The sequence below is a fragment of the Chryseobacterium sp. P1-3 genome (assembly GCF_000738495.1).
Taxonomy (GTDB): Bacteria; Bacteroidota; Bacteroidia; order Flavobacteriales; family Weeksellaceae; genus Chryseobacterium; species Chryseobacterium gallinarum.
In genome coordinates this window covers 1-43,933 of record NZ_JPEQ01000023.1, presented here as the reverse complement: position 1 = coordinate 43,933, position 43,933 = coordinate 1, and the positions used below count along the sequence as shown (strand labels likewise).

28 protein-coding genes, 1 rRNA gene and 1 pseudogene are annotated in these 43,933 nt (G+C 37.7%); 28 read left to right on the top strand and 2 right to left on the bottom strand.

What is annotated here, in order from left to right:
• The first annotated feature begins 73 nt into the window (after positions 1-73).
• The 11 genes and pseudogenes from rrf (at position 74) to HX13_RS20485 (ending at position 12,096) form a co-directional block, all read left to right on the top strand.
• Positions 74-181: ribosomal RNA gene (gene rrf / locus HX13_RS20535) — 5S ribosomal RNA — on the top strand.
• A 541-nt stretch (positions 182-722) separates the two neighbouring features.
• Entirely contained in the window at positions 723-2,048 is a 1,326-nt protein-coding gene (locus tag HX13_RS20530) for a sigma-54-dependent transcriptional regulator (RefSeq protein ID WP_050022596.1), read from the top strand.
• A gap of 441 nt (positions 2,049-2,489) precedes the next feature.
• Positions 2,490-4,185, top strand: a pseudogene (gene kdpA, locus HX13_RS20520) (potassium-transporting ATPase subunit KdpA).
• A 176-nt stretch (positions 4,186-4,361) separates the two neighbouring features.
• A complete protein-coding gene (gene kdpB / locus HX13_RS20515; RefSeq protein ID WP_050022598.1) occupies positions 4,362-6,401 on the top strand; it encodes a potassium-transporting ATPase subunit KdpB in 2,040 nt (679 codons plus the stop codon).
• A gap of 11 nt (positions 6,402-6,412) precedes the next feature.
• A complete protein-coding gene (gene kdpC / locus HX13_RS20510; protein WP_050022594.1) occupies positions 6,413-6,970 on the top strand; it encodes a K(+)-transporting ATPase subunit C in 558 nt (185 codons plus the stop codon).
• A 92-nt stretch (positions 6,971-7,062) separates the two neighbouring features.
• Positions 7,063-8,124, top strand: a complete 1,062-nt coding sequence (locus HX13_RS20505; protein WP_410493167.1) for a porin — start codon at positions 7,063-7,065, stop codon at positions 8,122-8,124.
• A gap of 295 nt (positions 8,125-8,419) precedes the next feature.
• A complete protein-coding gene (locus HX13_RS20500) occupies positions 8,420-9,529 on the top strand; it encodes a histidine kinase (RefSeq protein ID WP_050022592.1) in 1,110 nt (369 codons plus the stop codon).
• A 92-nt stretch (positions 9,530-9,621) separates the two neighbouring features.
• Positions 9,622-11,337 (top strand): ATP-binding protein, encoded by a 1,716-nt coding sequence (locus tag HX13_RS20495; RefSeq protein ID WP_050022591.1) that lies wholly within the window; start codon positions 9,622-9,624, stop codon positions 11,335-11,337.
• Between the two features lie 292 nt (positions 11,338-11,629).
• Positions 11,630-11,776: a hypothetical protein gene (locus HX13_RS22670; protein ID WP_157837478.1), complete on the top strand. Its 147-nt coding sequence runs from the start codon at positions 11,630-11,632 to the stop codon at positions 11,774-11,776.
• Positions 11,763-11,930: a hypothetical protein gene (locus tag HX13_RS22665; protein ID WP_157837477.1), complete on the top strand. Its 168-nt coding sequence runs from the start codon at positions 11,763-11,765 to the stop codon at positions 11,928-11,930. The genes HX13_RS22670 and HX13_RS22665 overlap by 14 nt, the downstream gene beginning before the upstream one ends.
• The gene (locus HX13_RS20485) at positions 11,902-12,096 is read left to right on the top strand and encodes a hypothetical protein (RefSeq protein WP_050022589.1); all 195 of its coding nucleotides are present in this window, start codon (positions 11,902-11,904) and stop codon (positions 12,094-12,096) included. The genes HX13_RS22665 and HX13_RS20485 overlap by 29 nt, the downstream gene beginning before the upstream one ends.
• A 90-nt stretch (positions 12,097-12,186) precedes the next feature.
• On the opposite strand, the gene HX13_RS20480 is transcribed toward HX13_RS20485, so the two are convergent.
• Together HX13_RS20480 and ligA are read right to left on the bottom strand one after the other, a co-directional pair.
• On the bottom strand, positions 12,187-14,811 hold the full coding sequence (locus HX13_RS20480; protein ID WP_050022588.1) for a T9SS type A sorting domain-containing protein: 2,625 nt from the start codon (positions 14,809-14,811) through the stop codon (positions 12,187-12,189).
• A 225-nt stretch (positions 14,812-15,036) separates the two neighbouring features.
• Positions 15,037-17,043 carry an NAD-dependent DNA ligase LigA gene (ligA, locus tag HX13_RS20475; protein WP_050022587.1) on the bottom strand — a complete coding sequence of 669 codons (2,007 nt, stop codon included), beginning with the start codon at positions 17,041-17,043 and terminating at the stop codon, positions 15,037-15,039.
• 433 nt (positions 17,044-17,476) lie between these two features.
• Between ligA and HX13_RS20470 the strand changes: the two genes are divergently transcribed.
• From HX13_RS20470 to HX13_RS22315, 17 genes are all read left to right on the top strand, one after another.
• On the top strand, positions 17,477-20,566 hold the full coding sequence (locus HX13_RS20470) for a TonB-dependent receptor (RefSeq protein WP_050022586.1): 3,090 nt from the start codon (positions 17,477-17,479) through the stop codon (positions 20,564-20,566).
• Between the two features lie 253 nt (positions 20,567-20,819).
• The gene (locus tag HX13_RS20465) at positions 20,820-21,566 is read left to right on the top strand and encodes a glycerophosphodiester phosphodiesterase family protein (RefSeq protein WP_050022585.1); all 747 of its coding nucleotides are present in this window, start codon (positions 20,820-20,822) and stop codon (positions 21,564-21,566) included.
• 178 nt (positions 21,567-21,744) lie between these two features.
• Positions 21,745-21,957 carry a DUF2945 domain-containing protein gene (locus HX13_RS20460; RefSeq protein WP_050022584.1) on the top strand — a complete coding sequence of 71 codons (213 nt, stop codon included), beginning with the start codon at positions 21,745-21,747 and terminating at the stop codon, positions 21,955-21,957.
• 238 nt (positions 21,958-22,195) lie between these two features.
• Complete coding sequence (locus HX13_RS25085; RefSeq protein WP_238555571.1) at positions 22,196-23,602, top strand: TonB-dependent receptor plug domain-containing protein; 1,407 nt, start codon at positions 22,196-22,198, stop codon at positions 23,600-23,602.
• Positions 23,542-25,170, top strand: coding sequence for a TonB-dependent receptor domain-containing protein (locus tag HX13_RS25080; RefSeq protein ID WP_238555570.1), 1,629 nt, complete (start codon positions 23,542-23,544; stop codon positions 25,168-25,170). The genes HX13_RS25085 and HX13_RS25080 overlap by 61 nt, the downstream gene beginning before the upstream one ends.
• Positions 25,171-25,181: 11 nt before the next feature.
• On the top strand, positions 25,182-26,627 hold the full coding sequence (locus HX13_RS20450; protein WP_050022583.1) for a SusD/RagB family nutrient-binding outer membrane lipoprotein: 1,446 nt from the start codon (positions 25,182-25,184) through the stop codon (positions 26,625-26,627).
• A 46-nt stretch (positions 26,628-26,673) separates the two neighbouring features.
• Positions 26,674-28,239 carry a calcineurin-like phosphoesterase C-terminal domain-containing protein gene (locus HX13_RS20445; RefSeq protein ID WP_128572539.1) on the top strand — a complete coding sequence of 522 codons (1,566 nt, stop codon included), beginning with the start codon at positions 26,674-26,676 and terminating at the stop codon, positions 28,237-28,239.
• Positions 28,240-28,428: 189 nt separating this feature from the next.
• Entirely contained in the window at positions 28,429-29,142 is a 714-nt protein-coding gene (locus tag HX13_RS20435; protein ID WP_050022581.1) for a 3-ketoacyl-ACP reductase, read from the top strand.
• Between the two features lie 634 nt (positions 29,143-29,776).
• Entirely contained in the window at positions 29,777-30,604 is an 828-nt protein-coding gene (prmA, locus tag HX13_RS20430; RefSeq protein WP_050022580.1) for a 50S ribosomal protein L11 methyltransferase, read from the top strand.
• A gap of 78 nt (positions 30,605-30,682) precedes the next feature.
• Positions 30,683-31,456 carry an SH3 domain-containing protein gene (locus HX13_RS20425; RefSeq protein WP_238555569.1) on the top strand — a complete coding sequence of 258 codons (774 nt, stop codon included), beginning with the start codon at positions 30,683-30,685 and terminating at the stop codon, positions 31,454-31,456.
• 361 nt (positions 31,457-31,817) lie between these two features.
• Entirely contained in the window at positions 31,818-32,321 is a 504-nt protein-coding gene (locus tag HX13_RS20420; protein ID WP_050022579.1) for a hypothetical protein, read from the top strand.
• 53 nt (positions 32,322-32,374) lie between these two features.
• Positions 32,375-37,066: a SpvB/TcaC N-terminal domain-containing protein gene (locus HX13_RS20415; RefSeq protein ID WP_050022578.1), complete on the top strand. Its 4,692-nt coding sequence runs from the start codon at positions 32,375-32,377 to the stop codon at positions 37,064-37,066.
• Positions 37,032-39,365 carry an RHS repeat domain-containing protein gene (locus tag HX13_RS20410; protein WP_050022577.1) on the top strand — a complete coding sequence of 778 codons (2,334 nt, stop codon included), beginning with the start codon at positions 37,032-37,034 and terminating at the stop codon, positions 39,363-39,365. The genes HX13_RS20415 and HX13_RS20410 overlap by 35 nt, the downstream gene beginning before the upstream one ends.
• Positions 39,334-40,116, top strand: a complete 783-nt coding sequence (locus tag HX13_RS20405) for a hypothetical protein (RefSeq protein ID WP_128572538.1) — start codon at positions 39,334-39,336, stop codon at positions 40,114-40,116. Before HX13_RS20410 ends, HX13_RS20405 begins: the two co-directional genes overlap by 32 nt.
• A 534-nt stretch (positions 40,117-40,650) precedes the next feature.
• Positions 40,651-41,400 carry a LytR/AlgR family response regulator transcription factor gene (locus HX13_RS20400; protein WP_238555568.1) on the top strand — a complete coding sequence of 250 codons (750 nt, stop codon included), beginning with the start codon at positions 40,651-40,653 and terminating at the stop codon, positions 41,398-41,400.
• A complete protein-coding gene (locus HX13_RS22320) occupies positions 41,401-42,159 on the top strand; it encodes a hypothetical protein (protein WP_128572537.1) in 759 nt (252 codons plus the stop codon).
• A gap of 37 nt (positions 42,160-42,196) precedes the next feature.
• Positions 42,197-43,321 (top strand): sensor histidine kinase, encoded by a 1,125-nt coding sequence (locus HX13_RS22315; protein ID WP_128572536.1) that lies wholly within the window; start codon positions 42,197-42,199, stop codon positions 43,319-43,321.
• Positions 43,322-43,933: the final 612 nt, after the last annotated feature.

Below are 43,933 nucleotides of genomic sequence, written 5' to 3'. Positions count from 1 at the left end.
TGGCAGTAAGCAGTTAGCGATTGGCAAAAAGCCAAAAGCCAGCAGCAAATAGCCAGATGCTATATACCTTCTTTAGGGTGGTTTTAGCGGTGGGGCTCACCTGTTCCCATTCCGAACACAGAAGTTAAGCCCACCAGCGCCGATGGTACTGCTAACGCGGGAGAGTAGGCCGCCGCCAGTTTTTATTTTTATTTTAAAAGTCTCATACAGTAATGTGTGAGACTTTTTTTTGTTATAGACCCATCCCATCTATATTATATCTATCCCACGCCTATGTACCTGGAACTATCCCTGCACTTATACAGGGTGAAGAGTGAAATGATAGATAACAGATAACAGATAACAGATAACAGATCCCAGATAGCGTATAGGTTTTGGCTAAAGCCTGTGGAATTTTATGGTTTTATTGAGAACGGGCTAAAGCCCGTGCCTATTGAATAGCTGTGCTCATCATATCTTTTCTAAACATTAAAGCATATCCGTATATTCCTTGATCTTTCCCCAACCCAAATCTCGACATTCCTCTGTGTCAATCCGTGTAATCCGTGGTGAAATAAAATAGCAATGCTTTTTCCATTATGGGGTTATCACTAATGGCGGGTTTTAGCCCGTGGCTAGTGAATATTTACCAGGATTTATCTTTATAAAACAATTTTTTTCTAAGAGCCCATTTACTCAGATAAAATTGATAAGTTTGTATTAGTTTTCCAAAAAGAATTATAATGTCAGGAAATATTCTGATCATCGATGATGAGATCAAGCTCCTTAAATTACTAGGAATGATCCTTTCCCAAGAAAATTTTAATGTTAAAGAAGCTTCAACGGCACGTTCAGCAATGACGATGCTGGAGCATTATGATTTTGATGTCGTTTTAAGTGACGTCCGGCTTCCTGATGCTTTTGGGGTAGAATTGGTAAAGTCAATTAAAACGAAATATCCCCATCTTGAAATTATTCTGATGACTGCGTTTGGAAATATTACAGATGCTGTACAGGCAATGAAGAATGGAGCTTATGACTATCTGGTGAAAGGCGATGATAATGAAAAGATTATTCCGTTGGTATATAAAGCACTGGAAAGGGTGAAGGATAATAAAAGCAAAACGGCTCAGCATATTAATGTAGGGAAAGGTTTTGATCAAATCCTTGGAAATTCTCCTTTGATGCTGCAAGCTAAAAGACTTGCTGAGAAAGTAGCTTTAACAGACGCAGCAGTGCTTTTAACCGGAGAGACGGGCACGGGTAAGGAAGTTTTTGCAAGTGCTATTCATGAAGGGAGTGATAGAAAGAAAAATAATTTTGTTGCCATCAATTGTTCGGCATTCAGTAGGGAAATTCTGGAGAGCGAGCTTTTCGGTCACAAACAAGGTGCTTTTACCGGTGCCTTGAAAGATAAAAAAGGGCTTATAGAGGAAGCCAATGGTGGAACTCTTTTCCTGGATGAAATAGGTGAAATGCCTATAGAACTTCAAGCGAAATTATTGAGGGTTTTAGAAACCAGGGAATTCATTAAAATGGGAGAGACCAAAGTAACAAAATCGGATTTTAGATTGATTGCTGCTACCAACAGAAACTTAGAAGAAGAAATAAAGCAGGGAAATTTCAGAGAAGATTTGTACTTCAGACTGAATGTCTTTGAAATTTCACTTCCACCTTTAAGAGAAAGGAAAGAAGATCTTAAAATATTAGCAAAAAACTTTATTGATTTATTTTCTCATAAATTACATTTATCTTCTGTCCAGGTAATGCCTGATTACTATAAAGCATTGGAGAAGAACGACTGGAAAGGAAATATCCGCGAATTAAGGAATGCTGTAGAGCGTAGCCTTATTCTGATGGACAACAATGTTTTAAGTGAAGAAAGCCTTCCTCATTATTCAGGGAAAGCAATTCCGGAAAGTGACTCTTTAAGTATGAGATCCCTGGAAAAAATTCATATACAAAAAGTATTGCAATACACTAAGGGAAATAAAGCAGAAACCGCCAGATTACTGGAAATTGGTATTGCCACATTATACCGTAAGCTGGAAGAATACGGATTGAAATAAAGATTTTATCATTTTAATAAAGAGCCTATCATTTTGATAGGCTTTTCTGTTTTTATAGAGATTAATTGATGTGTGTAAATATTTGTTTATCAAATGTTTATGATATTTGTTTCTATAATGGGCCTTCTTTTGGCCTATAGTTTTGAATAAAATATTTAAAAATGACAATTTCAAGAAAAAACGTTTAAAAAAACGGGAGCATTCCACTTTTTAGTCTGCTGATGGTATCCTACGTATTGTTAACCCTTCTAATCTTAATAATAACGATATGATGCTCATAAGTTTGATTCTGCTGTTTGCAGTATTGTTTTGGCTTTTTATATAAATCAGTTGAATTTTTTTGATAAAATATAATTATGTGGAGTTTATTTTTTTCTTTCCATTCTTGCCTTTGTGTATATCTGTTATGTTTTAATGAAACCTGAAAAATTTTAAGCAATCATGAATACAGAGATTTTAGGCATCATAGCCATGTTTGCTATTACGTTAGTGATGGGAATATGTTTAGGTAAATATATTGCTAATGTCTACGGATACAAAAAAAACTTTTCCGGATCAGGTTTTTGAAACGATTGAAAAGTTAATTTATAAAATATCGGGTATTAATCCCAACCGCCAGATGAACTGGAAGCAGAATATGTATGCCATGCTGACAATTAACCTGGTTTGGTTTGTTATTGGATTTTTGATCCTGCAGAACCAGTCATGGTTACCTCTGAATCCGGATGGAAATCCCAATATGTCACCGGATTTGGCTTTCAATACAACAATTTCTTTTTTAGTTAATTGCAATCTGCAGCATTATTCCGGAGAAACGGGAGTAAGTTATCTGAGCCAGCTGTATTTGATGTTTTTACAGTTTGTGACTGCAGCGACAGGAATGGCCGCAATGGCGGTACTTTTTAAAGCTTTTAAAGAAAAAACAGCTACGGAATTAGGAAATTTCTATGACTTTTTTACAAGATCAATGATTAGAATTCTTATCCCTGTAAGTATTATTGTAGCTTTTATTCTTTCTATGAACGGAAGCCCGATGACTTTTGAAGGAAAAGCTCATATGACAACCCTGGAGGGACAAAAAATTGATGTTTCCAGAGGCCCGGTAGCGGCTTTTGTAGCAATCAAGCATCTGGGAACAAATGGAGGCGGTTTTTTTGGAGCAAACTCTGCACATCCGTTTGAAAACCCTAATTATATCACGAATATGACAGAAATGGTCGCCCAGATGATCATTCCGTTCGCATTGGTTTTTGCGTTGGGTTTTTATTTGCATAAAAGAAAGCTTTCATGGGTTATTTTTGCTGTAATGACGGTTGGTTTCCTTGCTCTTGCAGTTCCTAATATTGTGAATGAAACAGGTGGTAACCCTTTGATTACTCAAATGGGTACAGACAGCAGTCTTGGTGCAATGGAGGGAAAAGAAATCCGTTTCGGAAGTGCAGCGTCAGGATATTGGAGCATTGCCACAACCGTAATTTCTACAGGTTCCGTGAATGCAATGCATGACAGTACGATGCCTCTTTCCGGAATGAATGAGCTTCTGGCAATGATGGTCAACTGCTTTTACGGTGGTTGTGGAGTAGGGATCCTGAACTATTTTATCTTTATCATTCTTGCCGTATTCATCAGTGGGCTAATGGTAGGTAGAACTCCGGAGTTTATGGGAAAAAAGATCGAAGCAAAAGAAATGAAAATTGCAATGATTGTTGCACTATTTCATCCGTTCCTAATTCTTGCAGGAACAGCTTTAACAGCTTATTTACCGGAGTTTGGAGCCAAAACATTGAACAATCCCGGATTCCACGGTTTCAGTGAGATGCTGTATGAGTTTACTTCTTCTTCCGCCAATAACGGATCCGGATTTGAAGGATTGGGAGATAATACCCCATGGTGGAATATTTCAACGGGAATTGTACTGTTGCTATCAAGGTTCATTCCGATTATAGGTCCTGTGGCAATTGCCGGTTTACTGGCACAGAAAAAATATATTCCGGAAAGCTCAGGTACATTAAAAACGGATACTGCTACTTTTGGATTCATGACCCTGGCAGTCATTCTGCTTATCGCAGCTTTATCCTTTTTCCCTGCATTAACGCTTGGTCCTATTGCAGAACAGATACAGTATTTCTCTAAATAATTGTGAATCTTAAAAATTAAAATCAATAATAGACCATTAAGGAAGCTGAAGAGTTCAGAAGCGAGTCTAAAACTTACTGAAACGTTCACTTAAATATTATCCATCTTTATTTCTCATGATTAGCTTGCCTTGATGGTTGTTATTGGTTAATAATGATAAAAACTCTTTCAAAAAAAATGAAAAATCAATCGCAGACATTATTTCAAAGAGATTTGGTAAACGAAGCTATAAAACAGTCCTTCGTAAAACTGAATCCGAAAATTATGTTTAAAAATCCAGTGATGTTTCTGGTAGAGATAGGAACTGTTGTTATGCTTATTGTAAGCTTGTTCAGTTTAACAGGCGACAGATCGCAGGGAGATTTCTCTTATAATTTCTTAGTATTTATTATCTTATTTTTTACTGTCTTATTTGCCAATTTTGCAGAAGCTATTGCAGAAGCCAGAGGGAAAGCGCAGGCAGATACGCTTAGAAAAACCCGTGAGGAAACTCCTGCCAAACTGGTTGTTGAAAACAAACCCGGATTTCAGGTGGAAACTGCTTTGAAAATGTCTGCCGAAATGAAGCTTGGTGATATTTTTCTTTGTGAAGCCGGAGATCAGGTTCCGATGGATGGAGAAATTGTTGAAGGATTGGCAACTATTGATGAATCTGCCATTACCGGGGAAAGTGCACCGGTTATCCGTGAAGCGGGTGGAGATAAAAGTTCTGTAACGGGTGGTACAAAAGTACTTTCAGACAGAATCAAAGTAAAGGTGACCACTAAGCCGGGAGAGTCCTTTCTGGATAAAATGATTGCTCTTGTAGAAGGAGCTTCAAGACAAAAAACACCCAACGAAATCGCATTAACCATATTATTGGCAGGATTTACCCTGACGTTTATTATTGTTACCCTCACTTTAAAGCCTTTTGCAGACTATGCGCAGACTCCGATTACAATTGCGGCATTTATTTCACTTTTTGTTTGTCTGATTCCCACAACAATCGGAGGGCTGCTTTCTGCAATCGGAATTGCGGGGATGGACAGGGCTTTAAGGGCTAATGTTATTACCAAAAGTGGAAAAGCGGTAGAAACGGCAGGAGATATTGATGTGTTGCTGCTTGATAAAACAGGTACTATTACCATAGGAAACCGTAAAGCGACACAATTTCACCCTGCGGAAGGAATCAAAATGGAAGACTTTATTAAAGCTTCTGCACTAAGTTCCGTAGCAGATGAAACCCCTGAGGGAAAATCAATTATAGAACTGAGCCAATTAAAACCGGAGGACTTACTTGTACCTGGTCCTACCTATATAGATTTTACAGCAGAAACCAGAACTTCAGGAATTGACTTTGAAGAAACCAGAATCAGGAAAGGCGCATACGATACCATAAAAAAATTAACAGAAAAAACCGGCAATATCTTCCCGCAGGAAACCCAAGATGCCGTAACCAAAATTTCTGAGAATGGCGGAACTCCCTTGGTGGTGGCTGTGAATGAAAAAGTATGGGGAGTAATTGAGCTCCAGGATATCATTAAAACAGGAATTCAGGAACGTTTCCAAAGGCTTAGAAAAATGGGGGTGAAAACGGTGATGGTAACCGGTGATAATCCTTTGACGGCTAAGTTTATCGCAGAAAAAGCAGGGGTAGATGATTTTATTGCAGAAGCAAAACCTGAAGATAAAATGAACTATATCAAAAAAGAGCAACAGGAAGGAAAGCTGGTAGCTATGATGGGAGATGGAACGAATGATGCCCCGGCATTAGCCCAGGCCGACGTAGGAGTAGCAATGAACAGCGGAACACAAGCTGCCAAAGAAGCAGGTAATATGGTGGATCTTGATAATGACCCTACCAAACTGATTGAGATTGTGGAAATCGGGAAACAATTGCTGATGACAAGAGGAACATTAACAACCTTCAGTATTGCTAATGATGTAGCCAAGTATTTTGCTATCATTCCGGCCTTGTTTATTACTTTTATCCCTTCCCTTCAGAAACTGAATATCATGAATCTTCACAGCCCTGAAACAGCTATTTTATCGGCTGTTATTTTCAATGCGGTGATTATTCCCTTCCTTATTCCGTTAGCTTTAAAAGGAGTGGCTTACAAACCCATTGGGGCAAGTGCTTTATTGAGAAGGAATCTTTTGATTTATGGATTGGGAGGGGTGATTGTTCCGTTCATCGGAATTAAAATTATAGACTTACTGATTAGCTTATTCTATTAAAATATAAAGACATGAAAAATCATATTGTTTCAGCATTCAGACTGACTTTGGTAATGCTGGTTGTGGTAAGTGTTTATCTGGGGGTTGTGTACGGAGGCTCTAAAGTATTGCCTACCCAGGGAAATGCAGAAATTATCAATTATAAAGGACAGAAATTCTACACCAATATAGGGCAGGAATTTAAATCTGAAAAATATTTTCACGGTCGTCCTTCTTCCGTCAATTATAATGCTGCGGGAAGCGGGGGAAGTAATAAAGGCCCTGGCAATGAAGAATATCTGGGAACTGTACAAAAGAGAATAGATACGCTAAAATTACTGAATCCGGAAATGGGAAATACTAAAGTACCCGTAGAACTGGTTACGGCAAGTGGCAGCGGACTGGATCCTGATATTTCAGAAAAAGGCGCTTTATATCAGGCAAAAAGAATTGCAAAAGTGAGAAACCTTTCTGTAGACCAGGTTAATAACTTAATTAAAGATCAGACTCAGAAACCGTTTTTAGGCCTTTTCGGACCTTCCAAAGTGAATGTACTAAAGCTTAATATTGCTTTAGATCAATTAAAATAATCTAATAATCCTGAAATAAACCATGTCAACGTTTCAAATCTTGACATGGTTAATACCTTGCAACTAACGTGAAAAAAATTATTATTATAGGAATGCTATTGGGAACATTTTTCTCGAAAGCACAATCATCAGACTCATTAAAAACAGAGCCTAAATTCACATTTTCGGCTTATGCGGAACTCTTTTATACTTATGATTTTAATGAGCCGGCAGATCATCTCCGCCAGAATTTTTTGTACTCTTACAACAGACATAATGAGGTAAATCTTAATCTGGGACTCATAAAAGCCAATTATCAAAGTGAGAATATTCGGGCCAACCTTGCATTGATGAGTGGAACGTACGCACAGGACAATATGGCCGCAGAACAGGAGGCTTTACGGTACATTAACGAAGCGAACGTAGGGATCAAAATATCAAAAAATAAAAACCTATGGATTGATGCCGGTATTATGCCTTCCCATATCGGCTGGGAAAGTGCAATAGGAAAAGATAATATCAATCTGACCAGAAGTTTTGCCGCTGAAAATTCCCCGTATTTTGAAACCGGAGTCAAAGTTTCCTATACTTCAGATAATGGAAAATGGTTTTTAAGCGGGCTTGTTCTCAATGGCTGGCAACGTATTGCCAAACCGGAAGGTAATCAGAGCATTTCCTTCGGGCACCAGATCACGTATAAACCGAATGATAAAATTGCGCTGAACAGCAGTTCTTTCATAGGAAATGATAAAGCGAAGACTGAGAAAAAGATGCGGTATTTTCATGATTTATATGGAAACTTCCAGTTGACAGATCAATTTTCTGCCTTATTGGGATTTGATATCGGGGCAGAACAGAAAACGGAAGGAAGTGAGCAATACAATATCTGGTATAGCCCGAATGTGCAGGTGAAATACCAGTTTGACAATCAATGGGCCCTGGCGGGAAGATTAGAATATTATAATGATAAGAACGGAGTGATCATCAGTACGAAAAGTCCTAACGGTTTCCAGACTTTCGGATATTCATTGAATGTAGATTGTGCGGTATTTAAAAATGTTATTTTTCGTACCGAAGCAAGGGGATTTACTTCTAAGGATACCATTTTTGCGAAAAATGATGTTTTCAGAAAAGGAAACTTCTTTGTAACAACAAGTTTAGCAGTTTGGTTTTAATAAAAATTAAACCGGAAATCAGAATTATAACCACAAAAGTTACAAGCACTTTAGCACACTTAAGTAAGCTGATAATGTTCTGATAAAAGTACACAGAAGGTGAGAATCAAAGGTTTTCAAAAACTTAAGTGATCTTATAATGCAGTTAGTAGTAACTTACAATAACTAAAGTGTTTGTAAAAAAATAATATGTTATAATCTTGAACCTTGCATTGAAAGTGAAAACTTTTCCTACAAAAGTACTAATCTAAGGTTACAGAATGTTTGAAAAAATAATACTAAAAAGTAATAATCAATGTCATCAGCAAAACATTTTCTGGAATTGATCCAGAAATCCCGGAAAGGGAAATTCAAGATTTATATCGGGATGAGTGCAGGCGTAGGGAAAACATTCCGTATGCTTCAGGAGGCGCATTCCCTTTTACGAAATGGCATTGATGTGAAAATCGGCTACATAGAAACTCATGGAAGAGAAGAAACCGAGGCTCTCGTAGAAGGAATACCCGGAATTGAAAGAAAATCGGTCTTCTATAAAGGGAAAAACCTGGAAGAAATGGATCTTCATGCTATTATCAATGAACATCCTGAGGTGGTACTGGTGGATGAACTGGCCCATACCAATATAGAAGGTTCCAAAAATAAGAAAAGGTGGCAGGATGTGTTGGAAATCCTTGATAACGGGATTAATGTAATCAGTGCCATGAATATCCAGCATATTGAAAGTCTGAACGAAGAAGTTAAAAAAATAACGGGAGTGGAAGTGGCGGAAAGAGTACCGGATAAAATTCTGGCTCTTGCCGATGAAGTGGTGAATATAGACCTGACTGCTGATGAGCTGTTAACCCGGTTAAAGGAAGGAAAAATTTATAAAAAAGAAAAGATTCAGACAGCGTTGGGCAATTTCTTTCAGAGCGGTCACATTCTGCAGCTGAGAGAGCTTGCTTTAAAAGAAGTAGCCACCCATGTAGAAAGAAAGGTAGAAACTGAAATCAAAACAGAGAATTTTAAACCCATCAAATTTCTGGCCTGCATCAGCAGTAATGAGAAAATTGCAAAAACGATTATCAGGAAAACAGCCAGATTAGCCAGTTATTACAATAGCCCGTGGACTGTTTTATATATTCAGAAACCTTCTGAAAATCCTGAAAAAATAGCATTGGATAAACAACGGTATTTGATTAATAATTTTAATTTAGCACAGGAATTGGGAGCCAAAGTAGTCCGCATCAAAGAAAGCAGTGTTCATAACGGAATTCTGGAATATGTGATAGATCACAATATCACGACGGTCTGTATAGGTAAACCCCATGCTAAGTTCTGGCATCGTCTGTTCGGATACAGCTGGATTTATACTTTAATGAACAGATTGAATGAACGGCAGGTAGATATTATTATTTTATCCTAAAAAGTAATGAGATCACAATGATTTGGAAACACAAATACCGATAAAGATGACGCGATTGCATATGTCTTTTAAAAAACAATAAGTATCATCATATGAAACTTAAAACAAAACTTACGTTAGGTGTAGGTCTTTTATTTTTACTGATTGTGTTGCTTTCAGTAATAGGTTCCGTATACATCAATAAACTAAAGTCTGATACGGAAAAGATCCTCACCGCCAATTATAACAGCCTGGAATTTTCCAAAAATATGCTCCTCGCTTTAGATAATATCGATACCGACAGTGCTATTGCAGTAAAAGATTTTCAAAAATATAATAAACTCCAGGAAAAAAACCTTACTGAATTTGGAGAGAAGGAAGCAACCCAAAACCTGAACCTGCATTTCAACAGTTACCTGAAAGGGGCAACCCGTGAGAAAGAAAAGCTGATCAGGGAAGATCTTTCCAGAATTATGTCTTTAAATATGAAAGGCATAGAACGAAAAAGTGATATTGCAATCATTACTGCAGAAAATGCAACATTCTGGATTGTAAGCCTGGGAACTGTATGCTTCCTGATAGCTTTTATATTGCTTTTTAACCTGCCGCAGACAATTGCTGAACCGATTGACCAGCTGACGTTCAGTATTAGACAAATAGCCAATAAGAATTACAGTGAAAGAGTTCACTTTAAAGGAAGTGAGGAGTTTAACAGCCTTGCGGAATCTTTTAATGTGATGGCGGAAAAGCTTCAGGAATATGAAAGCAGCAGCCTTTCAAAGCAGCTGATGGAGAAAAAAAGGATCGAGACATTGGTCAATAATATGCATGATGCTGTTATTGGATTGGATGAGAACCATTTTATATACATGATCAATGATGAAGCGCTGAAAATTACGAATCTTCACAAAGAAGAAATTATCGGAAAAACAGCTCATGAGGTTGCTGTAAATAATGATCTGCTGCGTGAATTGCTGAAAAATATAGATCATCCGGTAAAAGAACCTATGAAAATTGTTCGTGATAATAAGGAAAATTACTTTGAACAGGATATTATCCCCATTAATATTACCAAAACCGGTGAGAAAGAGAAGAAATATATTGGAAAGGTGATCTTATTACGGAATATTACACCATTCAAAGAACTGGACTTTGCCAAAACCAATTTTATTGCCACTATTTCTCATGAGCTTAAAACTCCGATTTCAGCTATAAAAATGGGTGTCCAGCTACTTGGAAACCAGAAATTCGGAGCATTGAATGAGCAGCAGCAGGAATTATTGAAAAGCATTAACGAAGACGGACAGCGCCTGCTGGATATCACCGGAGAGCTTCTTAATCTTTCACAGGTAGAATCCGGAAATATCCGGTTAACAATCGAAAAATGTTCCCCTAAAGAAATCGTACAGGCTGCCGTGAAAAATGTTGAAAAACTGGCAGAACAGAAAAATATTTCCATTCAATCCGAATACGTATTGAGTGAAGAGGATTATGTGACCGCCGATTTTGATAAAACGGTCTGGGTGATGAATAACTTCCTTACCAATGCGGTAAAATATTCTTATCAGGATGAGGCAATCCATATTAAGGTGGAAAAAATGGATTCATTGATTCAGTTTAGTATTACAGATACCGGTAGCGGAATTGATGAAAAATACCATCGCCAGATTTTTGACCGCTATTTCCAGGTGCCGGGTGAACATCAGAACGGAACAGGTCTGGGATTGGCCATCTCAAAAAACTTTATTGAAAAACAAAACGGTGAGATCGGAGTAAAGAGCTCATTGAATCATGGGAGTACTTTCTATTTCAGATTGCCGGCTGCATAAAATCTTTATAGTTGTTTTTCAAGGTTAAATAAAATTTTTAAATTTGAATTAAATTCATCTAAGACGACTCCTCAGATTTAAAACTTGTTTTAATAACAAAATCACCAATTAAAAGAAGGCAGAATTGTTGAAGAAATTCAGAAGCTTTTGGATTTTGAATTGGATCAGAATGAATATATTCTTGATGATTCTCAAAAGGATTGCTGAAGCAAGAGAAGAATATAAAAGAAAGGCCTGTCTTACAGAAGATGAAGCAATCAGGATATTGAAGAATGACTAAAGAAATAAATACATGAGAAAAATTGTAGGAATATTGGTATTGCTATTTTTTATTTTATCAACCATCCATATCCCAGCCCAAACCTTTAGTTTAGAACAGTTGAAAAGTTTTAATGCTCTTAGCATGGCTGATTTTAAAAAAAGAGATGAAAAAGCTTAATTATACTTTTTATGATAAAGTAGAAAGCAGTGAATACAGCTTATACCAATATGACAGCCCGGGATACCAGTCTAAAATCGGGAAATTTGAATTTACAACAACTAAATCAGAAGATTGTATAGAATATGAGCTGCCTGGTAAAAAAAGAATATGAACAGTACCTTAAGCTTGTATTGAAGGAGGGATATAAAGAAGCAGAAAAAGGAAAGATCATTACCAAAGAACCCTATGTAGATTATTACAAAAATAAAGATCATATCAGAATGGTATTGCCTAAACAAGGCGAGACGGCGCCATATATTATCATGGTTTTCAGATAAAAGAAATGGAAAGTTAGTGCCGACTGTATAATATTTAGAAATAAAACAGGCTGTGAAAATGACTCACAGCCTGTTTTTTGTGTCACTTAATTAATCTTTCTTAAACTTCTGGGTAAATGTTTTGTCTTTGGTAAACATTTTAATGATATAATTTCCTTTAGTAAGTTCAGAAACGTTTACAGAGTTTCCTTTTGCAGTCGTAGAATTGATAATTCTTCCTGTCAGGTCATAGATTTCGGCTTTAATGATCTCTTCTTTGGATTCGATATATAAAGTATCTTTTGCCGGATTTGGATAGAGCGTAAATTGCTCAGTCTTTCTGTTGGTTTCAGAAATTGCGAGGACTTCTTTATTTTGGACACTCGTTGTGTAAGTATTGGTTATGATCGGGTGGTTATAATCAAAATAGATTTTTGCTGTATTACTGAAACTGTCACCCAGATTAAGGGTAGATTTGGTTTTTATTTTAAATGCAACATAACCGTCGTTATTGGTATCATCGAACGGAAGCTGGATATTTTCAAATATAAATTCCACCACATTAGGCTGGGTAATCTGCGTTACGAAATCATGACTGCCGTTTAATGCTACCAAAGAAGAAATATCAAATTTCGTAGTATCAATTTCATCTTTTACAACAATATTCCGGGCGTTCGCTGTTCCTGTATTTTCGAAGCGGATAAGATAATGTACATAATCTCCTACTTTTGCCTGCGTAATAGAAGCTCCTTCCAGGCAGGTTTTATCATTAGGATCGAAAGCATTAACAACCGTTTGATCCAGCGTGAATGTATTATCTGAAGGAGTTTCGTCTGTAACTCCATTGATGTGTGCTGTATACTGAAGAAGGTCACCACCATGTAAAGCAGGAGTTTGGGTAGGGGTATTAAGTCTTAAGCTAACAATGATTTCCCTGGTTTCAAAAGGCTGAAGATTGGTGAAGTTCCAATTGATAACTCCGGTAGTCTGACTATCTGGAGCAAGGGTTGAAGCCTGATAATCCATCAGCGTATCGTCATAATTAAAAAGTAAAGCTCCGGATTGGGCGGCAGTTCCTTTGTTTTTGTAGATAATTTTATATCGGGAAAGAAAGCCCGGGCTGGCAGCTGTTACAGGAATAATTACTGTTTCCAGATCGTTGTGGGTTCCGTTCGGGGTCATGCAGAAATTTTGACTGAATGGGCTTGCCTGTGTTGGAAAATCTACACTGATACTGGCAGGAGAGATATTGAAATACGCCGGGTTTTCAACAACAGGAGTAATGATACTTGTTCCATCCTGTGCTGCTATTGTATAATTTCCTGAGCTGTTGGCAATGTAGCTGCTTAAGTTTGTTCCATTGGAGATTGTAAACTGTTGGAAAGATTTGGCAGGATCGCTCGCATCGCATCCATTATTATTGACGTCATATTTTGTATTGCCCTGGATAGTATATGTAGTTCCTCCCGGGATGAAGGAGCAATAGCTGTTGACTTCCGCGTTGTTTTGTCCCTGATTAACCAGCATCGCGGAAACCTGCTGGACCTTACTGGTATCGCAGCATACATACTTCAAATTGGGAAGATAAGCGGGCGCAGCAGCATAAAAGTTCATATTGGGATTGCCGTTTTTAATATTGACATTTGTAAGAATATTTCCCTGGATATTTACATATTCCAGGTTAGGATTCTGGCTTACATCAAGACTGCTCATGAGGTTCTCACTTATACTCAGGATTTGTAGCTGTGTAATCGGAGAGGTATCTAAAGAAGTCAGTTTATTGGGCCCTATCGCCATATTAATAATACCCGGAGTTCCGGTAAAATCTACTGAAGTAACCCCATTTCCACCGAAGCTGATGCTTTGCAAATTAGGTTTATTTTGAAGATCTACAGTAGTGACTAATGGGTTGTTCAGGACCAATAAATTATTCAGATTGGTAGTGTTTTGAATATTCAGCGTGTTTAGCAATGAATTGTTATCCACGTATAAGTATTCCAGTTGCGTCCTATTCGAAAGATCTAATGAGGTCAGCTTTGTTCTTTTTATACTAAAATGTTCCAGCTGGCTTAATGGATTTAAAGTAAGTGAGGTAAGGTTGGGTTTATCAATAATAATCTTTTTCAGATTGATATTATTAGACAGGTCTAAGCTTGTAAAATTAGGATTAAGAATACCGGTGTCCCCAATTTCCAGTTCTTCCAACGCCGTAAGATGAGAAATATTTACACTTGCCAGGTGCGCGTTTGTTATAATTGTCAATTTCTTTAATGAAGGATTTTGTAAGAAATCCAGGTTATAGACAAACCCCGCATTGTGGATGAGTTGGAAATTTTCAAGCTGATTACAGCCCTGGGTATTGATCTCATGCAGGCCGCTGCTGTTGATAAATAAGCGTTTAAGATTAACCATATTGCTTACATTGAGCTCATTAAGATGGCTATTTCCCTGTACGGTAAGCTGAGCAAGATTGGTAAAACTCTGAATACCGGTCAAATCCGTAATCTGGGTCTGGTTAAATGTTAAACTGGAAATATTCAAGGCTTCACTCAGCTGGATTTCACCATCATTATTGGTGTCAACAGCAGTAGGAGCCCCGCTTAAATCATTGGCAATATGGTTCCACTGATTGGCACTGACAAGTCTCTGCTTGAAGGCAGGATCAGGGATGTTTACAATTTGCGCGTTGATCGATAAATGTGCCAGTGTAAGCACAAAAAAGTAGAATTTTTTCATAGTTTGGTGATATTAGTTTTTGTAAATTTATTAAAAATATTTATTATTATGTATTTTATTTTAAATATTTTTCGTTTCTAATTGTTTATAATTTAATAATATTCGCTTTTATCGTTGATTAACTATTATTTTTTTTCTTTTATAGTAAAGTCTTTTCATAAAAAAAACCGTGAAATTTCACGGTTTTACATTATTTTTTGGAGGGGGTTCATTATTTGATTCCGATTACTTTTTCTCAATCAGATCCAGGAATTGTTGTTCATCCAGAATTTCAATAGTTCCGATATCCTGGGCCTTTTTCAGCTTGCTACCTGCTTTTTCACCTACTACAAGATAGTTGAGGTTTTTAGATACGGCAGAAATATTTTTCCCGCCATGTTTTTCTACCATTTCCTCGGCAGCCTCTCTGGTGAACAGGGATAATTTCCCGGTGAAAAGGAAAGTCTTTCCTTCCAGTACATTAGACAATACCTCATTGGTGCTTTCTCCCTTTTCAAGCTGTACCCCATAAGATTTCAGGCGCTCAATCATCAGGATGTTTTCCGGATTACTAAAGAAGTCAACAATACTCACGGCAATTTTAGCCCCGATGTCTTCTACCTGGCAAAGCTCTTCTATAGTAGCAGCCTTTAGTTCATCAATAGTAGGGAAGTTTTTCACCAGTTTTTTGGCAACGGTTTCCCCTACATGTTTAATCCCGATTCCGTATAATACTTTTTCAAACGGAATTTCTTTGGATTTTTCTATTCCGGTGATGATGTTCTGGGCAGACTTTTCAGCCATTCTTTCCAATGGAAGAAGCTGCTCTTTTGTTAAAACATAAAAGTCGGCTGGATTTTCAATTAATCTTTCCCTGTAAAGCTGCTCGATGGTTTCGCTTCCCAGATTTTCAATATTTAAAGCCTTTCTGGAAACATAATGGATCATTCTTCCTACTACCTGTGGTGGGCAATGAAGTTCATTAGGGCAGAAGTGAATCGCCTGATCTTCAATTTTTACCAGCTCTGTACCACATTCGGGACAATGTTTAATATATTCTATTTCCTTGCTTTTTTCCGTTCTTTTTTCTGTATTGACTCCAACAATTTTAGGAATAATCTCACCGCCTTTTTCTACATATACAAAATCATGTTCGTGAAGATCCAGTTTTTTGATAATATCTTCATTGTGAAGGGAAGCCCTTTTGACAATGGTTCCGGCAAGCAAGACCGGTTTAAGATTGGCTACCGGAGTAATAGCTCCTGTTCGCCCTACCTGGTAAGAAACACTTTGAAGTTCTGTTTCTACCTTTTCTGCTTTGAATTTATAAGCCATTGCCCAACGGGGAGACTTAGCCGTATATCCAAGCTGTCTTTGCTGCTGTAAAGAATTAACTTTTAAAACAATTCCATCGATTTCAAAAGGAAGGGTATGCCGTTCCGTATCCCAGAAAGTAATAAACTCCTTCACTTCATCAAGGGTTCTGCATAACTTGGCCTGCTGGGAGGTTTTGAAGCCCCAGCTATGGGCTTTCTGAAGCAGCTCCCAGTGGGAGTCTGCCGGAGTTTCGTCAGAGATAAACTGATAGAGCACAGAAGATAAACCACGTTTTCTTACCTCAGCACTGTCCTGCATTTTTAAACTTCCGCTGGCTGTATTTCTGGGATTCATAAAAGGATCTAATCCATCCTCTTCCCGGAGTTTATTGATTTTGTCAAAATTCTTTCTGGTCAGGTAAATTTCTCCACGCATAAAAAAATGAGAAGGAAAATCACCTTTTAAAGTCAAAGGAATATCCGAAATGGTACGGACATTAGGAGTGATTTCATCTCCCTGAAAGCCGTCGCCGCGAGTAACCGCCTGCGTCAGTTTTCCGTTTTCATAAAGAATGGAAATAGAAGCTCCGTCATATTTTAGTTCAGCAACAAACTCTACCGGACCTTCAATGGTCTTGATGATTCTCTTTTCCCAGTCTTCCAGATCATCAAAATCATATGAATTATCGAGGGAATACATTCTGAATTTATGCTGAATGGTAGGGAAAACCTTTGTGATTCCACCACCCACACGCATTGTAGGGGAGTTTTCATCATAAAATTCCGGGTGCTTGGCTTCCAGGTCCTGAAGTTCCTGCAGAAGCATATCAAACTCATAATCAGAGATGGTAGGCGTATCCAGAAGATAATAGTTTTCATTGTGCTGGTGAAGCTCTTTACGAAGCTGTTCTATCTTTTGTTGAATGTTTTCAGACATTGCTTTTCTATCTTTTTGAGCAAAAATAATTAAAGTAATATAAAGTCGACATGAAAATTTTAAAACACTAAGAATATCCAAGGAATTACCATGGATATTTCCCGAGTATTTTCGCTGGTACGGCCATTTCATTCAGCAGGGTACAATATCACCTCTTAGCTGAGTATTAACGCCTTTTTGACCGTATAAATTTTACAGACTTTAAAAGATTTACGGATCTGCGTGAATAATTTCATTTAAAAAATAACACAATTAAATAGCCCAGGAAAATTAACAATACGTAATACACCTCAACGAACTGGTTGTCTATGGAATAAACAGCAGGTTAAGAATAAATTAACATGATGTTTCAATTTAATTAAAAAAATGTTAAAACTCCCTTAAACAAACAGCTCTCAAAGTCCAAATACCTTTGCACATCTAATTTGAGGAAATGAAAAAAGTAAAGATTGTATTGGGATTATTGTTTTTAGGGCTTGGAACAATGGCTTATGCACAGACTACACAGGCTTCTATTGTAGGAAAAGTTACCGGGCCTGGAAGTACAGCCCAGGAAAAAGTGAAAGTAACCATTGTAAATGAATCTACCGGGTTCAGAACTGAAACGGAGACCAACTCCAAAGGTGAATATATCTTTAAAGAAATCCCTCTGGGTGGTCCTTATACGGTGATTGTAAATGATGATAAAAAAGAAGGCTACAATGTCAACTTTGGTGATCAGGTTACCGTAAACATGGATTTGGGTGGTGAAAAGCATATTGAAGAAGTAAAAATTACCGGAAACCTTAAAAATAAAATCGGAAACTTAGGAGCAGCTACAGCTATTTCAGCCAAGAATATCAGTATGCTTCCTGTAAACGGGAGAAACTTTACCAATCTTACGGAATTATCTCCTTTGAGCGGAAAAGGAGGAAACCTGTCCGGGCAGCTGGGATCTTCTACCAACTTCACCATTGACGGGATGACAGCAAAAAACCCAACTTCTGCAGGATCTACTACCAGCCGAAGCGGGGCGCCTTTTTCAATCTCCATTGAAGCGGTACGTGAATTCAAGATTACTACCAACCAATATGATGTTACGCTCGGAAGAAGTGGCGGTGGAACGGTAAGTGCTGTTACCAAATCGGGAACAAACAAATTTTCAGGAAGTGCCTGGGAATACTTAAGAACCAACTGGCTTTCCAGCCCGTATGATATCAGGGGAAACAAGAGGCAGAATGACTTCTCTACTTCCCAGTTTGGTTTTTCATTGGGTGGTCCGATCATTAAAAATAAATTGCATTTCTTCGTAGCATGGGATCATCAGCTGGATTCAAGACCATTGATCATTGCAGACATCAGATCTCAGGAGGATGAGAAAAGATTCAATATAACCAATGAAACCCTTAATAAGTTTCTGGATATTGCCCGGTCAAAATATGGAGTAGGCAATAGCCCGCAGTTCGGAAGTTTCGATAAGGTAAGAAATTCAGATGCTGCCTTTTTACGTTTAGACTGGCAGATCAATGAAAAGCACTTACTGACGTTAAGAAACAATTTCACCTCCGATCTTAATAAAAATGGACTTGGAGATAATACCAATATCAATTTCTTTGAATCTTACGGAAATGATAAAAACCTTGATAACAGTTTATTACTGACTTTAAGATCCAATCTGAAGCCTAATTTAACCAATGAACTGAAAGCCCAGTATTTATATACTTTCCAGGATAGTTATCAAAATAATGAACTGGGTAAGCCTGTACCTAGGGCTATTGTTGAAAATATTGTTACTCCCGGAATAGGGGCAACCAATATCCAGATCGGTGGACATCGTTTCGCACAGGAAAGTTTTAGAAATAATGTATTCCAGATTGTAGACAATTTATACTACAACACAGATAAAGTAAAATACACTTTCGGTGCAGATTTAATGTACACTACTTCAAAATCGGTGTACGGAAGTGAGGTGAACGGAAAATTCTATTTCAGGGAAGATCCGAAAAAATATGACAGTAACCTTTATAACTTCGATCATCTTGCCCCTTACAGGTTTTACAGGGAAGTGCCTTTAGTAGATGATCCGTCGGTAAGGTCCAATATCTGGAATATCGGTGTTTACGGGCAGTTCCAGACTAAAGTTGCCAAAGGACTTGATTTAATGGCAGGTTTACGATTAGATTACGGAGGGTATCCGAAAGCGGAATTCAATCAAAAGTTGTATGATGAAATGGGAATCAGAACGGATAACAAGATCAAATCATTTGTGATCCAGCCAAGATTCCAGTTTGACTGGAATATTAATGAGCAGAATAAAGATTTCTTAAAGTTCGGAGCAGGGATCTTCTCTTCAGATATCAACAATTATATGATCATCAATAACCTTGTATTCGACGGGAAACACCTGGCTACTGTAGATGTGACCGGTACAGATGTTCCGGTTCCCGATTTCAACAGTTATAGGAATGATTATAATACGGTTCCTGCACTTTCCCAGAAACAGATTCCTACAATCAATTATACAGGAAAAGATGCTAAAATTCCAATCGTCTACAAAGCGAACATTTCCTATACCCACTTCTTTAATGAAAGATTCAGGGCAGGATTGGCAGCCTATATGGCTTTAGGAAGAAACAACTACTATTACTACGACAGAAATATGTATGCTAATCCGGTGTTTACATTGGATAATGAAGGTGGAAGAGGGGTATTCGTTCCGACTTCAGCAATAGACGGGGCAAAAGTAGACTGGAAAGAAGGAAGAATCAATAAGAATTTCGGAAGGGTATTGGAGTTGGTAAGTGATGGTAAAGTAAATCAGTTCTCGTTTGTAGTGGATACCAGCTATCGTTACTGGAAAGACGGTGAGATCACGGCAAGTTATACATGGTCGGACATCAAAGACAATACTTCATACAACGGAAACGTAGCTAATTCCGCAACCCTCTCCACGATGATCCAAAGTGATCCGAGAAACCTAAGAATGACGTATTCTGATAACCAGTTCCGAAATAAAGTGGTCATTTATGGTAACTCGCCAACGATCGCAGGATTTACACTTGGAATAAGATATTCAGGAATCGGAGGAACACGTTTTTCAGTAACTGCGGGAGGAAATATCAATGGTGATTTTGTTGATTCAAATGATCTGGCTTATATCTTCCCTAATCTTACCCAGCCGCTTTTAAATGATCCGGAAGTAGGCAAAGCCCTGAAAAACTATATTACTGATTATAACAATCAAATTGCAGAGCGTAATGGGGGTAAGAACGGATTCTATGGAGTTTGGGACGTACGTATTGCCAAGAAAATAAAGTTTGATAAAGTAGGCGCTTTTGAGCTTTCAGTAGATATTTTCAACGTGGCCAACTTGCTGAATAAAGAATGGGGAGTTAATAAGTCTTACGGAAATATGTCCCTGTACAGAATCACAGGGTTTAACCAGGCGACCAGACAGTTTGAATATGAAAAGAATACAAGCGGCTTAGCACCTTTATCAGGAAATCCATACCAGGTCCAGATCGGGGCAAAGTATACTTTTTAATAGTATTATCTGAACCGCAAAGGCACAAAGTTATGATACCAAAATTAACGAGTCCGGATATAGAATTTGTAGGGCCAGATCAGGAATCTCTTGATTAATTCAATAGAAACTTCCAGCCTCCAGGTTAGATTCATTATTCTGAGCTCAGGTTATAAAAATTAAACTTTTGTGTCTTTTGGGGTTAAAAACTTTTTAAAATTAATTACCTTTATCAAAAAGTCTTAGGACTTTGTTTTAATTATTAATTTGTATTATGAAAAATTTTATCTTAGGTTTAGCAGTTGTAAGTACAGTTTTAATGAAAGCACAAACCCAGATTATCGCCCACAGAGGATATTTCCAGGCGCAGCCTCCTACAACGGAAAACTCAATCAAGTCTTTGGAAAATGCTCAGAAGCTGAAAGTCTACGGATCAGAGTTTGATGTGAGAATGACAAAAGACGGGATATTGGTGATCAATCATGATGAACATCATGGGAATATGGAAATCTCTGAAACTTCTTTCAAGGAATTAGAAGCACTGAAATTATCAAACGGAGAAAAGTTTCCTACTTTAAAAGAGTATTTGAAACAAGGAAAGAAAGATTCATCCGTAAAATTAATTGTTGAGATCAAACCGGCTAAAACCCCGGAACTGGAAAATGAAATCACCCACAAAACCATAAAAATGATTAAGGATATGAAGCTGGAATCTCAAAGTGAGTTTATTTCTTTCAGCTTAAATATCTGCAAAGAGATTAAGAAAGTTGCGCCAACATTTAAGGTACAATACCTGAATGGAGAATTATCTCCGGAGCAGATCAAAAAAGAAGGGTTAGACGGAATGGATTATCACTACAGTGTTTTCCAGAAAAATCCTACCTGGATTTCTGAGGCTAAAACATTAGGACTTATCACAAATTCATGGACGGTAAATGATGTTGCGGTATACGATGAGCTGAAAAAACAGGGAATAGGATTTGTAACCACCAATATCCCTGAACAGCTGAAAAATAAGTAGAAATACGTAAATAAAACCAATAATTTTCCAGAGTCCGTCCTTCCAGGGGCGGGCTTTTTTTGTAAAGGCCAACAAACTTACCAGGATCATAATTCTAAACCATTAATTGTTGTAACTTTATGAATAGCTAAATTCTGTGTTTTAAAAAAAGATTGGTAATCACTTAAATGATAATGATATGGCAGCAAAATTCAAAATAGGAGATAAAGTAAGCTGGAACTCAGAAGCGGGAAAAGTATCCGGAACCATAATCAAAATTCATACTAAAAATTTTGATTATAAAGGATATACGCACCATGCAACTGAAAGTGATCCGCAATATGAAATCAAAAGTGATAAAACGGATCATATTGCCGCTCATAAAGGATCTGCTCTTACCAGAATCAGCTAGGTATTTTTACTTATATTTCAATTATTATCTCAGAGCAAGACAATAAAGATACACTAATAAACAAACATTAGAAATAGTGTTAAAAATTATTAATTCCTTAAGTGTTTGTTAATCAGTGTAATGACTAATATTGTTAAAGAATATTTAATATACTATTCAATAAACATTTAATAAACGTTAAAATGTTGTTAAAACCATACTCATAATGTCGTTTTAATTTTGCGCAAACAAAAAGGATATGCGTAAAGAGACACAAAAGTTGTTGGTTTTGTCGCTGTTAGGATTAATCAGCGTCAACCTGACAGCTCAGCAAAAAGCTAAAAAAGACACTATTAAAGGACTTGATGAGGTAGTGGTAACTGCTTTGGGAATCAAAAGGCAAGACAAGTCTTTAGGGTATTCTACCCAAACGATCAAATCAGGTGAGATTTTGCAGACTCAGAATAACAACTGGGCACAAGCGCTGGAAGGTAAAGTTGCCGGCTTGAAAATCCAGACCGCGGGGGCAGGACCTCTTGGTACGAGCAGGATTACCCTTCGTGGAGATATTTCTATGAATATGGGGAATAATGGTGCACTGATTGTGGTGGATGGCGTTCCTTTGAGTGATAAGAAAACCGGAACCGGGACCAGTGCTTACGGAGCGGGCTCCGGAGGAGATTTACCTATTGATTACGGGGATAGTTTCAACAGTATCAATCCTGAGGATATTGAAAGCGTATCCATCCTTAAGGGGCCTTCTGCGTCTGCATTATATGGTTCCCGGGGCTCCAGAGGAGCTATTATGATTACTACGAAATCAGGAAAAACCAAAAAAGGAAAAATTCAGATTACCTTAAATTCCTATTCGAGCTATGATACCGTATTGAAATGGCCGGATTATCAGTATGAATACGGACAAGGTACCCAGCAGAAAGATAAAAACGGGAATTATTACTATTCCTATGGAGCTTCCCCGGATGGCGTTAATACAGGTTCTACCAGTAGCGCTTTCGGGCCCAAATTTGACGGACAGTATTATTTCCAGTACGATCCTGCCATAGAAGGGCAGAGCCTGACAAGGCAGCTCTGGAAACCTTATAAAAATAACATCAAGGATTTCTGGCGGACAGGAGCCACCTATTCAAACAGTTTATCCGTAGACCATTCTAATGAAAACACATCATTCAGAACATCCCTTTCCTATTTGAAAAACGAATGGATGATGCCTAATACAGGGTTTAACAGACTAAATGCATCGGTATCATTAGATCACAAGCTGAGCAGTAAATTAAAAATCGGAACTAAGGTCAACTTCAGCCAGACAACAAGTGATAACCTCCCTGCAACGGGTTACAATAACCAGTCTATCTCGTATTTCATGATCTTCCAAAACCCGAATGTGGACCTTGAATGGTATAAGCCAATCTGGAAAAAAGGCCAGGAACAGGTAGATCAGATCCACCCTTTCAGTTCTTATATTGATAACCCTTACCTGATTGCTTATGAAAATTTAAATTCTACCAATAAAAAAAATCCTTACCGGAAATATCAATATCAGTTACCAGCTGGCAAAAAAACTTTGATGTTTATTACAAATCCGGATTGGAGTGGAGTAATGAGGTACGTACTCAAAGAAGACCCTGGAGCTCGGCCAATTATCTGAAAGGCTACTACAGGGAGCAATATATCAGATATATGGATCTCAACAATGATATCTTATTTACTTACAAGAACAGGTTCGGGGACTTTGGAGTAACAGCTTCAGCCGGAGGAAGTATCAGATATTACGAATCTACAATCAGTGATTACAGGGCTATCGGGCTTAATAAGGCGGGACTTTACCAGCTTTCCAATGCGGCATCTTTAGATAACAGGCTTCCGAAACCTAACGATACTCAGGTAAACAGTATGTATGCCCTGGCCAATTTCAGTTATAAAGATATGGTATTTGTAGATGTAACGGCAAGAAATGACTGGAGCAGTACGCTTCCGAGACATAACCGGTCATATTTCTATCCATCCGTTTCATCATCCTTTATTTTATCTGATATTTTTAAAATAAAATCCAATGATTTAAACTTCTGGAAGTTAAGACTATCATGGTCGAAAGTAGGAAATGATACTTATAATTATATGCTTGACAAGTATTATGAAAACAGCGTGTTTTCAGGATCTGTAGAGTCTCCGTTACTATATCCTAATCCGGATCTCAAACCTGAAATGATTACCAATATCGAAGGAGGAATGGATTTTACGATGTTAAAAAACAGGCTGACCTTCAACTTTACGGCATATCAGATCAATTCTAAAAACCAGTCTATTGTAATTCCTGTGCTGTATGAAACGGGATATAATAAAAGAATCATCAATTCCGGGGAGCTAAGAAACAGAGGAATTGAATTGACGTTGAGTGCTTATCCGGTCAAGAACAAAAGTTTCTCATGGAACATCAATGCCAACTGGTCTATGAACAGGAATAAAATTCTTTCTCTTCCGGATGAATTCCAGGGGCAGCCTTATACAATGGCCAGCGTTGGGGGAGTGGTGTATTATAATGCAGTGGTAGGAGGTTCCCTGGGGGATATGTATGGTTACGGGTTGATGTATTCACCTGATGGGCAGGTGATTTATGGAACCGATGGTCTGACGGCCAAACCTACGGAAGTTAAAAAAATAGGAAATGCCTATCCGAAATGGAGAGCGGGGCTTCAGAACGAATTCAGATATAAAAATTTCACAGTTAGCTTCTCATTTGACGGACAGTACAAAGGGATGGCATATTCGCAGTCTCATCACAAGATGTCTGAACAAGGAAAGCTCACTCATACCCTTGCAGGAAGAGATAATCCGGGCGGGCTGATAGTGGGGCAGGGAGTTGTTCAAAATCCTGACGGTACTTTTTCGCCGAATACAAAAGGAATTCCTGTTTCTACCTATTACGGTGATTATTACAGACGGGCCAATGTGGAAACCAATTCATTTGACACATCATTCATTAAGTTAAGAGACGCGAGAATCTCTTACTCTTTCCCGAAATCAGTAACGGAATCTTTAAAGGTGACGGATATTAACCTGGCTTTATTCGGAAGAAATCTTTGGATGTGGACCAAGTTCCCGCTATTTGATCCGGAAGCAGCTACCCTTGATGATTCTACGATTACCCCGGGTGTTGAAATGGGACAGTTACCCACTGCCAGAACAGTCGGGATTCAGTTAAATGTTAAATTCTAAAATCAGAAAAAATGAAAAAATTAATCTATATATGTTCATTCCTGGCTCTGGTGAGTACTGCTGTTTCATGCGACAGAAGCCTTGAAGAAATCAATAAAGATACAAGCCGTATCAATGAACCTGTTGCCAGCTCTTTACTGATCCCGATACAGTATAATATGGCTTCGGTAGGGTATAACAGAGCGAATGACTTTACTTTTGATATCATGCAGGTTTCTTTGGACTTCCCTAACGAAGGGAATTCATTGAGCCGATATTATATTACAGAAAATACCGGAACCGGTTTCTGGAATAATTCTTACCGGTGGCTAAAGCAGGTTGATGACCTTAAAAAAGCAGCAATTTCTGAAGGTGACAAAAACTATCAGGCAATTTCAATGGTGCTGAATGCATGGATTTATTCCAATCTTACCGATACATACGGAGATGTTCCCTATTCTGAGGCTTCACAGCTGGATAACGGGATTTTACAACCTAAATTTGACAAACAAAAAGATATTTATATAGGTCTGCTGGATGATTTAAAAGCTGCAAACGCCCTTTTTGTTACCAATAAAACCCTTTCCGGAGGCGACCTGTTTTATAAGGCTGATACGGATGCTAACGGAATTACCAATTGGAAAAAGTTTTGTAATTCTCTTTCTTTGAGGCTCTTAACAAGGATTTTAAACAGGGATGGAGAAGTAAACGTTAAGGAAAGGATTCAGGAGATTGTAAATAATCCCATCGTTTATCCCATATTTCAAAGCAATGCAGATGGGACCAAGCTGGATATTTCAGGTGTTTCGCCCTTGATGCCACCTATTGCAAGACCACAGGATTTTACCACCGGAAGAGCGGCTTCAGACTTCTTTTTACAAGCTTTAAAAGCCAATAATGATCCGCGTATACCCATGTTTTTCTCACAGGCGAGAGACCTTAATAATGTTAATATAGGATATATGGGTGCGCCATCTGGCTATCCTTTCGGAACAGTGTTTAATTACCAGCCTTCAAATCTTAATCAAAACCTGGCCAAGGCACCACTGAAAATCTTTATTTACCCTTATGCTGAACTTCAGTTTACCCTGGCAGAGCTGGCCCTGAAAGGAATTATTACCGGAAATGCAAAGACTTTCTATGAAAATGGAGTGAAGGCTGCTGTTGAACAATGGGGAGCAGTAGTTCCTGCGAATTATTTTGATAATCAGAATGTGGCTTACCAACCGGATATGAAAAGGATTATGTTGCAGAAGTATATTTCCCTTTTCTTCGTAGATCAGCAGCAATGGTTTGAAAAAAGAAGAACGGGCTTTCCGGAACTTCCAAACAACGGAGGATTGCTTAATAACGGAAATCTTCCTCAAAGGCTAATGTATCCGCCTAATCCTAAAGTATTGAATACGGCCAACTATCAGGCAGCAGTTCAGCAGATGGGTGGAGACAATATCAATGTTAAAATGTGGTGGAATAAATAAGAATAAAATAAAAAGATAAAAAATGAGTACAACTATAAAATTTTTGATGCCATGTATGCTGTTATCTGCGATGGCATTCTCCCAGGCTTCCGTTTCCGGATATGTATATGAAGACAGTAACAAAAACCAAAAAAAAGAAAACCGCGAAAAAGGAATTGAAGGAGTTGCAGTCTCTAATGGAGTTCAGGTTGTTTTAACGGATAAAAACGGAAGATATAGTCTTCCTGTTCAGGAAGATCAGACTATTTTTGTGATTAAGCCTTCTGGGTACCAAACCGCTTTAAACGGTAATAATCTGCCTCAGTTTTATTATCATCACAAACCAAAGGGGTCGCCGGCAGATTTCAAATACAAAGGAACAGCCCCGACAGGAGAACTTCCTAAAGAAGTGAATTTCCCACTGTATAAACAAAATGAAAATAAAAACTTTGACATCCTCGTCTTTGGAGATCCACAGCCTTATACTGAAAAAGAACTGGATTACTTCAAAAGAGGAATTGTGAATGAGGTTAAAAATACGAAGAAAAATGCAGTGTTGGGGATCAGTTTGGGAGACCTGGTAGGAGATAACCTGAGCTTACAGAAACCTTATGCTGATATAATGAAAGAAATAGGGCTACCTTGGTATAATGTAATGGGAAACCATGATATGAACTACGATGCGAAAGAGGATCATCTTTCGGATGAAACCTTTGAGTCGAATTTCGGTCCTGCCAATTATTCTTTCAATTATGGAAATGTCCACTTTATTATTTTAGACGATATTTTATATCCGGATCCGAGAGATGGTAAAGGGTATTGGGGAGGATTCCGTGAAGATCAGCTTCAGTTTATTGAAAATGATCTGAAACTGGTAGACAAAAATAAGCTGATTGTTGTCTCCTTTCATATTCCTTTGGAACATAAAAATGAGGATAACTTCCGCAATGCAGACCGCCAGAAATTATTCGATTTCCTGAGCCCTTTTCAGAATGTATTGGTATTGTCTGCCCATACCCATATTCAGCAACAGATTTTTTATGGTAAAAAAGAAGGCTGGCAAGGGATGAAAGAGCTGCATGAGTATAATGTGGGAACTACATGTGGAGACTGGTATTCGGGAACACCTGATGAAGCGGGACTTCCTACTTCAACAATGAGAGACGGAACAGCCAAAGGATATTCTTTTATCAGCTTTACAGATAACCAGTATAAAGTAAAGTATAAAACAGCCGGGAAACCTGAAGATTATCAAATCAAACTATATATCCCGAAAGTAATTCCTTTTCCATCAAAAACATCAGCAAAAATATTGGCTAATTTCTTCATGGGAAGCAAAAAAGATAAAGTAGAATACAGAATAGATAATGGAAAATGGGAGGAAATGGAATACGACGAGACCATAGATCCGAATTTTGCACTTTCTGTTTTCAAATGGGATACTACAGAGAATATTTTAGCAGGCAGAAGACCTTCCAACCCTGAAATGTCAAAACATATCTGGGAAGCAGGCTTTCCGAAAAAACTTGCTTTGGGAAAACATACAATAGACGTGAGAGCCACTGATATGTATGGAAATCAATATTCCGCTTCAGAAGAATTTGATGTTCAGAATTCTATTCAGATTCCTTAAGCTTTTTAATTTTTTACTATACTTTTTTTAGATTTTGAAGCCGGTTCAGTGGGAACCGGCTTTTCTATTCCGTCAAATTTAATAAAAATTAGTATGAGCAGATGAAGGTAAAAAATTATTAAAATTGATATTCTGCTGCTCTGTACAAATGTTCTTTTGTAACTTTGTACCACGAAAAGTATTACTACTATGAATATAAACGGAAAAAATGCCATCGTAACAGGTGGTGGACGAGGATTAGGTAAAGCGGTTGCTTTAGCTTTGGCCAATGAAGGAGTGAATGTAGCGATCACGGGAAGAAACGAGGAAAACCTTAAAAATACAGTTGATGAAATCCAGAAATTGGGCGTCAATGCTGCATATGCGGTTTTCAATATTGATAATGAAGCTGCTGTAAAGGCAGGTATTAACACCTTGGCTGAAATGCTTGGCGGAGTAGATATCCTAATCAATAATGCAGGGATCGGAGATTTCGGAACATTAGAAGAAATGCCCTCTGAAACCTGGGAACAGGTGATCAAAACTAATTTGTTCGGAGTGTATTATGCAGCAAAGGCGGTATATCCATTCATGAAGGCAAAAGGAGAAGGAGATATTGTAAATGTAGCATCTACTGCAGGATTGAAAGGAGGGCCTAATATGTCAGCGTATGCAGCATCTAAGGCAGCTGTAATTTCTTTATCACAATCGATGATGGCGGAATGGAGAAAACAAAATATCCGTGTCATTACCTTGACACCAAGTACGATTGCTTCCGATATGAGTATCCAGGGAGGTCTTACAGATGGAAATCCTGATAAAGTATTACAACCTGAAGACTTTGCAGAATGGGTGAGGGATATTTTGAAAATGAACAGGAGAGCGCTGATCGCTAATGGGTCTATTTTCTCTACTAATCCATAATTTCAAATTTAAGTTTAAAATTGGTAAAAAATTGACAAGCCATTAAACAGATAATTCAGAGGAAGCGGGCTTTAGCCCGCTTTATTTATGGGTTTTAGCTAAAAAGCATCATCTGTAGCTAACAATTCAACCAAAAGCCACAAAAGTTTTTAACACTTTAATTCTTTAAGCTAAAAGCATTGCGTTAAGAAGTGCACAAAAGTTTAAAAATCAAAGACTTTTATAATCCGTTATCTGCTATCTATAAACAAAAAAATACCCTCAAACATCTGTGGAAATCTGTGTCATCTGTGGTTAACAATTCAACCACAAAAGTTTTTACCGCGTTAGTTCTTTAAGCTAAAAGCATTACGTTTAAGAAGAGCACAAAAGTTTAAAAATCAAAGATTTTTATAATCCGTTATCTGCTATCTATAAACAGAAAAATATCCTCAAACATCTGTGAAAATCTGTGTCATCTGTGGTTAAAAAAAAATGAACAACAAGATAAAGCCTTTAAGCAATTAGCTTTTAGATTATAAATATCCATGCACAATTCAACCAAAAAATAAAAATCCTTCGGCTTTAGCCAAAACTTACCCCTTCCATTTTTTTAACAATAATAACATTAGTATTTTTGCAGCAAATTATACACATGCAAAATTATTTAGAATTCAATTTCAAAATTTCCCCATTACAACCCTGGAGTGAAATATTAATGGCAGAGCTTATAGAAATAGGCTTCGATAGTTTTACAGAAGAAATTGACGGAATTTTAGGATATATTCAGACGGACTTATTTAATGAAGAAGCATTAAAGGCACTGCCTCTTTTCGGGAACGAAAATGTAAAGATTGAATATTCTTTCGAAGAGATGCCTAATATCAACTGGAACGAAGAATGGGAAAAGAATTTTGAGCCTATCAATATTGATGATAAAGTATTGATCAGAGCAGAGTTCCATGAATCTGTACCGGGAATGCATGAAATTATTATTCAGCCTAAAATGTCCTTCGGAACGGGACATCATCCTACTACTCATTTGATGATCCAGCAGATGATGGATATTGATTTCCATGGAAAGAAGGTGTTGGATATGGGATGCGGAACTTCTGTATTGGCAATTTATGCAAAACAGCAGGGAGCAGGAGATACCAAAGCAATTGATATTGATGAGTGGTCTGTAGAGAATTCCAAAGAAAATGCGGCCAGGAATAATGTAGGGCTGGATATTGAACAGGGTACTGCTGAAAATTTAGGAAAAGAAAACTACGATATTATTTTGGCTAATATTAATAGGAATATTCTGATTTCTGATATTCCGGCGTATGTTTCCGTATTGAATGAAGGGGGACAATTATTGCTTTCCGGGCTATGTTTCTTTGATGTAGATGATATCCTGGAGGTGTGTAAAGAAAACGGTCTTGAACTTAAAAAACAGCTGCAGCGTGAAGAGTGGGTAAGCCTGCTGCTTGAAAAATAATAAATACAATGATGAAGGCTTTATGGACGGCTTTATTTTTACTGACACTGCAGTTTTTTTACAGCGCAGGAAAATGAAGTGTATGCAAATGGAATTTTTGGTTTTGAGGAAAATAAAAACCAAAAGATTTTTACGGACTGGACAAGGGTGAGAAAGGAGCCTGATGTAAGTGCGCAAATTACAGATTCATTACAGACTAATTCGCAGGTAATGATCCTTAAAAAAGAAGAAAAGATTTTAAAGTTGGGGGAAAGAAGGGCAAACTGGTATAAAATCTCTTATCAGAAAGGGAGTGTAGCTTCTGAAGGGTATGTTTGGGGTGGAAACCTTTGTGTAGGGTACCGTAATAAAAATGATTATGATTTCCTTTTTGGGCTCTCAAAAACGATAGATAAAAAAAGCAAGGAATTGAATACTACCGAAAAGCAAAATATAGCCGGAGTGAAAGTGATGCAAGGAAATATGCTGCTTGATGAGGTATATTTTGATACAGGAAGAGAGGAAGAGCTGAGCTATGCAACCTTCGATATTGAAAGCAATCATAAGCTGCAGAATGTTGAACTGACACTGAAAGCAATGGTTTCCGGAGAAGCGTGTGGGATTGCAAGCTATGATCAGTATATCCTCTTTAAAGATAAAAAATTAATTGCGCTGCCTCAGTTGATGAATGTTGGAGATGCAGATGTGTTTTATCATAGCGAAGAGTACATTTTTCCTAATGATAAAGGGGGAATTCCCAATGCTTTTATTTTTAAAACGGAAGAGATGGAAAAAGATGATAAAGACCGTGAAAAAAAGAAACGTTCCTCTAAAATTTATCTTTGGGATGGAAATTCTTATAAGCTAAAATAATCAAACCATTGTCTTATATAGGATGAGGTACAAGAGAGTTTACTCTTGATAAATAATTGAAGAATTACATTCCGGATTTTAATGAATAACAAAAACCACTAAAATTATCATAGTGGTTTTTTTGTTGAAAAAATTAATTGATTTTAATTTATTATAATGAATATGTTTCCTTAATGACAGTTTTTATTAAATTATTTTTATTTAAAAAGGGAATATTTGTAATTTTTTTTAAGATTGTATAGTTGGAAAACCGCATGAAATAAGGGATTATTGAAAATATAATAAAAAATATAAATAAAATTTCTATATATCATAAAAAACGTTAATTTTGATTTGAAAATTTATTTAAAAACTAATAAACATGAAAATTCCGTTATTGCAAATTCTGGCAGTGACCATGAGCCCTATGGCTATTGGCCAGATCATTCCTCAGCCCCAGGCTAAAGCTTATTTTTCCCATGATGAGGCGGGAAATCAAATTTACCGGGGAGACTTACCTTTAATTTTTAGCAGGGTGGCGCCTAAAGACGATGAAATACCTGAAGTAAAAGCTGAGCTGGCAACGCTTCAGGAGACTCAGAATAATACAATGTCTGAAAGTCAGTTTTGGAGCCACATCAATGTGTACCCCGTTCCGGTAAAAGATGTTTTAACAATCACCTGGAACGAAAAGGTAAATGACCTTATTGCTGATATTGGCTTGTATGAGCAAAGTACCATCCATTGGGTATTCCAAAATGCAAGGATTTCTTCATTAGACAGAAAAGTTCAGATTGATATGTCTAAACAGTACATGGGAGTATATATTCTCACCTTTACACTCAAAGATGGAAGAAGACTAAGTAAGAACATTACGAAAATCTAAACATCTTTTCACTCTTATTAATCATTAACAATTCAATTAAAATAGATCCATATATGAGAAAGATATTACTTTTCATTTTATCAATATGGGCTGTACAGATTTATGCTCAGAACGGTAAATATGTCGGTTCTAAGCTTAAATCCGGTAAATCTGCTTCAAAGTCCGGCAAGTTTTCCCCGGATGCCATTGGAAAGAAAATCCCCATATCAGGGCAGGTTTTTGACCTGCCGGTGACTACAAATAAAACAGAAGTTCAGTTTAATGAATTTCACGATACCAAAGGAAATATAGAGGTCAACAATGGTGGACAGCTGCAATTTACTTTACCCATAGCCCTTCCGCCGGGGGTAAAAAGTGTAGCTCCCCAGGTGAATCTTTTGTATGCCAGTGGCTCAGGAAACGGTGTTGCCGGATACGGATGGAACATCGGAGGAATCACAGCCATAGCAAGAGTAAATAAAAATATAGAAAAAAACAATGAAATCATAGGAATTCAGTCGGATTATACGGATTTGTATAGTTTTAACGGGCAGCGGCTGATCCTTAAATCCGGCGAATACGGAAAAGACGGTGCTGAGTATGTAACCGAAAAGTATTCCAACCTGAGAATAAAATCCTATGGTGCAGTTGCCGGGAAACCCTGGAGCGGGCCATTATACTGGGAAGTGAATTTTGAGGATGGTTCCCAGGCATGGTTTGGTAATATTCCCAATAATCCTGCCGCAACTACAGACCTGCAGTATAACATCATAAAATGGAGGGATATTAAAGGAAATTATATTTCTTATGAATACGACCAGGCCGAACTTAACAACAGTAATATCACCCTCATTAAAAGCATAAAATGGGGAGGGAATGAAGTGTTGGGTAAGCCTCATTTTAACTCCATAGAGTTTAATTATATTGACCGGGCGCAAAAGGAAACAGCCTATCACCAGGGAGTTTTACACATTCAGCAGAAAATCCTGAAAGATGTGACAGTGAAAGCAAACCTGGCACAGTTTAAAAAATATGTGATCAATTATATAGATAATGGAACAAGTTATGAATTCGTAGATAAGATTACAGAATATAATGCTGCCAATGAGGCTTCCAATCCTGTTACTTTTGGATATGCCTCCAATTCTACGGGTTCTGAAGAAACTTCGAGCCAGTATAACGTCAATAACTTTAATACAAAGAAGTATGCAGATTTCAATATGGATGGTATTGCAGACTATATTGAATTTGTGTCTGCAGGAGTTATCAATTACAGAAGTTCCGTGTATCTTGGAGTAAACGCCATTTCTTTGCAGTATGATGCTTCGAAGTTTACTGCAAATGATTTCAAAAACGCTGTTCCGGTTACTTTTAAGAAAGACAATTACGTTAAAAATAAAGTAGGGCTTGTCATTCCTGTACCTAAAGCTACGAGTGTATCCTATAAAAAAGATTATGAATTCCAGGTATACTCTATCGATATTCCTAATCAGCAGCTGGTTTTTGAATACTCTAAAACCATTGATTATGATTCTTTTGCTCCTTACCTTGACGAAGGTGGATTTGGTTGTAATAACCCGTCTGTTCCGGCTATCAGTGAAGCATTGAGTTATGATTATAATGGAGATGGGATCTCTGAACTGGTGCTTAAATTCAGGATAAGCCAGCTTTGCAGTAATGGAGATCCGCTTGATCCGGGAATAATTACCAGGACCGTCAGTCAGGATACTCCTGTAGACGAAACGCCCGGAACAATGGGAGAAGATGTGGAACCTCATATAGATGGTACCAATACGGAGTCCGGTGTGCCCCCTGTGGAGGAAGAGCCGGATAATATAGCCCCGGGGCAGACATTAAAGCTGTATACCTCTTATATATTGCTGGATCTTGAGCAGAATCTGGGAATGCCACAGAGTGTCTATCAGTTTAGTGCTACAGTGGGAAATGCTAATAGCCCGATCAAGTTTGCCGACCTGAACGGGGATGGGATCCAGGAAATTATAATGCAGACTAATTCTCAATTTAGCAGTGTTTTCAATATCAAAAGAGACCTTGCTTACAATTACTCTAATGTGAATGTAGGTAATTTTGCAGGGCAGAATTTTGTAGGAACGGTATATACTGCCATGCTATTCGGAGACTTTAATGGAGATTCTAAAATGGATATCCTGGTACCGCAGGCTAACAAATCTTACAACTGGGACCTGTATATTTCAGATGGAAAAAAGTTTAATAAATATTATCTGAATAATTTCATTCTTTATCAAGCCGGAACAGAAACTTTAACATCGGGTGTCCATAATACTTTTTATGAAAGCGGATGTACCTATGGAATGCTGAGAATGTTCCAATACCAGACCAGTGATCTGGATGGTGATGGAAAAACGGAAATCCTGGTTTCCAATGTACTGTTGTACGACCACGAATGGAATGCCCACCGCGACCAGGAATGGACCAATGTAAGTGTTGCTGTTTATTCTGTTAATAAACTGGCAGGAAGCTCTAATAAAAGTATTATTTATAATCCAACACATTCACCGTTCCCGGGGGTAAATATCCCGATGGCCATAAATACGGAGAATACGGTACCGATAGATACCAATAGCGGAATCAGTTTCTTCCGTGCCAAATATTGGCTTAAAGGGTATAATGAAAAGGTTATCCCGTTCAGTACCTTAAGCCTTAACAGGGAGAACCAGCAGATCATCCTTACCGGTAAACCTGTAGATTGTCAGGGAGCAGAATGTGATTATAATTATGTCCTTCATTATAACTATACTTTCCTGCCAACCATTGCGAGAGTAACGCAGATTAAGCAAGGGGAAGTGGTTACCAATATTTTATATAAAGAACTCAATTCAACAACTGATCCTGTTTTTTATAAACCAATTAAAACAGAACCTTATCCGTATATAGAATTAGAGAAAGTTCCGCAGTCTTCTGTTGTTTCTCAGCTGATTCAGGTTAGTCCTACCTCTATCTTATATCAGGATTTCAGATACAGGGGAATGCTTTCCCATTTCCATGGAAGAGGAGTGATTGGATTCAGACAGTTTGCAAAATCCACCTGGTTTGCCCCTGGTCTTGAAGCTGCTAAATTGTGGATGGGAGCAGAAGTAGATCCTCTTAATGAATCTGTTCCTGTCAAAGAATGGACAATAAGAACCAACGATGAGGCCAAAATCTTCCCGGCTAATCTTTCGGAAACGAATACCGAGCTGCTGGCGCTCAAGAGCACTTCCTATACGACAGATAAAATCTTAAACGGACAGGTTGTGACTTCGGTAGCACCGGATGACAAAGCAAAAATTGTGACCTCCTCGGTTGTAAATCTGTCCAGAACAAAGGATTTCTTAACCAATACGGTTACTGTTAACACTACAGAATATGGAAGTTATTATTTACCGGCCCGGACAATCTCCAATATCAATGACGGATATTCCATTAAAACAGCCGAATTTGATTATTATAACAATCCGGGAGGTGTAAATGCAGATTACTATATAGGCAGAATAAAATCAAAGAACAATATTGTTCAGGCTTATAACGATACCAAATCCGGTAAGGAAGAATTCACTTATGAAAACAACCTGATAAAGACTGCTAAAAACTGGAACAGGGATAATTCAGGATATCTTCAGGAAAGTTATGAATATGATGGTTTTGGGAATGTTACTAAAAAAGTAGTTTCCAATAGCGTGGATTCACAGGTTCAGACTACCCAGAGTGCTTACGATGATAAAGGCCGTTTCATCATTAAGACAATAGATAATCTGGGACTGGAAACCAATATGATCTATAATGACTGGGGGCAGATGACGCAGCAGACTGATCCGTCTGGGAATATTATTTTGAATGTTTATGACAATTGGGGTAAAATCCTTACGATGGCTTCAAGTCTTTCGGGTGCTACCACTTATACTTATGACAAACTGGCGTTGGGGATGGGAATCAGGGTAAAAGAAACTTCTCCTGACGGAAATGAAAAAATGACTTATACCAATGCAATTGGACAAAATTATAAATCAACAGCCAAAGCATTTGGAGTAAGTAAATATGTTACCAAAGATATAGGATATGATGCATTGGGTAGAAAGATTTTCGAAACCCAGCCGTATTTTGAAGGGCAGAGTCCTACCCAGACCAACACCATGTCTTATGATGATAATTTCTTCCCTGCCAAAATTACAGCAATATCCTTCAATGGTAAAGAAAGTATTACCTCTGTTTCCGGATTTACCACAACGGTTAAGGAAGTTAATGGATATGGAAGAACGGTTTCTAAAACAACAGATGCTATTGGAAATGTTGTTTCTTCCACTGATAAAGGAGGTGTGATTCAGTTTAAGTATAACGCTGCCGATGAACAGATTGAAGCAGCTTATGATACCAATAAAGTAATTACAAAATATGATGCCTGGGGAAGACGATCAGAATTTACTGATCCATCTAACGGAACCTACAAATATGAGTATAATGGCTTTGGACAAATTCTGAAGATCACCAGTCCGAAAGGAACCAAACAATATGTTTACAATGCTTTAGGGCAGCTGGTAACACAGACAGAACTGTCTTCCGATGGTGGAGCTTCAACCACCAAAACCATTACTTTTGAATATGATACCAAAGGAAGGCTGGTTTCAAGAGCAGGTTCATCCAATGGAAGAAACTATTCAGTAACAACAACATATGATCCCCAGGGAAGAGTTTCCTCTACTGTAGAAAACAGTAATGGAAAACGTTTTTACAAAGAATATTTTCTATAATGATAGATCCAAAGTAAAATCATATGTAAAAACAATCACTTCAGGAACTGTTGTTGTTGAAGCCAATATTATCAATGAATACAATGCATGGAACGGTGAATTGTATCGTTTGAGAGATAAACGTACAGATAAGATTCTGTGGGAATTGCAGGATACAAATGCATCCGGACAGGCTATTTTATCCAAATTAGGAGAGACTACGATTACTAATATGTATGATACCAACGGTTTCCTGTCAAGCACCAACCATTCGTCTGCCGGTCAATCCGGAATACTTCAGGTAGGCTATACTTTTGATGCGATTAAAAATGAGCTGAAAACCAGAACTACGGGAGGTGATTTTAATATTACGGAAACCTTCAGCTATGATGATAACAATCGTCTGATATCCTGGACAAACCCTAAAACAGGACAAAATTCTACCAATGTTTATGATGCAAAGGGAAGAATTATGGAAAATGATCAGGTAGGAACCATCAATTATGAAGATGGCAGCAAAATCTATCAGGCAACCAGCGCAAACCTGAATTCAGCAGGAGTCCAGAATTATAACAATGACCTGATTCAGTATATCAATTATAATGAAAATAATGATCCTACTTATATTAATGGTATTAAAGGAGATGTCTCTTTCCAGTATGGGCTGACTTCTATGCGCCAGGTAGTCAACTATGGAGGAAACTTTAGTCCGAGCCAGGATGGCAGATATAAGAAATTCTATAGTGAAGACGGAAGTTTTGAAGTCATCAGGAGTAACAGCGATAAAAAGGAAAAATATATGATCTATATCGGGGGAAGTCCTTATGAAAGTAATATTGTGCTTATCAAAGGATATAATGAAGCTGTTGGAACATATAAATTTTTACACAAAGATTACTTGGGAAGCATCCTTGCTATAAGCGATGAAGATGGTAAAAGGCTGGAACAGCGACATTTTGATGCGTGGGGGAACCTGACTCATCTGAAAGTGGGAACAGGAGTTGTTACCACAGACAAAAATTCAATCAACGAATATATCCAGAAAGGCTTAATGGTGGTTGAACGTGGGTATACAAGTCACGAATATTTTTCAGAAGTGGGGATTATTCATATGAACGGAAGATTGTATGATCCGTTATTAAGAAGATTCCTGAATGCTGATGAAAATATCCAGGATCCTTACAATACACAGAATTATAACAAATATGGTTATGTATTCAATAATCCTTTGCTGTTCAGTGATCCGAGTGGAGAATATATTTTCGGGATTACAGAGGCTTTTGTAGCGGCTATCGTTATCGGAGCGATGGTAGGTACAGCCAGTTATATTATCAATACGATTATCACCGGACAGAAATTTACGCTGTTAGGTTATTTCAAAGCAGAGTTTTTTGGAGCCCTTTCCGGAGCTGTCACCTATGGTATAGGCAGTATATTTACCACCACGGCCGGGGCGGCAACGCAATTTGCGGCAAGTATCGGTAAAGTGGGATCGGCATTCCTTCAGGCTACAGCACATGGTATTGCGCAGGGAACATTGTCCCTTATGCAGGGAGGAACACACCAGGCTGGTATGATTTCAGGGTTCCTGGGAAGTATGGGAGCTACAATCTTTAAGGAAGTAGCAGGAAGTTTTGCAAAAAGTGCAGAAGGTATGGTTTTGTCAGGAGCCGTAATGGGAGGTATCGGAGCTGAGCTTACAGGAGGAAATTTCTGGCAGGGAGCACTGGTAGGAGGCGTGGTTGCAGGGTTAAATCACTATTTCCACAGCCTTGGCAAGAAATCAACCATAAGATCTTACCTTGAAAGTGCAGATATAGATCCGGATCGCGGTGCAACCTCACAAGATCCTGAATTACTGGTGACTAAAGTACCTGAATTTAAAAGGCTTAATATTAAAGGAGGGGTAACTATCGTAGAGGAATGGACAAGAAGAAGCGTTTATGGAAGTTACGAAGGCGGTAAAGTGATGTTAAACTGTAATGCAGATTTTAACAAAACAGTACTGGATTATGCCATTACACTTTTCCATGAACTTAATCACCATTTTTTCCTAACTTCGGGAATCTATGACAAGATGTTGAATCAGATGCTTGACGGGAAAAGAATAAACTGGAACATTATCAATGATAAGTATGGATTTAATGAGTACCAGGCGGCATTTGCCACTAAGAATGTTGCAGAGGGTGCACGCTATTGGAATGAAGTGGCTTTGAATGGTATCCAGGAGTGCTTTTTAATGGATAACGGCTTTTCAACAAGGTCATTAATGAGATTATACAATGAATATGTTAACGCTTATTGGGCAGGCAAGAAATAAAATCATCCTGCTTTTTGTAATAATTAATATAAACTGCATTAAAGCTCAACAGGTAACTGTTGAGCTTTTAAACCAGAATGTCGTTTATAAGAATGATGATGGGTATCATCCCGTTTCAATACGTTATAAGCTGCTCAATACATCCAGTGATTATGTTTATTTGATTCTTGGTAAAAAAAGCTTTGGAGTTTTTGGGAATCCTGACGAGTATATTTTTGATAAGGAAGGTGCGGAGATACCGAAAGATCAGATGATTTTTAATCCAAGGTTGCTTCTTTTTCAAAGCAAAAATGCTGAAAGTCCTCTTAAGCTCACGAACTTTAAATCTGTTCCGCAGTTTACGCCTGATGAATTTAATAAAAGGAGCCAGCAGGAACTCAGAATTAAGAATGACAGTACAGAGGCTGTGAAAAAATACAAAGATCTTTATTTTAGATCCCAACCCTTAAACTGGGTAGTACGGGCAAAGTACATTAATGATAATATTGTTTTTATAAAACCCGGGGAATCTGTTATAGTCAGTACCGATATAGATTTTGCATTATATGATTATAATCCTTATTTTGAAAATGGAGTAGGATATGCCCTTAAAAATGATGTATACCGGATGATGATAAAAGTGCATAATGATCCGTTATTGATCAGGGAATACCTGGATGAACGTAATACAACTAAAATAAGGAATTTTAAAGCTCAGCCTTTAAAAGAAGACTGTTATTCAGGTAAAATAAATTTAAAGGTGGAAAAATAATCATTTTCTGCTACAACTAACTGTCAGATCAGGCAGCTTATATTAAAAATAGCCCTTGCAAGATTTGTAAGGGCTTTTGTATGGTGTAAATTCTATGATATTGCTTCTCAATTTTGTTTTTATACATAAAAATAGGATTGGAAAAACCAATCCTACCAAACATGATTAAGTGTATAGTTGAGCCAATCAATGGCTACAAGGAATTAAAGTGCACAAAAAGATCTTTATTGATGCTTGATCAATATTTCCTTAAAAAATAATTAAAACTAACTTTGAGTAATTGCCGGCTTGTTTACGATGTAAATGTAGGATGAATTGCTGCTTATCAAAACAAAACCTGAGCTGATCCGGCAAAATAAGCTGATGAAACGGAGTTTTTATACAATGAAGCGTATGAACTATTCTTCATGATTCTCTAGGATTTTTATTACTTCATAGAATGTAATTGTAAAATATCCTACGGATGTGAATATTACTGTATAAAAAAACATTGAATTCTGATCAGAATTAATATTTTTACAAAAGAATAATAAAATGCCAATGATAAAGGTTGCAATTATAGAAGATGAGCCTGCCGTATGCAACGAGATTATCTTTTTGTTGCGTGATGAACCGGATTTGGAAATCATAGGCCCGGCTCATCATGTTGCCGGTGCAGTTAGATTGCTGCAGGAGCAGGAGGTGGATGTGGTGCTGATGGATATTCAACTGGTTGACGGGACAGCCTTCGATGTTTTAAAAAACTTATCTCCTGTTCCTGAAAATATCATCTTTATTACAGCTTATAATCAATTTGCAATAAAAGCGATTAAATATGGTGCGCTGGATTATTTATTGAAACCTATAGATCAGCAGGAGCTCAGGGAAGCCCTGGACCGCTACAGGCAAAAGCAGGAGAAAAATCTTCAATATGCCAAACAGCTAGAATTGGTTCGTAATACATTTGCAGATCAGCAGGCGTTACCACAACAAATTGTACTGAATTCACTCAATAATATGCGGATGATCAATGTCCAGGATATTTTGTACTGTAAAGGAGATGGTCCCTATACTTATTTTCATTTGAAAAATGGTAGAAATGAGCTGGTTTCAAAACCCCTTAAATATTATGAAGATCTGTTACCTTCCCCTTACTTTTTAAGAAGTCACCAATCTTACCTTGTTAACCGGAGCCAGATTACAGGCGTGATCCGTTCAGAATATCTGATCTTACAGAACGAAGAACAGATACCTGTTTCCTCCCGTCGAAAAAGCTATATACTTAACTTATTATCCATTAAATAGATGTATCGTTATCTTTCTTATTTTGGGCTCGTGATTGCCTTGTTTACTCTGATGTATTGTAAAAAATCACAAAAAACTGAAAACAATGAATCCCCCCTTGCCGAACCTATTAAAAAACTGAGTGAGGCAAAATTATCTCCACAAAATAAAGACTCCCTGCTGGCTGCCTGGCGAAGCTTTGAGCGTAATGAACAAGTGCAGCGGGACACGGTTTTATCAACAAGGGTAAATTACGGCCTGGCAAGGATGCATGCCATGTTGGGAAAAGACTCTGTTGAATATTATATTGAAAAGGCACTTACGCTTATTGAATCTACTAAAGATAATTTACCGGATAAAGCGTTGGTATATAACGGAATGGGGAATATTCTGATGGCCAATGGAAAAGAACACCAGGCAGCCTTTTATTATAATAAGGCGGCAGCTATTATTCGTTCGGATGCAGGATTAAAACTATCGGCAGAAGCAAAAACCAGTATGTTGCTCTCCGCAGCCCAGAGTAATAGATATTTATATGATTATGGATTGGCAAAAGAAATGAACCTGGCTGCTCTTAAATTAGTAGATAGTCTGCCGGAGGGGCATGTGAACCGCCAAAGAGCATTGGTGCAGATTATTCATATTCTGGCCTTACAAAAGATGCCTGGTGACAGTATTAAAATATATCTGGAAAAATTGGAGACCTTACATAAAAAAAATCCGGAAGCTTATCAAAAAAAATACTATTACAACAGTAAAATTAAACTTTTTCGAAAATAGCGGCAAAAACGACTCCCTGCTTCACTACCAAAAATTAATGAAAATAGAGGAAGAAAAGATCTTTGAGAGAGATAAAGCCCCATCTGTTGTCAATAATATGTTTTTAGCTCATGCCAATATAGGAGCTATTTTTATTGAAATGAAAAAAGGAGACAGTGCCCGGGCAGCATTAGCGGAGGCTAACAAAGTATTATCTGCCTATAAGGATAAAATAGATACCAGTAATGTCATTATATACAGGACAGACCTTGCAAAGCTGTATGACCTGAAAGGTGACTATAAAAAAGCGGCAAAAGAATTGGACACTATCAGATCTTTACAACAGCAGTATTTTCAAAATAAAAATACCCGGGCAATTGCTGAAATGAACGCTTTGTATCAGATTCAGGCCAAAGATAAATCCATCCGGATGCTGAATGAAGACATTCAGATCAATCAATTGGAATTACAACAAAACCGGTTATGGCTTATTGTTGTAGTTTTGATTGTTGTCCTGCTTTTAGGACTGATTTGCTTCCTGTATTATTATTACCAGCAGCGCAGGAAAAGCCAGGAAAGAGAAAGGTTATTACTGCAGCAGCAATTATTACGGACGCAGATGGAGCCTCATTTTATCTTTAATACCCTGGCTGCAGTACAAAGCTTTGTACGTCTGGATCAGAAAGATGCTGCAATTCAGTATCTGAACCGGTTTAGCAGGCTTTTACGAAGCAGTTTAGAACTAAGCCGACAGCAATATGTGCCTCTTGATGAAGAAATTGAAACACTGGATAACTATCTCAGGTTGCAGCAGATGCGGTATGATCACGGATTTTCTTACGAGCTGCAATATCCTGAGGAACAGGACCTTGGTGCGATAATGGTGCCTCCGATGCTTGTACAGCCTTATGTGGAAAATGCTATTGTACACGGGATTAATATTGACAGTGATAAGGCTCTTATTTCCGTTGTTTTTGAACTTCAAAAAGATATTCTTGTCATACGTATTGCCGATACAGGTAAATTACAAAAAGTGTCTAAAACATCCCACCGTTCTTTATCCGGGGCAATCAGTAATGAACGTATTTTGTTATTGGGGAAAAAAGCAAGTGTGGAAACCTCTGTTTCAGAGGCCGGAGGGCGATGTGTTACTTTGCACATCCCTGTTGTTTTTGAAAAATAATATGGTGATTTTTACCTGATGCGAGATAAAATATAAGCGATGTAAAGCGAATTGTAAATGTAGGGATACGAATTGTAAACCAGTTGAGGAAATCTCCCTGAATATTTGTTTCTTGCAGTGAAATTATTAACCAGGGGTAAAAACACACCATGAAAACTTAAGTTATGTACATGACAGAATCATCGATGTCTTGTATGAAGAATAAGAACTTCACAAGCAAGCCATCCCAAGGAGGTAAAGCAGGGATAAATCAATTCAGAAATGTAAAAGAGGGTAAACCTTTTAGGTTGTGGAATTAATACATTATGGATTGAAAATCGTTGAATCTCAAATGTTGATAATGAATGTTTCAAAAGTCTAAGAACTCGTTTCTTAGGCTTTTTTATTGTATAAAGAATGGTGGATCAAGCGGAAAAGTTGGGGGCATATAATATTTAGATCTATTTAATTTTTAAAATTCACGCAAAGATCTTTTGACTACTCTTCATTTTAAGTAAGCTAAGAAATGAATCGATCTTAATCGATTCTGATGAAGCGAACACTTTGCATGCGCTTAGTCAGCAGCTACGCTGCCTTCTTTGTCTACTTGAAATAGAACATTATTTTTTTAAA

Coding starts and splice junctions, on each gene's coding strand:
- HX13_RS20530 (WP_050022596.1), top strand. CDS start 723: ATGTCAGGAAATATTCTGATCATCGATGATGAGATCAAGCTCCTTAAA.
- kdpB (WP_050022598.1), top strand. CDS start 4,362: ATGAAAAATCAATCGCAGACATTATTTCAAAGAGATTTGGTAAACGAA.
- kdpC (WP_050022594.1), top strand. CDS start 6,413: ATGAAAAATCATATTGTTTCAGCATTCAGACTGACTTTGGTAATGCTG.
- HX13_RS20505 (WP_410493167.1), top strand. CDS start 7,063: ATGCTATTGGGAACATTTTTCTCGAAAGCACAATCATCAGACTCATTA.
- HX13_RS20500 (WP_050022592.1), top strand. CDS start 8,420: ATGTCATCAGCAAAACATTTTCTGGAATTGATCCAGAAATCCCGGAAA.
- HX13_RS20495 (WP_050022591.1), top strand. CDS start 9,622: ATGAAACTTAAAACAAAACTTACGTTAGGTGTAGGTCTTTTATTTTTA.
- HX13_RS22670 (WP_157837478.1), top strand. CDS start 11,630: ATGAGAAAAATTGTAGGAATATTGGTATTGCTATTTTTTATTTTATCA.
- HX13_RS22665 (WP_157837477.1), top strand. CDS start 11,763: ATGAAAAAGCTTAATTATACTTTTTATGATAAAGTAGAAAGCAGTGAA.
- HX13_RS20485 (WP_050022589.1), top strand. CDS start 11,902: ATGAGCTGCCTGGTAAAAAAAGAATATGAACAGTACCTTAAGCTTGTA.
- HX13_RS20480 (WP_050022588.1), bottom strand. CDS start 14,811: ATGAAAAAATTCTACTTTTTTGTGCTTACACTGGCACATTTATCGATC.
- ligA (WP_050022587.1), bottom strand. CDS start 17,043: ATGTCTGAAAACATTCAACAAAAGATAGAACAGCTTCGTAAAGAGCTT.
- HX13_RS20470 (WP_050022586.1), top strand. CDS start 17,477: ATGAAAAAAGTAAAGATTGTATTGGGATTATTGTTTTTAGGGCTTGGA.
- HX13_RS20465 (WP_050022585.1), top strand. CDS start 20,820: ATGAAAAATTTTATCTTAGGTTTAGCAGTTGTAAGTACAGTTTTAATG.
- HX13_RS20460 (WP_050022584.1), top strand. CDS start 21,745: ATGGCAGCAAAATTCAAAATAGGAGATAAAGTAAGCTGGAACTCAGAA.
- HX13_RS25085 (WP_238555571.1), top strand. CDS start 22,196: ATGCGTAAAGAGACACAAAAGTTGTTGGTTTTGTCGCTGTTAGGATTA.
- HX13_RS20450 (WP_050022583.1), top strand. CDS start 25,182: ATGAAAAAATTAATCTATATATGTTCATTCCTGGCTCTGGTGAGTACT.
- HX13_RS20445 (WP_128572539.1), top strand. CDS start 26,674: ATGCCATGTATGCTGTTATCTGCGATGGCATTCTCCCAGGCTTCCGTT.
- HX13_RS20435 (WP_050022581.1), top strand. CDS start 28,429: ATGAATATAAACGGAAAAAATGCCATCGTAACAGGTGGTGGACGAGGA.
- prmA (WP_050022580.1), top strand. CDS start 29,777: ATGCAAAATTATTTAGAATTCAATTTCAAAATTTCCCCATTACAACCC.
- HX13_RS20420 (WP_050022579.1), top strand. CDS start 31,818: ATGAAAATTCCGTTATTGCAAATTCTGGCAGTGACCATGAGCCCTATG.
- HX13_RS20415 (WP_050022578.1), top strand. CDS start 32,375: ATGAGAAAGATATTACTTTTCATTTTATCAATATGGGCTGTACAGATT.
- HX13_RS20410 (WP_050022577.1), top strand. CDS start 37,032: ATGGAAAACGTTTTTACAAAGAATATTTTCTATAATGATAGATCCAAA.
- HX13_RS20405 (WP_128572538.1), top strand. CDS start 39,334: ATGTTAACGCTTATTGGGCAGGCAAGAAATAAAATCATCCTGCTTTTT.
- HX13_RS20400 (WP_238555568.1), top strand. CDS start 40,651: ATGCCAATGATAAAGGTTGCAATTATAGAAGATGAGCCTGCCGTATGC.
- HX13_RS22320 (WP_128572537.1), top strand. CDS start 41,401: ATGTATCGTTATCTTTCTTATTTTGGGCTCGTGATTGCCTTGTTTACT.
- HX13_RS22315 (WP_128572536.1), top strand. CDS start 42,197: ATGAAAATAGAGGAAGAAAAGATCTTTGAGAGAGATAAAGCCCCATCT.